Here is a 57,064-nt window from a genome sequence, read left to right as displayed (position 1 = left end):
TGTCGGGGCTCGTCACCAAGGTGGTGGTCGACGTCAACGACCGCGTCACCGCCGGGCAGCCGCTCGCGCTGATCGACCCCGAGCAGATCGATGACCAGATCAACGCCGCCAAGGCGACGCTCGCCGCCAACGAAGCACAGGTCGCGCAGGCACGCGCGACGCTCGCCGAATCGCAGGCGCAGCTCGCGCGACTCAACGAGGTCTATCGGCTGTCGAAGGGCCGCGTGCCCTCCAAGACCGAGCTTCAGACCGGGCAGGCCGATGCGCAGCGCGCCCGCGCCGCACTCAACGTCGCCGAGGCGAACGTCACCGCCGCGCGCGCGCAATTGTCGCAGCAGCAGACGCAGCGCGCGCGCGCGATCATCCGCTCGCCGGTCAATGGCGTGGTGCTCGCACGACAGGTCGATCCCGGCCAGACCGTTGCGGCGTCGTTCAACACCCCGACCTTGTTCGTCATCGCCGAAGACCTGACGCGCATGAAGCTGGAGGTGGCGATCGACGAGGCCGATGTCGGCGAGGTGCAGGTCGGGCAGAAGGCGACCTTCACCGTCGACGCCTTCCCCGGCAAGACCTTCCCCGCGGCGATCACCCGCGTCGATCTCGGCTCAAACCTGACCGTCAGCAACGCGACGTCCTCGTCGTCGAGCAGCACCAGCAGCACCAGCACCTCCGGGCAGGTGGTGTCCTATGCCGCCGACCTGACCGTCGCCAACCCGACGTTACAGCTGCGCCCCGGCATGACCGCGACTGCCGATATCGTCACCGCCGACCGACAGAACGTGCTGCTCGTCCCCAACGCCGCCTTCCGTTTCAAGCCGAGCGCGAGCGGGGGCAAGCGCGAGGGGATCACCGGCACGATCCTCGCTGGCCCGCCGCGCCGCAACCGTGCCGAGCGCAGTGCGACGCTCGGGCGCGGCGCGACGCAGACCGTCTACGTCAAGGGCGTGGACGGCACGCCGCAGCCGGTGCAGGTGACGACCGGCGACACCAACGGCACGCTGACCGAGGTGACCGCCGGCGCGCTCCAGCCGGGGCAGCAGGTCATCACCGGGCAGCTTGCGGCGGGCGAAAGCGCCGGCGGTGCGGGCGGCGCGGCGAAGGGCGGCCGGTCGCGTGGCCAGTGAGGCCACGCCCCTGATCGCGTTGCGTAACGTGACCAAGGTCTATGGTCAGGGCGCGACGCAGTTCCAGGCGCTCAAGGGCGTCGACCTCGACATCGCGGCGGGCGATTTCGTTGCGGTGATGGGGCCGTCGGGATCGGGCAAGTCGACGACGATGAACATCCTCGGCTGCCTCGACGTGCCCTCGGCGGGGACGTTCCTGTTCCGCGGCCATCACGTCGAGACGCTCGACCGCGACGAGCGCGCGTTGCTGCGGCGCCGCTACCTCGGCTTCGTCTTCCAGGGCTTCAACCTGCTCAGCCGCACCACCGCGCTCGAGAATGTCGAGCTGCCGCTCCTCTATCGCGGCGACGAGAAGCGCGCACGCCGCGCGACCGCGATGGCGGCGCTCGAGAAGGTCGGGCTCGATCGCTGGTGGGATCACACTCCCGCCGAGCTATCGGGCGGCCAGCAGCAGCGCGTCGCGATCGCGCGCGCGATCGTCACCCGCCCCGACGTGCTGCTCGCCGACGAGCCGACCGGCAACCTCGATTCGGAACGCTCGGTCGAGATCATGGAATTGCTGACCGACCTCAATCGCGAGAGCGGCATCACCGTGCTGATGGTCACCCACGAACCCGACATGGCCGCCTTCGCGCGCACCGTCGTCCACTTCAAGGACGGGCTGGTCGAGCGGATCGAGACCCAGCACGCGCAGGGGGAGAAGGTGTCGTGAAGGTTTTCACGTCCCTCGCCCCTGAAAGGGGAGAGGGTTACGGAGACTTGGCGGCTCTGCCGCCTAGTCGCAGTTGGGTGAGGGGTCAGCGGCGCGCAGCGCCGCGCGCGCCGAAGGCGCGCTCGACCCCTCACCAAGCTTCGCTAGCGAGCAAGCTCGCAAGCTGCGCTATCCTCTCCCCTGTCCAGGGGAGAGGGCAATAACATGTTCGGCACCACGCTCCTTCTCGCGCTGCGCTCGATCCGACGCCACATCCTGCGCTCGTTCCTGACGATCCTCGGCATCGTCATCGGCGTCGGCGCGGTGGTGACGATGGTGACGCTCGGCAAGGCGACCACCGCGGCGGTGCAGTCGCAGATCGCCGCGCTCGGCACCAACATCCTCCAGATCCGCCCCGGACAGGGCTTTGGCCGCGGCGGCGGCGGCCCACGCCCGCCCGACTTCACCCCCGAGGACGTGACCGCGATCGCGACCCAGATCGCCGGCGTCACCGCGGTCGCCCCGCAGGCGCAGGCCAGCGCGACCGCGATCTACGAGGGCGCGAACTGGTCGACGACGATCAACGGCACCACCGCCGCCTATTTCCAGGTTCAGCCGTGGCCGCTCGCCAGCGGGCGCTACTGGACCACGCCCGAGGAACAGGCCGGCAAGGCGGTGTGCATCATCGGCAATACCGTCCGCCAGAACCTGTTCCGCGGCGGCGAGGCGGTCGGCGAGCGCTTCCGGCTCGGCGATGTCAGCTGCGACGTGATCGGCACGCTCAGCACGCGCGGGCAGGCCGGGTTCGGCGGCGATCAGGACGATGTCGTCATCATGCCGATCAAGGCGGTGCAGCGCCGCTTCACCGGCAACCGCGACATCCGGCTGATGCTGGTCGGCGTCGACCAGCGCTACCAGACCGCCGGGGTACAGTCAGCGATCACCGACCTGCTGCGCGAGCGGCGCACGATCACCGACGGGCGCGAGGACAATTTCAACATCTTCGACACCAAGCAGATCAGCGATACGCTGACCGGCACCACCACCGCGCTGACGCGGATCGTCGCGGCAGTGGCGGCGATCAGCCTGGTGGTCGGCGGGATCGGGATCATGAACATCATGCTGGTCAGCGTCACCGAACGCACCCGCGAGATCGGCATCCGGCTTGCGATCGGCGCGGTGGCGAATGAGGTGCTGCTGCAATTCCTCGTCGAGGCGGTGGTGCTGTCGTGCCTCGGCGGGCTGATCGGGCTGGTCATCGCGCAAGCGGTGATCGCCGGACTGACGCCGCTGCTCGACGTGCCGTGGACGTTCGATCCGCAGATCAACATGATCGCGTTTGCGATTTCGGCGGTGATCGGGGTCGTCTTCGGCTATTTCCCGGCGCGCCGCGCCGCGGCGCTCAACCCGATCGACGCCCTCCGCCACGAGTAAAGCCCCTCCTCTTCAGGGGAGAGGTTGGGGAGTCAACGGAGGTGCAATTCACCCCGAAGCGTGCACCGCCGCCATTCCCGCGCGCTCGATCCGGTTCCGCCCGTCGCGCTTGGCGCGATACAAGGCGGCGTCGACATGGCTGAACAAATCGTTGGCGGGCTGCGGCTCGCGGAAGGTGCCGACCCCGATCGAGATCGTCACCTTGCCGTGCGGCGCATTGCCTTCATGCGTCAGGTCGAGGCCGGCGACCGCAGCGCGCAACGCCTCGAAGAACGCGACCGCATCGCCTTCCTCCGCGACGCGGCACGCGATCAGGAACTCCTCACCGCCGATCCGGAACGCCAGATCGTCGACATGTCCGATCCGCTTGCGCAGCAACGCGCCGATCTGGCGCAGCACCAGATCGCCCGCGGCATGGCCATAAAGGTCGTTATACGCCTTGAAATTATCGACATCGACGATCCCCACCGATCGCACGCTGCCGTCGGGCGCGGCTTCGGCGAAGGCGGGAAAGTCGATCGAATATGCGCGCCGATTGGGAATGCCGCATAGCGGGTCGAGCCGCGCCGAGCGCGCCTCGGTCACGTCGGAGAACACCCACAGCCGCCCCGCGAACACGCCATCGGTGACGAACGGCACGCTGCGGCGCATCAGGATCCGTCCGTCGCGCAGCAGCAATTCGTCCTCGACCGGCTCGTTCGTCGGGGTGACACGATCCACTTCGCTCAGGAACTGCGCAGGGTCGATAAGTTGCTGGCACGCATAGCCCAGCATCAGATGCTCGTCGCGGGTCGCGGCGATCTCCTCGGGGACGCCCCATTGGCGGATCAGCGCGGCGTTGCTGTAGATCACCCGCCGATCGGCATCGATCAACACCACGCCGTCGGGCAGCGCGTCGAGCGCCATCTCGAAGAGCGACTTGCTGACGTTGGTTCCGGGATTGGTCATCGAACGTCTGCCGTTTGCACCAGGAATGGGTCGTGAACGGCAAACTGTAAAACTGCGGTAAACTTCGGTAAAGAGGTTGACGCATGTGTCAGCCGAGGCTGTCGATCGCCGCCTGACGTTCCTCGCTCGACCCTGCACGCAGCAGGTGGGAATCGGGGCGCATCAACGCTTCCGGCGCATGGACCAGTTCGCGCAACCGCTCCAGATCCTCGCGCGTGTCAACATCGATCAGCTCGGCGGCGTTGGCGACGACATGCCGCCCCGACTGGATCAGGTCGCGTGCGCCCTGATCGCCGGTGATCGCCAGCACTTCCTCGAACCGGTCGCGTCCGAACAGCACCGGCGGGCGCGGCGTCGTCCCGTCGCTCGACGCCACCACCGCCTGACCATCCAGATCAGCGGCCGCGTCGAACAGGCGGTAGATGTGCGCGGCCGTCACGCGCGGCATGTCGGCCAGCGCGATCAGCACCGCCGCCGCATCGTGCGCGCGCGCGCAATCCACCCCCATCCGCACCGATGATGCCATGTCACGATCCGGCACTTCATTGTGCAGCACGCTGAAATGATGCGCGGCATAATCGATGGTGCAGCCATCGACGACCACCAGCCGCTCGCGAAACGGCATGTCCTCCAGCGCGACCGCGACATGCAGCCCCAGCGGACGGGCGAGGAACTGCTCATCCAGCTTGTTGCCCGCGCCGAACCGGTCGGAACGGCCGGCGGCCAGCAGGATCAGCACGGTGTCTTCAACGGCGATCATGAAACGCTCCCACCATGGCGGCGGCGATCGACAATGCGATTTCCGCCGGGCCGATCGCGCCGATGTCGATGCCCACCGGGCCATCGATGCGGTCGAGTTGATCCGGGTCAACGCCCGACGCCGCCAGTCGCTCCCGCCGCGCGGCGTGGCTGCGGCGGCTGCCCAGCGCGCCGACGTAAGCGGCGTCGCTCGCCAGCGCGGCGAGCAGTGCGGGATCGTCGATCTTGATGTCATGGCTCAGCGTCACGACCGCGGTCGCACGCCCCGGCTTCCACGCCGCCACCGCCTCGTCGGGCCAGCGATCGTCGAGCGTCACACCCGGAAAGCGCTCCTCGGTCAGGAACCGGCCGCGCGGATCGATCACCACCACCTCGATCCCCAGCGTCGTCGCGAGCGCGGCGAGGCTTTGCGCGATTTGCACCGCGCCGACGATCAGCAGCCGGCGCGGCGGGTCGTAGCGGTTGACGAACACCTCCCCCGTCTCCTGCGGGCGCAGGTCGGCGTGACCGGTGGACAGGTCGGTGGTGACGGTCAGCGACTCGCCCGCCGCGCGCGCCGCGGCGATGCGATCGAACAATTCGGGATCGAAGCCATCGGCGCTGACCGGCTGGACCATCACCGAAATCTCGCCGCCGCACGGCAGCCCGGCCTGCCATGCGCTATCGTCGGCGACGCCATATGTCTTCACCGCGAACGGCGCGCCCGCGATCACCTGCGCGGCGGTGTCGAGGATGTCGCCCTCGACGCACCCGCCCGATACCGAGCCCTCGAACCGCCCATCGGCATGGACGAGCATATGGCTCCCGCGCGGCCGCGGCGCCGAGCCCCATGTCGAGACGACGGTGGCGAGCGCCAGCGGCTCGCCCTTCCAGGCGGCAGCGGCGGCGAGGACGGAGTCATTGTCGGCCATTAGGTTCTTTCAAGGAATTACGTCGGTGCGGGTTCCACGCGCTATGCTTGCCCAACTCCCCCGTCATCCCGGACTTGATCCGGGATCCCGCTTCTTCTTATCCGCCGCAAGAAAGAAGCGAAGCCCCGGATCAAGTCCGGGGCGACGAACGACGGCCCACTAATCCTCAAACCGCCGGCAGCTCCGCCAGCAACTTGTCGCAGGTGATCGGATAGTCGCGCACCCGCACCCCGGTCGCATGATAGATCGCATTGGCGATCGCCGCGCCCGCGCCCGAGATGCCCAGCTCGCCGATCCCCTTGGCGTGGATCGGGTTGGCGTGCACGTCGCGCTCGTCGAGGAACGCGACCTCGATCTGCGGAATGTCGGCGTTCACCGGCACGTGATATTCGGCGAGATCGCGGTTCACGACCTTGCCGTTGCGCGGATCGTGGACCAGCTCCTCGGTCAGCGCGGCGCCGATCCCGAACGTCATCCCGCCAAGGCATTGCGAGCGTGCGGTCTTCGCGTTGAGGATCCGCCCCGCCGAGAACACGCCGAGCATCCGCTCGACCCGTACCTCGCCGGTGGTCACGTTCACCTTCACCTCGGCGAAATGCGCGCCATAGCTGGCCTGGCGGTGAAGCTTCTCCTGCTTGCCCGGCGCGATCGTGCCGGTGACGGACATGCCGTCCCCGACAAGTTCGCCGATCTCGACCGCGCGGTTCTCGGCAATCGCGCGCCCGTCCTTGAGCGTCATCGCGTCGACTTCGACACCCATCGCCCTGGCCAGCTTCTCGCGCAGCCCCTCGCAGGCCAGATACACCGAAGACCCCGACGATCCTGCGCCCCACGACCCGCCTGACCCCGCCGAGGGCGGAGCGGCTCCATCGCCGAGCTGGACAGTGACGCGCTCCAACGGCAGCCCCAGCGTTTCCGCCGCGATCTGCGCGAGGATCGTATAGGTGCCCGTTCCGATATCGGTCATGTCGGTCGACACGATCGCGCGCCCGTCGCTGGCCAGTTCGACGCTTGCCGACGACTTCTGGAGCATGTTCGAGCGCACCGCCGCCGCGACGCCGACGCCGTGCAGCCACTCGCCGCGCCGATCGCTCGCCGGCACGGCCTTGCGGTCCGACCAGCCGAACAATGCCGCGCCCTTGTCGAGACACGGGATCAGCTGCCGCGTCGAGAAGGGCACGTCCTCGGTCGGATCGATCGCCGGCTCGTTGCGGCGGCGCAATTCGATCGGGTCGATGCCGACCTTGTACGCCAGCTCGTCCATCGCCGCTTCCAGCGCCAGCATCCCAACCGCCTCGCCCGGCGCGCGCATCGACCCCGACAACAGCCAGTTGAGCCGCACCAATTTGTGGTCGATCAGCCGGTTCTCGGCGGCATAGGCGAATTGCGTGCCGATCCCGGCCGGCTCGAAATAATCCTCGCCGGGCAGATTGCTGGCCAGCGTCTCATGCCCAAGCCCGGTCAGCTTGCCATGCGCGTCCGCCGCCAGCCGGATGCGTTGCTCGGTGTTCGAGCGGCGGACGGTGGCGTCGAACACCTGCTGGCGCGCCATCGCGACCTTCACCGGCCGGTCGAGCCGCTTGGCCGCGATCGCCGCCGCGACGCTTTCGGGCGCGATCCCGAGCTTCGACCCGAACCCGCCGCCGACATAGCGCGAGATGATCCGCACCTTGTCCTTGCCGACCCCCAGCGCCGCGGCGAGCTGCATCTGGTCGGAGGCGACCATCTGGTAGCTGCCGTGCAGAACCAAAGTGCCGTCCTGCCACTCGGCGATCGAGGCATGCGGCTCCATCGCCGCCGAATTCTGGCTCGGCGTGGTATAGGTTGCGTCGATCGTGAACGCCGCCTCCGCCATCGCTGTGTCGAGATCTCCCTTCGCCATATGCGGAGGGATCTGGTCAGGGGGCGGCCGGTCCGCCTGATCGCGATGTGCGGCGAAGACGTAATGGCCCTCGCGCGGCTCGTAGGTCACCTCGACCTGCGCCGCCGCGTCGCGCGCCGCCTCGAACGTCTCGGCGACGACGATCGCAACGATCTCGCCGTGATAATCGACCTTCTCGACCCCCTGCGTCGGCGCCTTCTTCTCGCCGCCCTGCTGCGGATTGCGGATGAAGCTGGGGTAATCGGTGATGACGTCGATCACGCCGGGCAGGCTGCGCGCCGCGTCGGCGACCACGTCGGTGATCTTCCCCGACCCGAATGGCGCGCGCACCAGCACGCCATAGCTCAGCCGCTCGGCGGGATATTCGGCGGCATAGGTCGCCTGGCCCGACACCTTCAGCGGCCCCTCGACGCGGTCGAGCGGCTTGCCGATCACGCCTTGCGTACCCGCGTCGAGCCAGCTGTGCGGATGCGGCGCGTTCATCGTCAGGCTGCGCGTATCCTCGCGCCCGAGCACCTTGTCGATCAGTGTCATTGCGTCACCTCGCGCAGGCTGGCGATCAACGTGCGCCGCGCCAGCGGGATCTTGAAGTCATTGGTGCCGAAGCCCTTCGCGCCGTCGAGCAACGCATCGGCCGCGGCGTTGAAGGCGTCGTCGGAGGGGGCCTCGCCGACCAGCGCCGCCTCGACCGCCGGGTTTCGCCACGGCATGTGCGCGACGCCACCGAACGCCAGCGCCGCCTCGGTGATGACGCCATCCTCGACCGTCACGACCGCCGCGACCGAGAACAACGCGAATGCATAGGACGCACGGTCGCGCACCTTGCGGTACAGGTGCCGCCCGCCGGTCGGTGCGGGCAGTTCGACATGCGTGATGAGTTCACCCGCTTCCAGTACATTCTCGATGTGCGGCGTGTCGCCGGGCAACTGGTAGAAGTCGCCGATCGGTACGCGGCGCTTGTCGCCGTCCGCCTTCTGCGTGACGATCACTGCATCCAGCGCACGCATCGCCACCGGCATGTCGCCGGGGTGCGTCGCGATACATTGATCGCTGGTGCCGAGGATCGCATGGATGCGGTTGAACCCGCCGATCGCCTCGCACCCGCTGCCCGGCTGGCGTTTGTTGCACCCCGCCGCGGTGTCGTAGAAATAATAGCAGCGCGTCCGTTGGAGCAGATTGCCGCCGGTCGTCGCCTTGTTGCGCAACTGCCCCGACGCGCCGGCCAGCAATGCGCGGCTCAGCACCTCATACTTCGCGATCACGCGCGGGTCCGCGGCAAGGTCGCTGTTCGGCACCAACGCACCGATCGTCAGCCCGCCATCCTCGCGTTCCTCGATCGTGTCGAGATCGAGCCGGCTGATGTCGACCAGCTTGTCCGGCGTCTCGACCTGCAATTTCATCAGGTCGAGCAGGTTGGTACCGCCGGCGATGAACCGCCCTCCCGCGCGCGTCGCGTCCGCGACGCTGTCGGCGCGCGCATAGTCGAAGGTCTTCATGCGTCCACCTTCGCGCTGGCGTCGGCGACTTCACGGATCGCGTCGACGATGTTGGGATAGGCGGCACAGCGGCAGATATTGCCGCTCATCCGCTCGCTGATCTCGGCATTGTCGAGTTCGGCGCTGGTCAGGTCGGCGGAGGCATGGCTCGGCCAGCCCTTCTTGACCTCGTCGAGCATCCCGACCGCCGAACAGATCTGCCCCGGCGTGCAATAGCCGCATTGATAGCCGTCGTGCCGCACGAATGCGGACTGCAACGGATGGAGGTTCTCCGGCGTGCCCAGCCCCTCGATCGTCACGATCTCGTCGTCCTGATGCATCACCGCCAGCGTCAGGCAGGAATTGATCCGCCGCCCGTTGACCAGCATCGTGCACGCGCCGCACTGCCCATGGTCGCAGCCTTTCTTGGAGCCGGTCAGCCCCAGATGTTCGCGGCACAGGTCGAGCAACGAGGTCCGGACATCCACCTCCGCCTCGAACGACTGGCCATTGATCGTGAAATGCATGGAAACCGCCTCTCGCTTACCCGCCAAGAACGTCAGTTGATCGGGGGAGGTCCGTGCGAACGATTCTCATGGGGTTCGTTCAGCTTTGCGCTGCTATGCGGCGGGGAAGGCGGGAGGCTGGTATGATGCGTAAGGTGATCTTGGCGTGCGCGGTGCTGCTGGCGACCAGCGGATGCGTGCGCACCGCATGGAACGTCGCGACGTTGCCGGTGAAGGCGGTCGGCAAGACCGCCGACCTGATGACGACCAGCCCGAAGGAGCGCGACGAGAAATACGTTCGCAAAATGCGCAAGGAACAGGAACGTCGCGACAAGGAGTGCCGCAAGCATCCGGAAGCCTGCGAGGTTGATGGGTATCAGGAGCCCCGCCTGCCTGCCCGATATTGACCTAAGTATCGTCGCCCCGGACTTGATCCGGGGCCCCGCTTCCTTTTCTGCGGTCCGACAGAAGCGGGACCCCGGATCAAGTCCGGGGTGACGGCAAGAGTTTCACTCCGTCGAGGGCGCGTTTGGCTGATGCCCGTCCTTCTCGTCACCGGCCTGATTCCCGCCGTGATAGCCGCGCTCGCTCTGCCCGCCCTGAAAGTGCCCGCCATCCTTCCCCGTATGCGGGTTAGGATAGGCGCCGCCCTGGCTCTCGCCGCTGCTGTCGCGCCGGCTCGCCACCTCGCCGCTGCCATCGGGATCGTGCGGCGCGGTGCCCTCGCCATCGGCCTGCATCGGTTGCTTGTCGGTCATGGGATCCTCCAGACCTCACCTACGCACCGGCATGGCAAAAAGGTGCGTCTTCAGCTTCCTATACCGTCGCCCCGGACTTGATCCGGGGCCCCGCTTCTTCTTGGCAGAGAGGCAGGAAGCGGGATCCCGGATCGAGCCTGGGATGACGGACGCGCCAAATCACACCAGCTCGGCCAGCGCGCTCGCCTCGAAGCCCTTCAGCCCCGCCGCGTCGCCCGCGCGCACCTTCGCCACCCATTCCGGGTCGCTGATCAGCGCGCGCCCGACCGCGATCAGGTCGAATTCGTCGCGCTCCATCCGTGCCACCAGCCGGTCGAGATCGGTGCTGGTCGACCCTTCGCCGCCGAACGCCGCGAGGAACTCACCCGACAGCCCGACCGAACCGACGCTGATCGTCGTCGCGCCGGTCAGCTTCTTGGCCCAGCCTGCGAAATTGAGGCCCTGCTCGCCGTCCAGCTCGGGGAACTCCGGCTCCCAGAAGCGCCGCTGCGAGCAATGCAGCACGTTCGCGCCCGCCTCGACCAGCGGCAGCAGCCAATCGGTCATCGCCTCCGGCGTCTCGGCGAGCCGCGCGCGATAATCCTGCTGCTTCCACTGGCTGACGCGCAGGATCACCGGCATGTCGGGTCCGACCGCCGCGCGCACCGCCTTGACCACCTCGCCCGCGAACCGCGACCGCTCGCGGATCGTCGCGCCGCCGTAATTGTCGTTGCGCTGGTTGGTGCCGCCCCAGAAGAACTGGTCGATCAGGTAACCGTGCGCGCCGTGGATCTCGACCGTGTCGAAGCCGAGCGCCTTAGCCTCGGCGGCCGCGCGCGCGAAGGCGGCGATCGTGTCGGCGACGTCCTCGTCGCTCATCGCCTGCCCGCGCGCTTCCGAGGGCGCGTTATAGCCCGACGGGCTCTCGACCGGCTGCGGCGGCGCCCAGTCCCCCGCAGGCGGGCCGCTGGTCGCGCCGGTGTGCCAGATCTGCGGCCCCATCTTGCCGCCTGCCGCGTGCACCGCGTCGATCACGCCCTTCCAGCCCGCCAGCGCAGCGTCGCCGTGGAAGAACGGGATCCCCGGATGGTTACGCGACGACGGCCGGTCGATCACCGTGCCCTCGGACAGGATCAGCCCGACGCCACCCTCGGCGCGCCGGCGGTAATAAGCGGCGTTCGCCTCGCCGACCACGCCGCCCGGCGCCATCGTGCGCGTCATCGGCGCCATGACGATGCGGTTGGGCAGCTCGAGCGAGCCGAGCGAGAACGGACGGAACAACGTATCGACCGAAGCGGAGGACATCCACGGCGCCTTTTCTTGTGATTGCGGCCCTTCAGGTATATATCGGAAACCTGAGGTCAATAACGCACCTGCGATCGACTAGGTATACTCATGGAAACCGCCACGCTCACGCCGCCGCACGTCTGCCAGCATTTCTCGGTCGATTGCCCGAGCCGCGCGCTGCTCGACCAGATCGCGGACAAATGGTCGATGATGGTGCTCACCGTACTGGACGCCGGGCCGATGCGCTTCAACGCGATCCGCCGCCATCTGGAGGGCGTGACGCAAAAGGCGCTGACGCAATGCCTGCGCCGGTTGGAGCGCAACGGCATGGTGTCGCGGCGCGTGATCCCGGCGTCGCCGGTCGCGGTCGAATATGCGATTACGCCGCTGGGCCGCTCACTGCACCAGCCGTTCAAGGCGCTGTACCGCTGGACGATCGAGAACATGCCGCACGTCGAGGAGGCGCGCCGCAGCTTCGACGAGAAGGTGGCGGCGTAACGCCCATTATCCGCCCCCACCCGTTCGTGCTGAGGAGCCATCGAGCGAAGCCGAGATGGCGTCTCGAAGTACCGCCCCGCACGGACCCTTCGAGACAAGGCTTCGACAGGCTCAGCCTTTCCTCAGGGCGATCGGAAAAAGGATCATGATGTGAAAAAGATCGGCTTCCTCTCCTTCGGCCATTGGTCGACCGCGCACGGCTCCGCCACCCGCTCGGCCAGCGACGTGCTCCTGCAATCGATCGACCTCGCGGTCGCGGCGGAAGAACTCGGCGCGGACGGTGCCTATTACCGCGTCCACCATTTCGCGCAGCAGCTCGCCTCGCCGTTCCCGCTGCTCGCGGCGGTCGGCGCGCGCACCCGGTCGATCGAGATCGGCACCGGCGTGATCGACATGCGCTACGAAAACCCGTTCTACATGACCGAGAATGCCGGCGCGGCGGACCTGATCGCGGGCGGCCGCCTGCAACTCGGCATCAGCCGCGGCTCGCCCGAGCAGGTGATCGAGGGCTGGCGCTATTTCGGCTACGCCCCCGCATCCGGGGAGAGCGACGCGGACATGGGCCGTCGCCACAGCGAATTGTTCCTGCGCCTGTTGCAGGGCGAGGGCTTCGCCAGGCCCAACCCGCAGCCGATGTTCCCCAACCCGCCCGGGCTGCTCCGCCTCGAACCGCATGCCGAAGGGTTGCGCGAGCGGATCTGGTGGGGCTCGGCGTCGAACGCCACCGCGGTCTGGGCGGCGCAAATGGGGATGAACCTGCAAAGCTCGACCTTGAAGGCCGACGAAAGCGGCGAGCCGTTCCAGGTCCAGCAGGCCAAGCAGATCCGCGTCTATCGTGAAGCATGGAAGGCCGCCGGCCACACCCGCACCCCGCGCGTCTCGGTATCGCGCTCGATCTTCGCGCTGACCGACGACCGCGACCGCGCCTATTTCGGGCGCGACGGTGGCGGCGACCAGATCGGCGTGATCGACAACATGCGCGCGGTGTTCGGCCGCTCCTATGCCGCCGAGCCCGAGCGGCTGATCGAACAACTCCGCGCCGACGAGGGCATCGCCGAGGCCGATACGTTGCTGCTGACCGTCCCCAACCAGCTCGGCGTCGATTACAACGCGCACGTGCTGGAGAACATCCTCCGCCACGTCGCGCCCGCGCTCGGCTGGCGGTGAGGCCAGCGTTTTTACCACCCCGGCGCACGCCGGGGCCCAGTTGGGAAGGCTCGCGGGTTGGAGTGCAGTCCTCCACCATTATCGTCACGTAACTGGACCCCGGCGTTCGCCGGGGAGGCAAGGGAAAGATCGACGTACGCTTACCTCTGACAATCCCCGCGAACCCCGCTAAAGCCCCGCCGCCATGATCCGCATCACCGACCTGAAACTGCCGCTCCACCATGCCGACGAAGCGCTGCCCGCCGCGATCGTCAAGCGGCTGCGGATCACCCCGCGCGAGCTGATCCGCTTCACGATCGCACGGCGCGGCAATGATGCGCGCGAACATGGCCGGATCCAGCTCGTCTACACCGTCGATGTCGCGGTGAAGAACGAGGGCACGGTGCTCGCGCGCAACCGCCGCGACCGCGACGTCTCGCTCACTCCCGACACGCGCTACCGCGCCCCCGAGCCTGCCAAAGACGGCGCGCCGCGCCCGGTGGTGATCGGCGCGGGCCCGTGCGGATTGTTTGCCGCGCTGATCCTCGCGCAGGCCGGCTACCGCCCGATCATCGTGGAGCGCGGCAAGGTGGTGCGCGAGCGGACCAAGGACACTTGGGGCCTGTGGCGGCGCAGCGTCCTCAACCCCGAATCGAACGTCCAGTACGGCGAGGGCGGGGCAGGGACCTTCTCGGACGGCAAGCTCTACAGCCGCATCAAGGATCCGCGCCACCTCAACCGCAAGGTGCTGACCGAATTCGTCAAGGCCGGTGCGCCCGAGGAGATCCTGACCGAGGCGCATCCCCACATCGGCACCTTCCGCCTCGTGACGATGGTCGAGAGCATGCGCGCGACGATCGAGGAACTCGGCGGCGAATACCGCTTCTCGACCCGCGTCACCGGCTTCGACGTCGCGGAGCAGGGCGGGGAGCGCCGCATCAAGGGCCTGCACCTCCACGACGGCGGCTATCTGGCGGCCGAGCATGTCGTGATGGCGATCGGCCACAGCGCGCGCGATACGTTCGAAATGCTGGTCGAGGCCGGCGTCCATGCCGAAGCCAAGCCCTTTTCGATCGGCGTCCGCATCGAGCATCCGCAATCGTGGATCGACCGCGCGCGCTTCGGCCCCGACGCCGGCCATCCGGTACTCGGCGCGGCCGAATATCACATCTCGCATCACTGTTCGAACGGGCGGACGGTCTACAGCTTCTGCATGTGCCCCGGCGGCACCGTCGTCGCGGCGACCAGCGAGGAAGGCCGCGTCGCCACGAACGGCATGAGCCAATATTCGCGCAACGAGCGCAACGCCAATTCCGGCTTCGTCGTCGCGATCGACCCCGAGCGCGACTATCCCGGCGACCCGCTCGCCGGGCTGACGCTGCAACGCGAGATCGAGGCGAAGGCGTTCGTCGCGGGCGGGTCGACCTATCACGCCCCGGCGCAGCGCGTCGGCGACTTCCTCGCCGGACGCGCCTCGACGACGCTCGGCAGCGTCGTGCCGTCGTACAGGCCCGGCGTCACCCCCACCGATCTCGCCGAATGCCTTCCCGACTTCGCGATTGCGGCGATGCGCGAGGCGATCCCGGTGTTCGGCCGCCAGATCAAGGGCTACGACCATCCCGATGTCGTGATGACCGGGGTCGAGACGCGCACCTCCTCGCCGGTGCGCTTCACGCGCGGCGAGGACATGCAGAGCCTCAACACCCGCGGCCTGTATCCCGCGGGCGAGGGCGCGGGCTATGCCGGCGGCATCCTGTCGGCGGCGGTCGACGGCATCCGGGTCGCGGAGGCGGTGGCGCAGCAGATCGGGCGCGCATGACATTGATCCTGTTCAACAAGCCCTATGACGTGCTGAGCCAGTTCACCGACCGCGGCTCCCCGACGACCCGCGCCACGCTGTCCGATCACATCGACGTCCCCGGCGTCTATCCCGCCGGGCGGCTGGACCGCGACAGCGAGGGGCTGTTGTTGCTCACCGACGACGGACGACTCCAGTCGCGGATCGCCGATCCGAAGTTCAAGCTGCCCAAGACCTATTGGGTGCAGGTCGAGGGCGTACCCGACGCGGCCGCGCTGGCCGCGCTGCGTGCGGGCGTGATGTTGAAGGATGGCATGACCCTTCCGGCCGAGGTCGAGCCGCTCGACACGCCCGACATCTGGCCGCGCACGCCCCCGATCCGCTACCGGGCGAGCATCCCCGACACATGGATCGCGCTGACGATCCGCGAGGGGCGCAACCGTCAGGTGCGCCGTATGACCGCCGCGGTCGGCCACCCGACGCTGCGGCTGATCCGCTGGCGCGTCGGCGACTGGTCGCTCGGCGATCTCGCGCCGGGGGCGTGGCGGCACGCATGAAGATCTTCTTCGACGGCGGCTATTCGCCCGCCGGGATGGAATATGCTTTGGTCGCGGGCGGGCGGACGTACATGCGCCGCGATCTCGGGCCCGGCACCAGCATGGAGGCCGAATGGCTGGCGCTGACCGCCGCGTTGATGCTGGCCAACGATCTGGCGCTCGCCGAGGCGGTGCTGCTCGGCGACGCCGCCGCGGTGATCGCGCAGGCGCACGGCGCCATCCGCTGTCCGCCCGCCTGCCGTGCGCATTACGAGCGATTCCAGTCGCTCCCACGCCCCGCCGGCCGGCTGCGCATCCGCTACATCAAGCGCACGCAGAATCTCGCCGGCATCGCACTGGAAGCGGTGCAGCGCTGGGCTCTTCCGCCGCCGCTGCCCGCCATCACCCCGTCGTCGCGGGCCTGACCGGACCCCCGCATCGCCCATCCCCGTCATTCCCGCCTGCGCGGGAATGACGGAAAACGGGCCACCTTCCCCGGATCAAGTCCGGGGCGACGCGCGCCCGCCTACGCCGCCGCCTCGCGCTCGCAGGTCAGGAACGCCACGAAGCGATTGGTCGACCCATGCAGGTCGCGCGCGCTGGTCGCCAGCGCGCTCGCGCTGTTGCGCACCGTCGCCGACAGCGTCGAGGCCTTGCCGACCGTCTCGACCAGCGCGCCGATCCCGCCGCCGATCGCCTCCGCCATGTCCGCCGCGCGCGTCGCGCCGCCATCGACTTCGGTCGCGCTGTTGCGCTGCTCGTCTGCTGCCACCGCGATCCCGCGCGCCGCGCCCGACACTTCGGCGACCGCCTGCGTCACGCTGCGCAATTTCTCGCCGGTCTCCGCCACCCCCTCGCGTATCCCCGCGATCAATACCCCGATCCGGTCGCTGGCCCGCGTCGTGTCGGCGGAGAGCGCCTTCACCTCGCCCGCGACCACCGCGAAGCCGCGCCCCGCCTCGCCGGCGCGCGATGCCTCGATCGTCGCGTTCAGCGCCAGCAAATTGGTCTGCGCCGCGATCCGCCGGATGTCGGCGAGGAAGCCTTCGATCTGCACCGCCTGCTCCTCCAGCATCGCAGCGGTCTGGACACTGCGTTGCGCGGCGATGCTCACGCCGTCGGTCAGCTGCGACTGCCGCTCGGCGGCGACCGCGATCGTCTGGATCGACTGGGTCAGGTCGCGGATCGATGCCGCGACCTGCGCGATGCCGGATGCCGCCTCACCCGCGCTCGCCGCCGCCGACACGGCGTCGCCCCGCGCGGCGGTGGTGCCGCCCTCAAGCTGGATGGCGGCCTGCTCCAGACGCTCGCTCGCCTGCGCGATCCCGCCGACGATCGACGTCACCGATCGCTCGAACTCGCCCGCCAGCATCATCAGCTCGCCGCGCCGCTCCTGTGCGATCTGCGCCGCCTGATCCTCGCGCCGCCGCCGCTCGCGCGCGGCGCGATCCTCGGCGAGCCGCGCCTGCTCCAGCGCGCTTTCGGTGGCGCGGCGGCCCTCTTCGGCGATCGCGGTCAACTCGCGCGCGCGCCGCAGGCTGCGCTCCTGCGCGGCGAACAGCCGCTCCAGCATCAACGTCACCACGGTCAGCGCCCCGAACTGCAGCCCGACCGCCACGACATGGAACAGCACGCGTCCCAGATCGCCGTTGCCGTCGAACACCCAATCGGGCGCGAACCATTCGAGCAGCAGGTGGTGCACCGCGGTCAGGACGGTGCAGATCAGGATCGGGCGCCAGTCGGCAAGCACCAGCAACGCCGCCATCGCGACGAAGAAATACATGTGCGCGTCCATCTGCCACGCGCGCCCTTGCAGCACGAACACCAACAGCGACGGCAACACCGACGCCAGCACGCCCATCGTCGCACGCGCCGCCGCATCCTGCCGCCCGAGCACCATCATCGCCGTCGGCCCGATATTGGCGAGCAGCCCGACCGCCAGCACCACCGGCAGCTTGCCGCCACCGATCAGCAGGTCGCCCGCGCACAGCCCGGCCAGCACGATCCAGCCCGCCCAGGCCCAGCCCTTCACGCCATACATGCGCATCCGGTCGAGCGGATCGGTCGGCGCGCTCATGCGACGTTCGCCTGTCTGGAGGGGGTGCCGCATCCGGCCGGCGGGGCGGCGAGCATCAGCATTCGCCACGGCCGGCTATGCGCCGCCAGCCGTGCGCGGTTACCGACCACCACCAGCGAGCCGCGTAGCGGTCCCGCGCCCAGCAGCCTCGCGCCCGACGAAAGCGCCAGCCGAGCGGTGGCATTGGTATCGCGATCGATCACCGGCACCAGCAGGATGCGCCCATCGTCGGGCGGGTACAGGCTCATGATCGCAAGCGCGGCGACGCCGACGCTGGCCTGCGCCACGATGAACAGCCGGTCGGAACGATGATCCATTCCGGCCTTGTAAGATTTGGTGCTTAACGGAGTGTGATGGTCGCGCCTTTGGTGTGCGATATCATGGTGTTGATGCAGATAAGCCCCTCTCAGCGTATCGTTGCGAAATCGCCTTCTCGTGCCCCGGCGAAGGCCGTGGCCCGGTTGGGGGCCGCTCGTAACTAGCGGAAAGACCTTTCCAACGGGACCTCGGCCTTCGCTGGGGTACGGCGTGGAAAGGGCGCGGTCCCGACCTTTCGCAACGATCCCCTTCAAAGGAGGAATGGGGGTAGGGAAGTCGAGGCAGCAGCGGCTGATCGATCGAAACCGAAGCGTCGCCTCCCCGAAATCCCAGCCGTCATGCCGGACTTGTTCCGGCATCCACCGTTCCGCCGGCACAAAGGCGGCTGCTCTTGCGGGCCGGTAGACCCCGGAGCCAGTCCGGGGTGACGCCGGAGGTTGGTTCGAGCGCGGTGGCGTACACGTTAGGGCCGATCGACATTCATGCAGGTGTCCTGCTGCCCTCGCCCCTGGACAGGGGAGAGGGATAGCGGAGCTTGCCAGCTTGCTGGCTAGCGCAGCTTGGGTGAGGGGTCGAGCGAGCCGAAGGCTCGCGCGCGCGCTTTCGCGAGCGCCACCCCTCACCCAGCTCCGACTAGGGCGTTACCGGAGCAGGTTGGATCATCGGCACGGAGGCGATTTTGGTGTGGTGCAAGGCGTGAGGAGGGAGCGATGCAAAAGCATCGTGACCGACGAGCAACGCGGCATCACGCCGAAAGCGTCCCGCCGCGCAGCGGTCGCCCGCAGGGCGATGACGGTGGTTCAACCTGGTCCGGTAACGCCCTAAGACTTTGCTGCGCAAAGCCCAAGTCTGCGCAACCCTCTCCCCTATGCGAGGGGCGAGGGCAGCGAAGCCACCCAAGCCTCGGTAAGACACGTTCCCCTCCCATGCCCCTGCCCGTTCGGGCGGGGGCTGGCGTCCGGTTCCCTTGCGTCAGCCCTCACCGAGCCGCGCGAAGGCGGGCGCGTGGATGGCGGCGCCGCGCTCGCCGCACGGCATCAGTCCGCCCTGGATCGGCAGCGCCATCAGATGCTCGCCCGCATAAGGCGAGGCGAAGTTCTTCGCGTAATCGGCGTGGAAGCCGAACCGCGCGTAGAAAGCCGGCTCGCCCAGTACGAAGCACAGCACGACCCGCGCCGCCTCGATCCGTTCGATCCCGGCGTGGATCAACGCCTCGGCGACGCCCTGCCGGCGATAATGCTCGGCGACCGCGACCGGCGCGAGTGCGACCGCGGCGATCGCCTTGCCGCCGACGTCGACCGCCATCCGGCTGAACGCCACCGCGCCGACCAGCGTGCCACGCTCCTCATCCACGGCAACCATCATCAGCACCATGTCGCCGTCGACGCACAGCTGCCGCACCAGATCGGCCTCGTCGGCGCGCGGGAAGACCGCGCGGATCAGCGCGTCGATCGCGGCGACGTCGCCGCCCGCGGCCGGACGGATCGCGATCGTCACGCCGCCAATACTCGCACCCGCAACGCTCACGCCAGCGCGATGTCGGGCGCGTCCTCGGCCTTCATCCCGATCACGTTATAGCCCGCGTCGACATGGTGGATCTCGCCGGTCACGCCGCTCGCCAGGTCGGAGAGCATGTAGAGCCCCGCACCGCCGACATCCTCGATCGTCACGGTACGGCGCAGCGGCGCGTTCAGCTCGTTCCACTTGAGGATATAGTTGAAGTCGCCGATCCCGCGTGCCGCCAGCGTCTGGATCGGCCCGGCCGAGACGGCATTGATGCGGATGTTGTCGGGGCCAAGATCGACCGCGAGATACTTGACGCTCGTCTCCAGCGCCGCTTTCGCCACACCCATCACATTGTAATGCGGGATGACCTTCTCGGCGCCGTAATAGGTCAGCGTCAGGATCGAGCCGCCTTCCGGCATCATCCGCCGCGCGCGCTGCGCCACCGCGACCAGCGAATAGGCCGAGATGTTCATCGTCATCAGGAAATTGTCGAGCGTGGTGTCGTAATAGCGCCCGCGCAGCTGCGACTTGTCCGAAAAGCCGATCGCATGGACGACGAAGTCGATCGTCGGCCATTCCTCGGCCAGCGCCGCGAAGGTCGCATCCAGCGCGTCCATGTCCGCGACGTCGCAATCGAACAGTCGCGCGACGCCCAGTTGCTCGGCAAGCGGGCGCACGCGCTTCTCCATCGCCGCGCCCTGATAGGAGAAGGCGATTTCCGCGCCGGCCTCGCTCAGCTTCTTGGCGATCCCCCACGCCAGCGACTTGTCGTTGGCCAGCCCCATGATGAGCCCGCGCTTGCCCGCCATCAATCCGTTCACGCGTGTACCTGCATTATGATTCACCCTGTCCGGTCCCCTCTACAACCGGTTCGGGCGGCTCCGCCAGTGCCGCGTTGAGGTGCGCGCCGAACACCAGCCCCAGCCCGATCAGATAGAAGAACAACAGCATGACCACCACACCGGCAAGGCTGCCATAGGTGAGGTCATAGCCGCCGAGCTGCGACAGCGCCCATGGCAGCCCCGCGGTCATGCTCACCCACCACAAGGTCGTGAACAATGCGCCCGGCCATTTGCGCGCGTCGCTGCGGCGGTATTTGCCCGGCGTCACCGAATAGAACAGCATGTACAGCGCGCCGAACATGATCGCCGCCGGCACCAGCCGCGCGATGTTGAGCCACTCCGCGACATGCTGCGCGACCGGCAGCAGCCGGTAGATGAACTGCTCGGCGGCGGTCAGGATGCCCTGCACGAGGAACGCGAACAGCGCGATCACCACCGAGGCGATGATCGCGATGCTCAGCCCCAGCCGCGCGCGCCACAGCGATTGCGACGAGCGTGTGCCATAGGCCTTGCGGAAAATGTCGCGGATCGTCTCGGCGAAGCTGCCGACCGTCCACAGCCCGACCAGCGCGCCGAACCACAGCAAAGGCCCGGTCCGCGCCTGCAACACATTGGCGATCGGCGTCCGCAACACCTCCGCCACGTCGTGCGGCAGCACCGACAGGAAGCTGGCGAGCCCGTGCTGCACTTCGTCGCTCTGCCCGAACAGCGACGCCACCGCGGCGGCGACGATGAAGAACGGAAACACCGTCATCAGCGCGAGATAGGCGAGGTTGCCCGCGTAGATGAACCCGTCGGTCCACACGCCGATCGCCGCGCGCTTGAACACCTCCCACGCATAGGCGCCGGGGCGAAGATGCGCGAGCTGGCGGTCGAGCCGGCGACGCGCGGCGCCGTGGTGGCGCCCGCGGTCTTCAGGCGTCAGCGAGAGCGGGGCGTCGGTCACGCACGATCAGACGCCCATCGCCGCGCGCGGGTTCCCGCCACCGTCCCAGCCGGCGACGAACGCCTTCAGCGCCGCATCGTCGGCGGGCACGTCGACGATCAGCGTCACCAGCTGATCGCCACGCTCGCCGCCTTTGCGGTGAAAGCCCTTTCCCTTCAAACGCAACGTCTTGCCGGAGGTTGCCCCGGTCGGCACGGTAATCATCACCGGCTTGTCGACCGTCGGGCACTTCACCTTGCCGCCCTCGACCGCCTCCTTCAGCGTGATCGGCAGGTCGAGCCGCACATCGTCGCCGTCGCGCGTGAAGAAGCGGTGCGGCTGGACCTCGATCGTCACGATCGCGTCGCCCGCGCCGCCTGGCCCCTCGTCGCCCTTGCCGGCAAGCCGCATCTGCGTGCCGGTATCGACCCCGGCGGGCAGCTTGAGATCGATCGTGTTCCCGCCCGCCAGCGTCACGCGCTGCGGCGCGAGCGTTGCGGCATCGGTGAACGGCACGCGCAGCGCATAGGCGACGTTGCCGCCCTTGGGCGGCGGCTGCCGCCGGCCGAACCCGCTGGCGAACCCGCCGCCGCCGCCACCGCCGCCGCGCGCGCGACCGCCGCCGAACAGCCCCTCGAAGATATCGCTCATGTCCGGGCCGCCGGCACCGCCGCCCATCCCGCTCATGTCGAACCCTTCGGAGCGGAACCCGCCGTTGCCGGCCTGTCCCCGCCCGCCGGCCCCGAAGCCGAACGGCGCGGTCGGGTTGCCGTCGCCGTCGATCTCGCCGCGGTCGAACCGCGCGCGCTTGTCCTTGTCGGTCAGCAGGTCATAGGCGCTGGTGACCTGCCCGAACTTCTCCGCCGCCTTGGGATTGTCGCGGTTGCGGTCGGGATGCAGCTCTTTCGCGAGCTTGCGATACGCTTTCTTGATGTCCGCCTCGCTGGCGCCGCGCGCCACGCCCAGCGTCGCATATGGATCGGCCATGTCGTCCCCGGTTGGTGTGTTACTCGCCTATGTGGGGGAGCGCGCGCCGAAGCGCAATCGTTACGCGGGCTCCATGATCGGGGCGACGTCGACGCTGACCTCCATCGCCTGCGCCCCCGATCCCAGCACGACGCCGTCGACTGGCGCGATCTCCGCATAGTCGCGCCCGATCGCGACGACGATATGGTCGCCCGCCATCCAGATGCCGTTGGTCGGATCGACCCCGACCCAGCCGCGCTGCGGCCCGCACCAGATCAGCACCCAGGCGTGCGTCGCGTCCGCCCCGACCAGCCGCTCCTGACCGGGCGGCGGGATCGTGCGGATATAGCCCGAGGCATAAGCGGCGGGCAGCCCGGCGGCGCGCAGGCCGGTCAGCATGATCTGCGCGAAATCCTGACAAACGCCGCTGCGCTTGGCGAACGCCTCGTGCGGCGGCGTGTCGACCAATGTCGCGGTCGGGTCGAACGCGAAGTCGCGCTGGATACGCCGCGCGAGCGCGATCCCGGCCTCCAGCACGTTGCGATCGGGCGTCAGATCGGGCGCGCAATAATCGGCGATCGCGCGATCAAGCGGGATCAGCGGCGAGGGGAACAGATACGCCGCCGGCCCCGCCGCCGACACGTCGCTCGACGCGCGGGCGAGCGCGCAAACCTCGGCGATCGTCGGGTCGCTCGCCTCGGGCACCGGCACCAGCCGGTCGACCGTCAGCCGCGCGACGCTCTCGATCGTCAGCCGCCGGACGCGCTCGTCGACCACCAGCCGCGTGACATGCGCCAGCCCGGCCTCGGCATAGGCCGCGGTCGTCCGCCCGGACGGCGCGACGTGCAGCGCATAGTCCTCCAGCTTCTGCCCGGGCCAGTCGATCGGCTTCAGCCGCAGGTTGCAGCGCGCGAACTTGACCGCATTGCCATAGTCGAAGCGGGTGATGTGGCGGATGTCATAGCGCATCGGTCAGAGCCACTTTCCCCACGTCATTGCGTCTCGGACTTGGGGTCGAGACATCTGCGAAACTCCACCCGTCATGCCGGACGTGTTCCGGCATCGACCGTTCCGCGAGCATGGCAAATGTTGCTCTTGCGGAGCAGTGGACCCCGGAACAAGTCCGGGGTGACGAGCGATTCGGGCGGTTTTCGGACCTTCGCAGCGGTCTCGCCTGAAGTCGGGGTCGCAATGACGAAATATCAGTGTGTCGCTCACGCCAGCGTCAACCCGCTCGCCCGCAACGGCTCGGCGCCTTGCAGAAAATACCGCCGCGCGATCGCCTCGGACAGCCGGAACAACCGGCGCTCCACCTCCAACAGCGTCTCCGGGTCAAGCAACGCCGCCTGTGCCGGCGCGACCAGCGCCAGCAGCTCGGTCGCCTCGATCTGCTGCGGCTCCGCCATGCCGTCGTCGTCGAGCACCGGCAGCGCGGCGAGATGCTCGCGGATCCGCTCGACCTGAAACGCCAAGGCGCGTGGATTGCCCGGATCGAGCACGGTCAGGTCGACCACCGGCACCCGCGCGATCCCGGTCAGGTAACGCTGGCGATAGCTGATCTGGCTGTCGGCGAGGTCGAGCAACGTCGACAGGTCGCCCGCCGACGCGCCGCTCATCCCGAAGATTCGCGCCGCGCGCGTGATCGCGCGCGCGCGCTCGATCCGCCGCCCGAGATCGTGGAACCGCCACGCCGCGGTCCGCCCCATATGCTCGGCGGACAGCCCGGCGATCGCGGCATAGCGGCGCTGGAGCGACCCGGCACGGTCGAGCATCCCGCGATGCGTCGGGAAGGGCGCGTCGAGCAGCCGGACCATGTCGACCGACAGCCGGTCGCGCGACCCGCCCGCGATCCGCTGCGCATGGGTGTTGATCGCCGCGACCGACTGCCACCCGCCGTCGCGCGCCTCCATCGCGGTGCGCGCGAACGCGATCAGCTCGGCGCGGCGGAAACCGGTCGGGGCAGGGGCCGCGCCGCTGTCGACGATCTCGGCGACCAACTTGGCGAGCGTCGCATCATCGGGGGCCGCGCCGGTATCGGCGTCGATCGAATGGCCCAGCATCACGCGGATCGCCGCCAGCAACGCCTCGCCGCGCTCCAGATAGCGGCCGAGCCAGAAGAAATTGTCCGCGACCCGGCTCGGCAGCGTCCCCGGATTGCGCCGGACGTGCAGCGAATCGGGCGCGGGCAGCAACGACACCGGCGACACCGGCTCCGCGCCGTGCACGCACACGTCCGCGGACCATGTCCCTTCGCCCAGCACCGCCGCACGCGGGTCGGGATGCGCGCCGATCCGCGCGAACCCGCCCGGCAACACCTGCCAGTCGCCGTGCGCATCGCGCGCCGCGAAAACGCGCAGCGTAAACGGCCGCGGCTCCAGCCGGTCCTCGATGATGACCGGCATCGTCGACAGCCGGACGATCTCCTGCCCGACATAATCCTGCGGCCGGCGGGTGAGATCGTCGAGGAACGCCGCGCGCTGCTCTGGCGTCAGGTCCGCGCCCGCCACCGGCGCATCACCGGGCAGCCCCAGCGTCCGCGCCCCGAACGCCGGAGACAGCAGCATCGACCCGAACTCGCCCGCGACATGCGCCGCCTCGCGCTTTTGCCCGCACCACCAGGTCGCGATATTGGGCAGGATCAGGTCCGCGCCGGTCAGCCGCGTGCTCAGCTGCGGCAGGAACGCCCCGAATGCCGGGCTTTCCAGCACGCCCGCGCCGGGCGCGTTGGCGAGCACGACATTGCCCTGCGCCCACACGTCGATCAGCCCCGGCACCCCGATCCGCGAATGCGAGTCGAACGCCAGCGGATCGAGCAGCCGCGGATCGAGCCGCCGCCACAACGCGTCGACGCGCTTCAGTCCGGCGATCGTGCGGACATAGAGTCGGTCCTCCAGCGCGGCGAGATCGTCGCCCTCGACCAGCAACAACCCCAGATAGCGCGCCAGATGCGCCTGCTCGGGGTAGCTGGGATTGTAGCGCCCCGGCGTCAGCAACCCGATGCGCGGATCGCTGCGCCGGCACGCCGCCGCCAGCCCCTCGCGGAACGCCGCGAAGAACGGCGCATGGCGGCGCACGTTGAGCCGCGCCTGCAACCCGCCCAGCGTCCGGCTGATCGCCAGTCGGTTCTCCAGCGCATAGCCTGCCCCGGTCGGCGCGCGCAGATGGTCGGCGAGCACGCGCCACTCACCCGAGGGACTGCGCCCCAGGTCGATCGCGACGAAATGCAAATGATGCCCGCCCGGTGGCGCGAGCCCGACCAGCGGGCGCAGGAAGAACGGGCTGCCCGTGACCAGCGTCGCGGGAAAATAGCCGCGCTCCGCCAGTGTCGACGGACCATAGAGATCGGCAAGGATCGTCTCGAACAGATCGGCGCGCTGGACGACCCCGCGCTCGATGTGCGCCCACTCCTGCGCCTCGATCAGCAGCGGCACCGGGCTGACCGGCCACGGCCGCTCGCTGTCCTCGCCGATGATGCGGAAGCCGGTGCCGATATCGATCGCGTGCCGCTGCACCCGCTCGCGCGCATGGCCGAGATCGTCGCCCGCGACCGCGGACAATTCCTCCAGCACTGCCAGCCACGGCGCGGCGGCACCGCTGCGCATCGTGTCGGACGGCGTGCCGGCGTAATCATCGAACCGGCGGCGGGCGAGGGTGCTGTTGTCGAAGAGCGGCTGCGTGGCCAGCGGTTCCTCCTTAGCCAACCGGGGCGGACCCTAATGAAGCGATCCGGTTAAGCAATCGGAATCGACCCGCTGCGCTCAAAGGTCCGGCAGCACCTGATCGGCGACGCCCCAGCCCGTCAGCGACCGCCCGTTGGCGCGCGCGATCAGCGCTTCGGCATCGCCGACATGCCACTGCGCGGCGCTGTCGAGGTCGCGCAACTCGGTCCACGACACCGGCGCCGCAACCGGTGCGCCGGCGCGCGCCCGCGCCGCATAGGGCATGATCGCGGTCGCGCCGCGCTGGTTGCGCAGATAGTCGATGAAGATCCGTCCCTTGCGCTTGGCCTTGCTCATCACCGCCACGAACCGCTCGGGGTCGGCATGGGCCAGCGCCCGCGCGAACCGCTCGGCGAAGTCGCGCACCGCCGGCCATTCGGCCTTCGGCGTCAGCGGCACGACGACATGCACGCCCTTGCCCCCCGACAGCAGCGGGAAGCTGACCAGCCCCAGCTCGGCGAGCTGTTCCTTCAGGTGCGCGGCGGCGCGCTTGGTTTCCGCGAAGCCGAGCCCTTCGTCGGGGTCGAGGTCGAACACCATCCGGTCGGGGCGTTCCAGTGCATCGACGCGCGATCCCCAGCCGTGGAACTCGATCGTCCCCATCTGCACGCACGCGACCAGCCCGTCGGCGTCGTCGACGTAGAGATAATTTTCGGTGCTGCCATCCTTCTCGCGAATCGGCACCTGCTGCACGGCATCGCCGAACGACCCGGCGTCATGCTTCTGGAAAAAGCATTGCCGCGCGCGGCCCTGCGGGCAGCGCACGAGGCTGACGGGCCGATGCCCGGCCCATGGCAGCATGATCCCGGCGACCGCGGCATAGTAATCGGCGAGTTGCCCCTTGGTGACGTCGCTCTCGGGAAAGATCACGCGGTTGCGGTTGGTCATCTTGATCCGCGACTTGACCTCCGGCGTCGGCGCGGGCCGCTCGGCAACCACCTCCTGCGCGGGCTTGTCGCCGCGCAGTCCGATGAAACTCGAATGGCGCAACACCCCGTCTGGCGTCGTCTCGGCAAAGGCGACTTCGGCGACCAGCTTGGGCTTCACCCATTGCGCGCCTTTGACCGCAGCGCGCGGCGCCTCGACGGTCGCGGTCTTGCGCGCCAGTCTGTCGAGCCGCGTCCGCAGCTCGTCGATCATCGCCGCATCGAACCCGGTGCCGACCTTGCCGGCATAGCGCAAAGTGTCGCCGTCATGCACCCCGAGCAGCAGTGACCGCAGCCCGCGCGCCTTGGTGGAGGGCAGCCAGCCGACGATGACGAACTCCTGCCGCCGAATGCACTTGATCTTCAGCCACGCCGACGTCCGCCGTCCGCGATACGGCGCGTCGGCGCGCTTGGATACGACGCCCTCATAGCCCTCGCGGCACATCGTCTCGAACAATTGCTCACCGGACCCGACGATATGCTCGGCAAAGCGCAGCCGCTCCTCGCCGTCGCCGACCAGCGTGCGCAGCCGCTCCTTGCGTGCGACATTGGGCCGGTCGCGCAGATCCTCGCCATCGACTTCGAGCAGGTCGAACGCGAACAGCGTCATCGCCCCGCCCGTGCCGATCGCATCCTTCAGCGTCGAGAAATCGGGCCGGCCGTCCTTGAACGCGACGATCTCGCCATCGATCAGCGCGGTCGTCGCGGGCAGCGCGGCGGCGGCTTCGGCGATGCCGGGGAATTTGTCGCTCCAATCGAGTCCGCTGCGCGTGAAAACCTTCGCCTTGCCGCCCCCGATCGCGACCAACGCGCGATAGCCGTCGTATTTTACCTCATGTATCCACTCCGCGCCGGTCGGAACGTGATCCACGAGCGTACAAAGCTGCGGCGGTTCATAGGCGGGCGGCTTCCCCGCCTTGCGCTTTTTAGCGGGCTTCTGATTCTTGCCCTCAGCGATTTCCTGCATCGTCCGCCCGGTCGAAACGCTGGTCAGCGCGGTCTCTACCAACGTGTCGGTGCCGCCCGCTTCGGCGTCCTCGATCTTGCGTAACAGCCAGTTTTCGCGGCGTTCTTTTCCTCGGGGGCGCAGCCGGATCAGCAGCCATTCGCCCTTCATCCGCTCGCCATCGAGGATGAAATGCAGGTGCCCCTTGTCGATGTCGGCGGCGCTCTTGCCCTTGACCGGCGACCAGGTCCCGCGATCCCACAACATCACCGTCCCGCCCCCATATTCCCCCGATGGAATAGTCCCCTCAAACGTCTGATAAGAAAGCGGATGATCCTCGGTGCGCACCGCCAGACGCTTTTCGTTCGGGTCGAGACTCGGCCCGCGCGTCACCGCCCAGCTCTTCAGGACGCCATCGGCCTCCAGCCGGAAATCCCAATGCAGCCGGGTAGCGTCATGCTTTTGAACGATAAAGCGCGCCTGTCCTGAGCTTGCCGAAGGGCCCTTGCCGGGCGCGAGCATCCCGGCCGGCTCCGCGGTCTTCGCGAAATCGCGTTTCGCATTATAGGAGGCGAGCGGATCGGTCGTCATCTGACTCTCCGGCTAACGTCGCTCTCAAGCACGCTTTTTCGCCGCCGACTTGCGCGCCGGTGCCTTCTTTGCCGGAGGTTTGTCCTTTCCCTCCATCGATTTCTTGAGCGCCGCCATCAGGTCGACGACGTTCGAGCCCGAGCGTGCTCCGTCGTCGCCCTTGTCCTCGATGATCTTGCGGCCTTTCGCCTTGCGCTTGCGCTCGATTAAGTCTTTCAGCGCATCGACATAGCGGTCGTGGAACTCTGCCGGGTCGAACGCCGCCGCCTTCTTCTCGATCAGCGCCTCGGCGAGATCGAGCAACTCGGCATCGGGCTTATCGTCGGGAATGTCACGGAAATAACCCTGCGCGCGGTGCACCTCGTCGGCGTAGCGCAGCGTCTCGAGGATCATCCCGCGCCCGCACGGCTTCAGGCTGACGACATATTCGCGCCCGCGCATCGCGAGTTGCCCAAGCCCGACCTTCTTGGTCCGGCGCAGCGCCTCGCGCAGCACAATGAACGCCTCCTCGGCGAGATCGTCGGCGGGAACGACGAAATAGGGCTTCTCATAATAAAGCACGTCGATCTCATGCGCATCGACGAACTGGGTCAGTTCCAGCGTCTTCTTCGACTCGAGCTTGACCGCGTCGATTTCTTCCTGTTCGAGCAGGACATATTCGCCCTTCTCGATCTCGAAGCCCTTCATGATCTCGTCGGTGTCGACCGGGCCGACGCCGGGCGCGACCTTCTCATATTTGATCCGCTGCCCGCTCGGTTCGTGGATCTGGTGAAACGCCACCTGCGCACCGGACTTGGTGGCGGAGTAGATCTCGACCGGGATCGACACCAGCGCCAACCGGATCTGCCCCTGCCAATATGCGCGCGCCGCCATCGGATCAGCCTCTCGTTGCGAGGGCGATTCAATCGTTTGGCGCGGCGGGGGTTCCGATTGGGTCAGAAAGACATGTTGGGATCGCGCGCGGCATGTACGATAGCAACGATCACGACATCGTCGCCCTGAAGGCGATAGAGGATATGGTAGTTGCGATAAGTGCGCCTTCTTATGCCGGTGCCGAGCTGGGACGCTTCCGGAAAGCGACGGGGAAAAATACTTAACTCGGTACAAGCGACGCGCAGCTCGGTGATGAAGGAAAGCGCAGCATCAGGATTGTCGCGCGCGATCCAGTCGGCGAGATCACGCAAATTGGTCTGCGCCCGCCGTGACAGGCTTACCGAGGCCATTGCCGATATCGTTCGGATAGATCGTCGAACACCTGATCAAGGCTTGTGACCCGCCCGGCGCCGACGTCGGCGAGACCTTCATCCACCTGCGCCTGCACCATCTCCAGCCATGCTTCGCGTTCGTGGACGAGCCGCACGCCCTCGCGGAGCACCTCGCTGCGCGAACCATAGCGGCCCTTCTCCACCAATTCATCGACGTAGCTCTCCAGCCGATCGCCGAGTTTGACGCTGCTCGCCATAGGTCACCTCCGCGGTGATAATAAACAATACCGGCGACAACGACAATGATGACCTTTTCGGCTGACCGCAGTATGAGCGCCGCCATGGCCGACGATCCCTTTTCCTTGTTCGACCGCTGGTTCGCGGAGGCCCGTGATAGCGAGCCGAACGACCCCAATGCGATGGCGCTCGCGACCGCCGACGCGCGCGGGCGCCCGTCGGTGCGGATGGTGCTGCTCAAGGGGTACGGGCCGGAAGGATTCGTTTTCTATACCAACCGCGGCAGCCGCAAGGCCGGCGACCTCGCGGACAATGCGCAGGCGGCGTTGCTCTTCCACTGGAAATCGCTGCGGCGGCAGATCCGGATCGAGGGACCGGTGACGCACGCCAGCGACGAAGAAAGCGACGCCTATTTCGCGACGCGCGGCCGCGACTCGCAGCTCGGCGCCTGGGCTTCCGACCAATCGCAACCGCTCGACGATCGCGCGACCTTCGAGGCGCGGTTCGCGGAGATGAAGGCGCGCTTCGAGGGGAGGGACGTGCCGCGGCCGCCGCATTGGGGTGGCTACCGCGTCACGCCCGACCTGTTCGAATTCTGGCACGACCGCGCGCATCGCCTGCACGAGCGGCGGGTGTTCACCCCGACCGGGTCCGGCGGGTGGAGCGAGGGGCTGCTGTTCCCATGACCCGCGACGAACGCCGCCGCATCATCCCGCTCGCGATGCGCGCCGCGCTGGCGAGCGTGGCGATGGCCTGTACGCTGTTGATCGTGAAGGCTTATGCCGCCTGGCATACCGGATCGGTCGCGATGCTGGGCAGCCTTGCGGACACCGGGCTCGATCTGCTCGCCAGCCTTGTCACCCTCTACGGCGTGAAGCTCGCCGCCGAGCCTGCCGACCATGACCATCGTTTCGGTCATGGCAAGGCCGAGGCGCTGGCGGCGCTGTTTCAGGTGGTGCTTATCACCGCCTCGGCGATCGGAATCGCCGTGCAGGCGATCCGGCGCTTCTCCGATCCGGTCGCCAACGAGGATGCGGGACTGGGGATCGGCGTGTCGATCGCGGCCATTGTCGCGACCTTCGCGCTGCTCGCTTATCAGCGCAGCATCATCCGCCAGACCGGCTCGATCGCGATCATGGCCGACAATGTCCATTATCAATCGGACATGCTGCTCAACGTCGCGGTGATCGCGGCCCTGGTGCTCGACCAATATGTCGGCATCGCGGGCGCCGACCCGGTGTTCGGCATCGCGATCGCGGCGTGGCTGGTCTGGGGCGCCTTTCAGGCGTCGAGCCAGGCGATCGACATGCTCATGGACAAGGAATGGCCGGAGGCGCAGCGTGCCGCCTTCATGGAGGTCGCTGCGCGCCAGCCCGGCATCCGCGGCATCCACGATTTCCGTACGCGCCGCGCGGGCAGTCACGATTTCGCGCAATTCCACATGGAGGTCGACGCCGACCTGTCGGTCCGCTCCGCGCATGACATCGTCGAGCGCGTCGAACGCGCGCTGCGCGACACCTTCCCCCGCGTCGAAACGCTGATCCACCTCGATCCGGAGGGGCATGTCGATACCGACAATCCGTTGGTCGAGGCGGACGTCACCCCGCACTGGTTCTCGAAGCGCCTGTAGAAAGCCCGCTGACGATGCGCATACCGTTCACGCAGGTCGATGCCTTCGCCGAACAGGCGTTCGGCGGCAATCCGGCGGCGGTGATGCCATTGTCGACATGGCTCGACGATGCGACGTTGTTGCGGATCGCGCAGGAGAACAACCTGTCGGAGACGGCCTTTCTGGTGCCGGACGACGGCGGCACGGCGGCGTACGAATTGCGCTGGTTCACGCCCGCTGCCGAAATCGCGCTGTGTGGCCATGCAACGCTTGCCGCCGGGCATGTCGTGCTGACGTCCGACACCGATCGACCGTCGGTGCGGTTCCGTACGCGCCAATCGGGCATCTTGGAGGTAACCCGCGATGGCGCGGGATATGCGCTGTCGCTGCCGGCGCTTCGCCCGACACCACGGGATCTGCCCGCGATCGTCGCGGCGCTGCACGTCGAGGCGGTCGAAACCTTGTGGCATGACGGCGGCTATGCGGTCGTCGTGCTCGCGGACGAGGCGGCCGTTCGTGCCTGCGCGCCCGATCAGGCCGCGCTCGCCGCGCAGGGCCGTCTGCTGGTGATCGTCACCGCCCGCGGGGCCACCAGCGATATCGTCAGCCGCGCCTTCACCCCGGCGTTCGGAATCCCCGAAGATCCCGTCACCGGCGGTGCCCATGCGGTCGTGGTGCCCTATTGGGCGGAGCGGCTCGGGCGCGATCGTTTTTCGGCCTATCAGGCCAGCGCACGGGGCGGACGGCTCGGTTGCCGCCTCGACGGTGAGCGGGTGGTGCTCAGCGGCAGCTGCATCACGATCATCGAAGGCACGTTCCTGCTGCCCTGATCGTCAGATCAACCCCTTGGCGCGTAGACTGACCTGTCCGTTGCGCCCGACGATCAGATGATCGTGGACCGCGATGTTGAGTGGCTTCCCTGCCGCGACGATCGCGCGGGTGATATCGATATCCGCGCGGCTCGGTGACGGATCGCCCGACGGGTGGTTGTGGACGAGGATCAGCGCCGCCGATCCGAAATCGAGCGCGCGCTTGATGACCTCGCGAACGTGCACCGCCGCCTCGTCGATCGTGCCGCGCGCCATCACCTCGTCGCGGACGAGCATGTTGCGCGTATTTAGATGCAGCACGCGGAACCGTTCGACCATGTCGTGCGCCATATCGGCATGAAGATAATCGGACAGCGCCTGCCAGTTCGACAGGACCGGCGCCTCCCGCGCACGCGCACGCACCAGCCGGATCGCGGTGGCGTGCGCGATGCGAACCGCTGCGGCGCTCGTATCGCCCATGCCGGAAACGCGCGCGAGGGCGGCGGCCTCGGCGGCGAACACGCCCGGCAAGCCCCCGAACTCGCGCAGCAATTCCTTGGCCAGCGGTTTCGTATCCTGTCGCGGAATCGCCAGGGCGAGCAAATATTCCAGCAACTCGTGGTCGAGCAATCCGTCGGGATCGGCGAGCAACCGCGCACGCAGCCGGGCGCGGTGCCCTTTCGCATCCAGCGCGCGCGTCTGGTCGTCGGCCATGCGCGCCCGGTTAGGTCGGTTCGCCGCGTCGCGCAATTGCGCCGCCCGCGCGCGCTGCCCTATGACGGCGAAATAATGAGCGAGGCAGGCCAGCAACCGACAGGGCGCGCGTGAGCGACGCGGGCCGGCGCATGGCGGTGGCGGTTTCGGTACTGGCGCTCGCCGCCGGCGGTGGGCTGTGGCTGTCGCGCGTGCCGATCGCGACGCGGGTGATCGACAAGGAACTGGCGGCCAAGGGCGTGCCCGCGCGCTATCACATCGCCGATCTGGGGCTGGGGCGGCAACGTCTGACCGATGTCGTGATCGGCGATCCGGCTCGCCCCGATCTGGTCGCCGACTGGGTTGAGACGCAGACCGACCTGACATTGTCCGGACCGAAGCTGGTGGCGGTGCGCGCAGGGCAGGTGCGCGTGGCGGCGCGGCTGCGCGACGGCACGCTGTCGCTGGGCGTGATCGATCGACTACTGCCGAAATCCTCGGGCGGACCCGTGACGTTGCCCGCCCTGGACGTCGATGTCGCCGACGCCCGGATCGCGCTCGACACGCCTTACGGCGCTGCGGCGCTGCGGCTGAGCGGGCGCGGGCGGCTCAACGACGGGTTCCGCGGGCGGCTGGCGGCGCACGCGCCGCAGCTGACGGTCGCGGGATGCCAGGTCGGTGCGCTACAGGCCGATATGGCGCTGCGCGTGACCGCGACCGCGCCGCGTATCGCCGGGCCGGCGCGCGCAGCGGCGGTCGCGTGCGACGGCATGACGGCACAGGCGATCGCCGGCGATCTCGATCTCGGCCTGTCGCCGCACTTCGATCGCTGGTTCGGGCGGACGCAAGTGACGGCAGCGCGCGTGCAGACCGCGGCGGCGACGCTCCGTAACGTCAATCTGGCGACGCGCTTCCGCGGCGATGCCGACCGCACGACCGGCCTCGCGACTGCGATGGTGGACGGGGTGCGAACCGCGGCGGTGACCAGCGGCGCCACCGACTGGCAAGGGCAATGGCGGCTGGCGAACGGTCGTGCGACGCTCGCAGGGCGGCTCGTCGCGCAACACGTCGCGCTCGCCGCCGCAGCGCAGCGCCGGATCGTCACGCTTGGCGATGGCGCGGCGGGGCTGCCGGTCGCACCGCTGCTGGCAGGCGCGGCGCGCGATGCGGCACGCGCGAGCCGCGACATGCAGGTCGCGGCCGAACTGGCACTGGCGACCGGTGACCGCACCTTGCTGACCATCGAGCGGGCGACGATGACCGCGACCAGCGGTGCACATGCCACACTCGACGATGGTGCGGTGACGATCGGGCACCCGGCGGGGATACAAGCGGCCGGCCGACTGACGCTCGGCGGCGGTGGGCTTCCGACTGCGACGGTTCGTCTTGCGCAGGACGCGCCCGGTGCGGCGATCAGCGGGACGGCGCAACTCGCGCCCTATGCCCGCGACGGTGCGGCGTTGACGCTGACGCCGGTGCAATTCCAGACGGGCGGGCGGGGGGCGACGCGCGTCACGACCGAGGCGACGCTCAGCGGGCCTCTGGCCGGCGGGCGTGTCGAGCGGTTGCGCGTTCCAGTCGCCGCGCTGTGGGATCGGCGCGGACGGCTGACCGTCAATCGCGATTGCACCCCGGTCGGGTTCGAGCGGCTGACGGTCTCCAGCCTGATGCTCGCGAACGGCGCGCTGCGACTTTGCCCAACGGGCACAGCGCTGGTCGAGGTCGCCGACGGCGGCGTCCGCGGCGGGGCGCGGCTGGGCGCGACGCGGCTCGCCGGAACGCTGGGCGGATCGGCGTTCCGGCTCGACACCGGTGGCGCGACGCTGGCGCTCGCCGATCGCGACTTCGTGCTGAGCGATGTCGCGACCACGATCGGCACCACGCGCATCGCGGCGACGCGGCTCGCCGGGCAGGTCAACGGCGGCGGCGCGCAGGGCACGTTCGCCGGTGGCGGCGGGCAGATCGGGACGGTGCCGCTGCTGATGAGCGCGGGCGACGGCCACTGGCGGTTCGATGGCCGCCGGCTGGTGCTGGACGGCGCGCTGCGCGTCGCGGACACCGCTGCGGCGCCGCGTTTCCAGCCGATGACGGCGCGCGATATCGCCTTCGTGCTCGACGGCGGAACGATTCACGCGACCGGCCGGCTGGTCGAACCGACCACCGGCACGCCGGTCGCACAGCTGGCGATCGATCACCGGCTGTCGAGCGGCAGCGGCGAAGCAACGCTGACGGTACCGGGCATCACCTTCGCCAAGGGCTTCCAGCCCGAGCTGCTCACGCGCCTTACCTTCGGTGTGATCGCCGACGTCGCGGGGACGGTGCGCGGGCAGGGCGAGATCCGCTGGACGCCACAAGGGGTGGACAGCACGGGCACCTTTTCGACCGACGCAATGAACCTCGCCGCCGCCTTCGGCCCCGTGACCGGGCTGGCCGGGACGCTCCGCTTCACCGATCTGCTCGGGCTGGTCAGCGCCCCCGATCAGGTCGCGACGGTCACCTCGATCAATCCCGGCATCGCGGTCACCGATGGCCGGATCGTGTATCGGCTGCTCCCGGACCTGAAGGTGCAGGTCGAAACCGCGCACTGGCCGTTCGCGGGCGGCACGCTGACGCTCGATCTGACCACGCTTGATTTCGGATCGGACGCCGAGCGGCGGATGACCTTCCGCGTCGGCGGGATGGATGCCGGCAAGTTCCTGCAACAGTTCGACTTCTCGAACCTCAACGCTACCGGCACCTTCGACGGCGTGCTGCCGATGATCTTCGACGAGCAGGGCGGGCGGATCGCGGACGGACGCCTGACCGCGCGCGAGGGCGGCGGGTCGATCGCCTATCTGGGCGAGCTGACCGAGAAGGATCTCGGCTTCTGGGGCAATCTCGCCTTCCAGTCGCTGCGCTCGCTGACCTATCGCAGCCTCGACGTGCAGATGAACGGGCCGCTGGCGGGCGAGATGGTGACCGGCGTCAGCTTCACGGGGATCAAGCAGGGCGCGGGCGCGAAGAGCAATTTCCTGCTCCGCCGCCTGACCCGTCTGCCGATCCGCTTCAACATCACGATTCGCGCGCCGTTCCGCGGACTGATCGATTCGGCAGCGAGCTTCTACGACCCGCAGCGGCTGGTGAAGCGCAACCTGCAGGCCTTGATCGACGAGCAGAACCGGAAGACGGGCGTTCAGCCGCCCGCAAGCGAGAAGGTGCCATGACCGCAACAGGATTGACGAACGCGATGCGCCCCACGACCTATGCCTTGATGGCGATGCTGACGCTGACCGGCGGCCTTGGGGGATGCGTGAACATTTCCGCGCCCGACAAGCCGATCCAGATCAACCTCAACATCAATGTGACGCAGGAAGTGGTGTACCGTCTCGACAATGACGCCAAGTCGTTGATCCAGCAAAATCCGGGGATTTTCTAAGCCATGCGTATGAAGAGCCTTGTCCTGATCGCCGCATTGGCCGCGGTCGCGGTGCCGGTCGCCGCCTGGGCGCAGCGCGATCCCGCCTATGCCGCCGCGCGCGCGGCCGGCGAGGTCGGCGAACAGCCCGACGGTTATCTCGGCGTGGTCGGCAGCGGATCGGCGTCGCTGCGCGCGCTGGTCAGCAACATCAACATCCAGCGCAAGGCGGCGTACACGCAAAAGGCGCAGGCGTCGGGCGCGACCGTCGAGCAGCTCGCCTTCACCAGCGGCTGCAACCTGATCGCGCAGACCAAGCCGGGCGAGAAGTATCGCACGCCGGGTGGCGAGTGGGAGACGCGCGGCGCCAGCGCCCCGCAACGCGACCCGCGCTGCGTGTAATGCCGTCGCCCCTGCGTAGGCAGGGGCCCATGTCTGTGTCGTCCTGCGCTCAGGACTGACACATACGCCGCGCTCCTTGGGTCAAATGTCTCACGGCACGGCACAGTCATAGGCTCCTGCCTGCGCAGGAGCGACGGGGATGGTGGCCTCGACCAACCCCCGGTGCTTCGCAACGGTTGACACCCCTTAACCCCCCGTCTAACCGGGCCGGGCCTTGGCGGGGCTGCTCGCCGCTTGCGCGCATCCGTGTCCCCGGCGAGAAAAAACCAGGGTGAGGGTGGCTGCGTGGCGGAGAACGGTTCCGGACGGGATTTCCACGACGCGGACGACCCGCGCCTGACCCAGCTCGATCGTCGACTGGAACAGGCGCGCCGGGACGAAGCGATTCGGCAGGGAACGGTACGTGACGATGCGGATGCAGGGTATTCGCTCGGCAATCGCGTGCTCGCCGCCCTGATCGGAAGTCTCGTCGGATCGGCGCTGATCGGCTGGTGTATCGACCGCTGGTTCGGCACCGCGCCCTGGGGACTGATCGTCATGCTGTTCCTCGGGATCGCGGTGGCGTTCAGGCAAATCATTCGGTTGACGAGCAAGCGTCCGGGTGATCCGGGCGCTTGACGTATGTGGTAAACGGGAACCTCGCAGTGGCGGCAGAAGGCGGCAAGATCGATCCGATGCACCAGTTCCTGATCGAGCCCGTGCTCGGTCGGCCCTGGATCGTGGGCGGCTATGATCTGTCGTTCACCAATTCGGCGCTGTGGATGGTCATCACGCTGGTCGCGTTGTGGCTGTTCATGCTCGGCGGGATGAAGCGCGAGCTGGTGCCCGGCCGCTGGCAGGCTGCGGTGGAGGGGTTCACCGGCTTCGTCCAGAACATGCTGGTCTCGAACGTCGGGCCGGAGGGCAAGCGCTTCGTCCCCTACGTCTTCTCGCTGTTCATGTTCATCCTGTTCGCCAACGTGCTGGGCCTGATGCCGGTCGGCATCGTGCCGGGCTGGCACCCGTTCACGATCACCAGTCACCTGACCGTCACCGGCGTGCTGGCGATCATCAGCTTCTCGATCGTGCTGATCGTCGGCTTCGGCAAGCACGGCTTCCACTTCTTCAGCCTGTTCGTGCCGCACGGCACGCCGCTGCCGATGATCCCGCTGATCTTCGTCGTCGAGCTGCTGAGCTTCCTCGTCCGTCCGTTCTCGCTGGGGCTGCGACTGTTCGTCGCGATGACCGCGGGGCACATCCTGCTCAAGGTGCTGGCGGCCTTCGTGATCAACGGCATCAATCTCGGGCCGGGCTATATGGCGATCGTGTCGCTGCCCAGCTTCGTGCTGATGATCGGCATCACGCTGCTGGAGCTGCTCGTCGCGGCGATTCAGGCCTATGTTTTCGCGTTGCTGACCAGCGTCTATCTGAACGACGCGGTCAACCTTCACTGAGTTTTTCCTTCCACCACGAAGTTTCAACGGGAGTTATTATCATGGACGCAAACGCCGCAAAGCTGCTCGGCGCCGGTCTCGCTGCAATCGGCATGGGCATTGCCGCGCTGGGCGTGGGCAACGTCTTCGCCGCCTTCCTCGAGGGCGCGCTGCGCAACCCGGGCGCTGCCGACGGTCAGCAGGGCCGCCTGTTCATCGGCTTCGCCGGTGCCGAGCTTCTGGGCCTGCTCGCCTTCGTGACGATGATCATCCTGGTGTTCGTCGCGTAATCACGCCGACGATATGGCCCCGTCCGCACCGGGCGGGGCTGACCTGGGAAAGCGGACACCATGCCCCAAATCAGTCAGATCGCCGCCACCTATGCCTCGCAGCTCTTCTGGCTGCTCATCACCTTCGGCATCCTGTATTTCGGGATCGGCAAGGTGATGGTGCCGCGGGTTCAAGGTGTGATGGACTTGCGTGAATCGCAGATCGCGCAGGACCTTGCCACCGCCGAGGCGGCACGGGTCGAGGCCGATCGGACCGAAGCGGCGTGGAACGCCGACATGGATGCCGCGCGTGCGGCGGCGCAGGCCGAGGTTGCCGCCGCCAAGGCGAAGGCCCAAGCTGCCGCCGAAGCGCAATTGCGCAGCGCCGACGCCGATCTGGCCGAGCGTATCGCGCATCACGACGTCGCCATCGGCAATGCCAAGGCGGCGGCGATGGTCAACGTACAGACGATCGCGACCGAAGCCGCGCAGGAGCTGGTGCAGCGCCTGTCGGGCGTCGCGGTCCCCACGGACGCCGCCAACGAGGCGGTCCGCAGGCAGCTGAATCATGGCTAATCCCTCCTCCACGCTGGCGCAGGATCTCGAGGCGCAACCGCTCGAGCATCAGGACATGGCGAACGGCAGCGGCATCCATGCCGGCACCAGCGCCGGTGACGGCGAGTCGCACGCCGCACCGACCGCGCTTGGTCTCAACGACACTGGCTGGGTCGGTGTCGCTGCGCTGGTCGTGCTGATCGGCATGGTCGTTTGGAAGGTGCCGGCGGCGATTGGCGCGATGCTTGACAAGCGCATCGGCGGGATTCGGCACCAGCTCGACGAGGCCGCCGCGCTCCGCAAGGAAGCCGAGGCGCTGCGCGACGAATATGCCGCGCGCGCGCGCGGTGCCGAGGCCGATGCCGCCAAGATGCGCGACAATGCGCATCACGAAGCGGCCGAGATCGTCGCCAAGGCCAAGCACGATACCGAGGCGCTGATGGAGCGTCGCACGCGCATGGCCGAGGACAAGATCGCCGCTGCCGAGCGTGCCGCGATCGCCGAGGTCCGCGCGCGTACCGCCGAAGCGGCGACCGCTGCGGCCGCCGCGCTGATCGCCGAGCGTCACGATGCCGGCGCCGACCGCGCGCTGGTCGAGCGCGCGATCTCCGAGGTCGGTCGCCTCAACTGAGCTGATTGCCTCTGGATTGGCTGAGACGGAGCGGGCGCCATCGGCGCCCGTTTTCGTGTTGGCGGTTCGTCTTCGTTGCCGCACTGGCAATGATCCAATGGCGTTGACAAGAAAACTTCCTCCGTCATTGCGAGTGCCGTCCGACCCGAAGGAACCCCGACGATGCGTTTCTCGATCACCGCCGCCGCCGTGCTGCTCGCCTCCGCCGCCGCGCCCACGATCGCGCAGGCCCCCGCTGCCCCGGCCACCGCCCCCGCCAGCGCCGACGCTCGGCTCCGCCAGCTCTTCCACGACAGCGACGAGGGCAGCCTGCGCCGCAACCCGGTGCAGGCGCTGTTCCGCGGCGACATGCGCTACGCCGACCAGCTCGGTGACTTCTTTTCCGACGCGCATCTCGCAGCCGAGGAAGCGGCGACGCGGCAGGACCTTGCGACGCTGGCGACGATCGACCGCGCCAAGCTGACCCCCGTCGACCAGATCGCCTATGACGTCTTCAAGCAGCAGGCCGAACTCAACCTGCGCGGCTATGCACCCGACCTGCTCGCGGTACAGATCGTCCGCCCGCTCGATCATTTCTACGGGTTGCACACCTTCTACCCGGAACTGGCGTCGGGACAGGGCGCAGCGCCGTTCAAGTCGGTTGCGGACTATGACAACAACCTGAAGCGCAACGCCCAATATGCCGCGCAGCTCGACGCCGCGATCGCCCGCTTTCGCGAGGGCATGAAGAGCGGGATTGTCCAGCCCAAGCTGGTCGTCCGCAACATGATCGGGCAACTCGACAATCTGCTCGCCGGTGGGGTCGAGGCGTCGCCCTTCTACGGCCCGGTCAAGACTTTCCCCGCCGCGATCCCCGCCGCCGACCAGACGCGGCTGCGTGCCGCCTACACGCGCCAGATCAGCGAGGTGCTCAACCCCGTCCAGCAGCGGCTGCGCGATTTTCTCCAGAACGACTATCTGCCGGTCGCGCGCGACAGCGTCGGGCTGTCGGCGATGCCGGGCGGCGCGAAGCTCTACGATTATCTGATCGAATCGAACACGACGCTGCCGCTCAAGGCCGATGCGGTCCACAAGCTCGGCCTGTCCGAAGTCGCGCGGATCACCCGCGAGATGGAGACGCAAAAGGCCAAGGTCGGCTTCAAGGGCTCGCTGCCCGAATTCTTCGCCTTCCTGCGCACCGACAAGCGTTTCCAGCCGTCGTCGGCGACGCAGCTGCGCGAGGGCTATGAAGCGATCGGCCGCCGTGTCGACGCGCGCGTGCGCGAGCAATTCTCGCTCGTCCCGAAGACGCGGCTGGAGATCCGTCCGGTCCCGGCGTTCAAGGAGAAGACCGACGCGGGCGGCTCCTACCAGCCGGGCACCCCGGACGGATCGCGCCCCGGTGTCTTCTATTACAACACCTACGACCTCCCGACGCGCTACATGTGGGAGATGGAGACGCTGTACCTGCACGAAGCGGTGCCGGGGCATCACTTCCAGATCAGCCTCGCGCAGGAAAACGACGCATTGCCCGCGTTCATGCGCTTCGGCGGCAACACCGCCTATGTCGAAGGCTGGGCGCTCTATTCCGAGACGTTGTGGCCGCAACTGGGAATGGAGACCGATCCGTACCAGCGGATGGGCGGGCTGAACGACGAGATGCTGCGCGCGATGCGGCTGGTGGTCGACACCGGGATCCACGCCAAGGGTTGGACGCGCGATCAGGCGATCGAGTATATGCTCGCCAACTCGCCGATGTCGCGCACCGACGCGACCGCCGAGGTCGAGCGCTACATCGCGATCCCCGGGCAGGCGCTGGCGTACAAGATCGGGCAGCTGACGATCTCGCGCGTCAAGGCTGACGCGCAGAAGCGACTCGGCGCGCGCTTCGATCCGCGCAAATTCCACGCGCAGGTGCTGGACACCGGCGCGCTGCCGATGCCGGTGCTTGAGAAGAAGATCGCCGACTGGGTGAAGGCGGGCGGCAAGTAAGCTCCGTCGCCCCTGCGCAGGCAGGGGCCCATGTCTGTCGAATGACGAGATCGGTCTGACACAGGCAGCACGCTCCCTGTGTCAGACCCTTCGACATACGACACAGCCATAAGCCCCTGCCTGCGCAGGGGCGACGCTCTCCCCGTTGCCCCACCCGGCCGCACTACCTAGATCGCGGGAGATGACAGGCAGCTACGGCCCCCCCGACCGTTTCAACGAGGAAAAAGCCACCTACGCGATCCGCGGCGCCGACGCGCCCGATCTGGAAGGCGGGGTGGCGGCGATCCGCAACGTGCTCAAGACGCTGCCGCTCAAGCCCGGCGTCTACCGGATGCACGATGCCAAGGGCGACGTGCTCTACGTCGGCAAGGCGCGCGCGCTCAAGAACCGCGTCGGCAATTACGTGCAGGTCGAGCGGCTGTCCAAGCGGCTCCAGCGGATGGTCGCGCAGACGCGGTCGATGACGATCGTCACCACCAACAACGAGGCCGAGGCGCTGCTGCTCGAGGCGCAGCTCATCAAGCGCTATCGGCCGGCATACAACGTGCTGCTGCGCGACGATAAGTCGTTCCCGTTCATCCTGTTACGCGCCGACCATCAGTTTCCGCGCATCCAGAAGCATCGCGGCGCGCGCCGCGCCAAGGGCGATTATTACGGCCCGTTCGCCAATGCGGGGAGCGTCAACAACACGCTTAACGCGCTCCAGAAACTATTCTTGCTGCGGTCGTGCACCGACGGCTTCTTCAAGACGCGCGATCGCCCGTGCCTGCTGTACCAGATCAAGCGCTGCTCCGCGCCCTGCGTCGGGCGGATCGACGAGGCCGGCTATGCCGAGCTGGTGTCCGATTCGAAGAAGTTCCTCGCCGGCAAGGCCACCGACGTGCAGGCCAAGCTCGGCGCGCAGATGGAGGCGGCCGCCGCCAATATGGACTTCGAGCTGGCCGCGATCCTGCGCGACCGGCTCAAGGCGCTGACCTTCATCCAGGGCACGCAATTCATCAATGCCGAGGGGGTCGGCGACGCCGATATCTTCGCGCTCGCGTGCCACGAAGGGCTGATCGGGATCGAAGCGTTCTTCATCCGTGGCGGGCAAAATTGGGGCCACCGCAGCTTCTTCCCCGCGCACACCGCCGACGTGCCCGAGGACGAGGTGCTGACGCAGTTCATGGCGCAATTCTACGAGGAAGTGCCCCCGGCGCGGACGATCCTGATCGACCGCGTGCTCCCCGACGCCGAGGTGCTGATCGAGGCACTGTCCGAACAGGCCGGGCGCAAGGTCGAGATAACCGTGCCCCAGCGCGGGGTGCGCAGGCGGCTGCTCGACCAAGCGACGCGCAACGCGAAGGAAGCGCTGGAGCGCCGCCTCGCCGAAAGCACCACGCAGGCGCGGCTGCATCGCGAGCTGGCCGAGCTGTTCGAGTTGGGCGATCCGCCCGACCGGATCGAGGTCTATGACAACAGCCATATCCAGGGTACCAACGCGCTGGGCGCGATGGTCGTCGCCGGGCCTGAGGGCTTCCGCAAGGGCCAGTATCGCAAGTTCAACATCAAGCAGGCCGCCACCGACGACGATTATGCGATGATGCGCGAGGTGCTGACGCGCCGCTTTTCGCGCGCGCTGGAGGAGGACCCCGATCGCGACGGCGAGACCTGGCCGGATCTGGTGCTGCTCGACGGCGGGCGCGGGCAGCTTAACGCCGCCAAGGCGGTGCTCGAGGATCTCGGGATCGAGGACGTCTGTCTGGTCGGCGTCGCCAAGGGACCGCACCACGGCCGCGAGGGGCGCGAGGTCTTCCACCTGATGGACGGCCGCGAGCTGACGCTGCCGGTCAATGCGCCGTTGCTGTTCTATCTCCAGCGGTTGCGCGACGAGGTCCACCGCTTCGCGATCGGCGCGCACCGCGCCAAGCGCGCGAAGGCGATCGGCGCGAGCCCGCTCGACGAGGTGCCGGGGATCGGCCCGGCGCGCAAGAAGGCGCTGCTGATGCACTTCGGCACCGGCCGCGCGGTGCGCAACGCGTCGCTCGAGGACCTGCGCAAGGCGCCGGGGGTGAGCGCCGCGGTCGCGCAGCAGGTGTACGACTTCTACCATGCGCGGTGACCATCCCGTCGCCCCGGACTTGATCCGGGGCCCCGCTTCTTTCTCCTGCCGCCTGCAAGAGAAAGCGGGGCCCCGGATCAAGTCCGGGGCGACGATAAACTTACAACCGTCATTCCCGCGAAGGCGGGAATCCAGACGCGCAGGTCTGGCGATAGAAGCGCGACCGTCGGAGGTTCTGGATTCCCGCCTTTGCGGGAATGACGGCCTTGTGGCTGGCGCGGTCGGATGCACCTGACCGCCGACGCCATCCTGCTCGCCGTCCGCGCGCACGGCGAGCATGGCGCGGTGGCGCGGGCGTTGACGCGCGATGATGGTGTCCGCCCCGGCTACGTTCGCGGCGGTCACGCCCGCGGGCTGCGGCCCGTCTTACAACCCGGCAACCTGATCCGCGGCGAATGGCGCGCGCGTACCGAGGAACAACTCGCCGCACTCACCTGCGAACTGGTCCACACCCGCGCCGCGCTCCACGAATCGGCGCTCCCCGCCGCGGGGCTCGACTGGCTCACCGCGCTCACCGCCGCCGCGCTGCCCGAGGCGCAGCCCTATCCGTACCTCTACGACGCGCTCGGCGGCGTGCTCGACGCGATCGAAGCGGCACCCAGCGCGCGCGGCTGGGCGGCGGTGATGGCGCGCTACGAACTGCTGCTGCTCGCCGAACTCGGCTTCGGGCTCGACCTCACGACGTGCATCGCGACCGGCGCCACCGACGACCTCGCTTTCGTCAGCCCGAAGAGCGGCGCGGCGGTGTCGCGCGCCGCGGCGGCGGGCTATGAGGCGCGACTTTTTCCGCTGCCGGCGTTCCTGCGCGACGGTGGGACAGCGGACGGCGCGCAGGTGCTGGAGGCGCTGGCGATCACCGGCCATTTCCTTGCGCGCGACGTGCTGCTCGACCGACGCCGTGATCCGCTGCCAGCGCGTGCGCGGCTGATCGAGCGATTGAAGAGGGCGGTTGCGTGACGCGCGCGGGCGCGCCATGCGGTGCGGCCATGACACACGGCAAGCTCATCGCAATCCTGCCCGGCGACGGGATCGGCCCCGAAGTGACCGCCGAGGCGCGGCGCGTGCTCGACGCGCTCGATCTCGGGCTGGTGTTCGAGGAGGCACCGGTCGGCGGCGCGGGCTATCGCGCCAGCGGGCACCCGCTGCCCGACGCGACGCTGGCGCTCGCCAAGCGTGCCGATGCGGTGCTGTTCGGCGCGGTCGGTGATCCCGCGTTCGACTCGCTCGAACGCGCGCTGCGCCCCGAACAGGCGATCCTCGGGCTGCGCAAGAATTTGACGACCTTCGCCAATCTGCGTCCGGCCAAGATGTTCGCCGGGCTCGAAGACGCCTCCACACTGAAGCCCGAGGTGGCGAATGCGATCGATCTGGTGATCGTCCGCGAGCTGAACGGCGACGTCTATTTCGGCGCCAAGGGCCGCGGCACCACCGAGGAGGGCTTGCGCGAAGGCCACGACCTGATGCGCTATGACGAAAGCGAAGTCCGCCGCATCGCGCACGTCGGGTTCCAGACCGCGGCCAAGCGGCGCGGCAAACTCTGCTCGGTCGACAAGGCCAATGTGCTCGAAACCTCGCAATTGTGGCGCGACGTGGTGATCGAGGTCGCCGCCGACTATCCGCAGGTCGAGCTGACCCACATGTACGTCGACAATGCCGCGATGCAGCTGGTCCGCAACCCGGGTGCGTTCGATACGATCGTGACCGGCAATCTGTTCGGCGACATTCTTTCGGATCAGGCGAGCATGTGCGTCGGATCGATCGGGATGCTGCCCTCGGCATCGCTCGATGCCAACGGCAAGGGGCTGTACGAGCCGATCCACGGCTCCGCGCCCGACATCTCCGGGCAGGGCAAGGCCAATCCGTGCGCGGCGATTCTGTCGGCGGCGATGATGCTGCGCCACTCGCTCGACGCGAGTGACGCGGCCGACCGGATCGAGGCGGCGGTGTCGGCGGCGCTGGCGACCGGCGCGCGCACCCCCGATCTGGGCGGCACCGCGACCACCCGTGCGATGGGTGACGCGGTGCTGGCGGCGCTGTAACTTCTTTTTACGACCCCGGCGGACGCCGGGGCCCAGTTTGGAAAGCCGTGTTGGTCGAACGCAGCGTCCTGCCACAAACCGTCCCCGACTGGCCCCCGGCGTTCGCCGGGGTGGTGGCTAAGAATTAATGCTCGACCTCGCGATCGTCGTCCCGACCTTCAACGAACGCGGCAATGTCGCGTCGGTCGTGGCGCGGCTGGCGGCGGCGCTCGACGGGCTCGACTGGGAAGTGCTGTTCGTCGACGACGACAGCCCCGACGGCACCGCACAAACCGCGCGCGACCTCGCGCTCCACGACCCGCGCGTGCGGGTGATCCAGCGGATCGGCCGGCGCGGGCTGTCGAGCGCGTGTATCGAGGGGATGTGCGCCACGGCCGCGCCGGTCGTCGCGGTCATGGACGGGGACCTCCAGCACGACGAAACGCTGCTGCCGACGATGCTCGCCGCGCTCCGCGACGACCCGGCGCTCGACCTGGCGATCGGCTCGCGCTTCGTCGCGGGCGGCGGGACCGGCGAATGGGACCGCGACCGGGTTGCGAAATCGGCGCTGGCGACGCGGATCGCCGCACGCGTGGTGCATACCGACCTGAGCGATCCGATGAGCGGCTTCTTCGCGATCCGTACCGATGTGCTGCGCGCGCTGGTCCCGCACCTCGGCGGGATCGGGTTCAAGATCCTGCTCGACATCATCGGCGCATCGCCGCGCCCGCTGCGCTTCGTCGAACTTCCCTATGTCTTCCGCACGCGCGCGGTCGGCGAGAGTAAGCTCGATCACGTCGTCGCGATGGAATATTTAATCGCGCTCTACGACCGGCGGCTCGGGCGCATCGTGCCGGTGCGCTTTGCGATGTTCTCGATGATCGGCGCGCTGGGGGCCGGGGTGCATATGAGCGTGCTGTCGCTGCTCTACGTCGTCGCCGGGCTGACGTTCCTGACCGGACAGATCGTCGCGACCTTTGCGGCGATGACCTTCAACTTCTTCCTCAACAATGCGCTGACCTATCGCGACCGGCGGTTGCGCGGCGCGCGCGCCTTGCTCGACGGCTGGGTGGCGTTCTGCCTCGTCTGTTCGGTCGGCGCGGTGGCGAACGTCGGAGTGGCGGCATTCCTCCACGACGTACGGCAGGGGGCGTGGGCGGCGTCGGCGCTGCTCGGCGTGCTGGTCGGCGCGGTATGGAATTACGCGCTGTCGTCGCGGTTTACCTGGGGACGGTATCGGTGAACTCTCCACTTCCGTTCGCCCTGAGGAGAGGCTGAGCTTGTCGAAGCCTCGTCTCGAAGGGCATGTGCTTCGAGACGATGATCGGGTCGGATCGTCCCCCGGACGATCCTGAACATGCCGGGGGCATGTTCACCCGATCATTTCGACAGGCTCAATGCCTCCTCAGCACGAACGGTTCTGGGTGAGAACTACACCCAGCTATTGAACCACGTAAACCGATGGAACGCCGCCGGATTGGCGAGCGCCTGCGCGCTGAGCACCGGCAGGAAATACAGCCACAGCGCGAACACCAGCAGCAGGAACAGCTCGACCCATCGCCCGAGCGCCACGCGATGGTAATCGATCGCCACTGCCAGCGCGACGCACAGCAGCACGCTCGACGGATAGTAATAATAATAAAAGCCGAGCGACTTGGGGATGATCGCGAAGATCGCCACCGAGAAGGTCCATAGCGCCGCGGGGGCGAGCAGCCGCGCCGCGCCGGTCTTTACCCATGCTTGATAGCAGGCGGCCACCGCGACCAGCCCGCCCCACATCACCGCCGGATTGCCGAGCAGCAGGATGCCGCGCTGCGCGCCGTCGACCGGCTCGTAGAGATACCAGATCGGGCGGATCAGGAACGGCCAGGTCCACCAGGTCGACTGATAGGTGTGCGGCGGCAGCTTCTGCGTCTGGCGCAGATACATATCCCATTGGAATTGCGGCAGGGTGCGCAGCGTCAGCGCGTCGCTGGCGTAGAAGAAGGCGGGCGCGAACGTCAGGACGTAGGTGAGCACCGAGAGCCCGCCGAGCAGCGCCAGCGCCGGGACGGTGCCGAGTCCCGGCCAGCGCTGCGGCCGTTCGCGGCGCATCAGCACGAAGGTGATTGCGGCCGCGGCGACATAGGGGGCGGTGGCCCATTTGCACGCGGTGGCCAGTCCCAACAGCACGCTGCCCGCGCTCCACCGTAAGACGCTGCCGTCGCGGATCGCCGAACTGAGCAAGACGATGCCCCAGATCAGGAACGCGACCATGAACGTGTCGAGCATCGCGATCCGCGCCTGGATGTAGATCGTGAAGCCGAGCAGCGCGAATATCGTCGCGAGCAGCGCCGGGCGGACGCGCTGCGTCAACAAGTGCGTAAGCGCGAACACGCCCGCCATCGTCGCGCTGCCCGCCAGCGTCGAGGCGATCCGCCATCCGAACGGCACGTCGCCGAACAGATGAATGCCCGCCGCGATCAACTCCTTGGCAAGCAAAGGATGTTCGATGTTGGTCGGCCCGGATAGCGCGAGCAGCGCGCGCGCGGCGGGGAGGTAATGAACCTCGTCGAACACCGGTTTGGCGGGCACCGACAGGCGAAAGACGAATACCAGCCAGCTGAAGACGGCGATGCCCAGCGCGATCAGTCGCGGCGTTCCCTGCTGTCGTCCGACCCTCGTCACCGCCGCTTTTCCTCCGCCACGCGCCGCGCGGGCTTGCGACAGCCACGCGGCGCCGACAAGCCCGCTGGTGACGGTTTGACTTGTTCTGACGGGGGCGCGGAGGCTAAGCGGGGGCATGAAGCGGCATAGCGGACAGGATCGGTCGATCACCCAGAACTGGCGCCCTGCGACCCTCGCGGTTCGCGGCGGCACCGCCCGGTCGGAATATGGTGAAACATCCGAGGCGATGTTCCTGACATCGGGCTATTGCTACGATCGCGCCGAGGATGCGGCGGCGCGCTTCGCCGGTGAACAGACCGGCATGACCTATTCGCGACTCCAAAATCCGACCGTCGAGATGCTCGAACAGCGGATCGCGTTGCTGGAGGGGGCCGAAGCGTGCCGGACGATGGCGACCGGCATGGCGGCGATGACCGCGGTGCTGCTCTGCCAGCTGCAACAGGGCGATCATGTCGTCGCGGGGCGCGCGGCGTTCGGCTCGTGCCGCTGGCTGGTCGATACCCTGCTGCCAAAGTTCGGCATCCAGACCACCACCGTCGACGCGCGCGATCCGCAAGCGTTTCGGGATGCGGTGCGCCCCAATACCAAGGTCTTCTTCTTCGAGACCCCCGCCAATCCGACCATGGACGTGGTGGACCTGCGGGCGGTGTGCGGGATCGCGCGCGAGCGCGGGATCACCAGCGTCGTCGACAATGCCTTCGCCACCCCCGCGCTTCAGCGGCCGATGGAATTCGGCGCGGACGTGACGGCTTATTCCGCGACCAAGATGATGGACGGGCAGGGCCGCGTGCTCGCCGGGGCGGTGTGCGGGACGCAGGACTTCATCGACAACACGCTGCTGCCGTTCACGCGCAACACCGGGCCGACGCTCAGCGCGTTCAACGCCTGGGTGGTGCTCAAGGGGCTGGAGACGCTCGACCTGCGCATCCGTCGCCAGTCGGAGAATGCGCTGGCGGTCGGGCGCTTCCTCGAAGCGCGCGTCCCGCGCATCCTCCACCCCGGCCTGCCGAGCCATCCGCAGCACGATCTCGCCATGTCGCAGATGAGCGCGGTCGGCGGCATCTTCGCGTTCGAGGTCGAGGATCGCGCGCAGGCGCATGCCCTGCTCAACGCGCTGGAGCTGATCGACATCTCGAACAACATCGGCGATTCGCGCTCGCTGATGACGCATCCCGCCTCGACCACCCATTACGGCGTCTCGGCCGAGGCGCGCGCCGAGATGGGCGTCACCGAGGGGCTGCTCCGCCTCAACGTCGGGCTCGAGGATCCGCAGGACCTGATCGACGACCTCGACCGCGCGTTGCGGCAGGTCGGGTTGTGAGCATCGCCACCGGCATGGAGGCGCTGTTCACCGACGCCGCCACGACCGAGAACGTCACCGTGCGCGTTTCGGTCAGCTATCTCGCCGAACAGTCGGAGCCGGCGCGCGGGCGCTGGTTCTGGGCCTATCACATCCGTATTGAGAACGACGGCGCGGGCGCGGTGCAGTTGCTGACGCGGCACTGGATCATCACCGACGGCGGCGGCGCGCGCCACACCGTCGAGGGCGAGGGCGTCGTCGGCGAACAGCCGGTGATCCGTCCCGAGGGCAGCTACGACTATGTGTCCGGCTGCCCGCTGTCGACGCCCAGCGGCACGATGCAGGGCAGCTATCGCATGGTCGCCGAGGACGGACGCGTGTTCGACGTCGCGATCCCGCGCTTCGCGCTCCACGCGCCGGCGGTGGCGGAGTAGCGCGGTGAAGCGGACGCATCTGCCGCTCAACGGGCTGCGCGTGCTGGACGCCGCGGCGCGTCATCTGTCCTTCACCCGCGCCGCCGACGAGCTGGCGGTGACCCCCGCTGCCGTCGGGCAGCAGATCCGCGCGCTCGAGGATACGCTCGGCGTCGTGCTGTTCCGCCGCACCACCAAGGGGCTGGAACTCACCCCGGAGGGCGAGGCCGGGCTCGCGCCGCTCCGGCAGGCGTTCCTCGAATTCGAGGAAGCGGTGCGCGCGATGCAGGCCGGGCAATCGTCCAAGTCGCTGACGATCGCGGCCCCGCGCGACGTGACCGAGAAATGGTTGCTACCGCGATTGGCCGAGATCGCTGCGGCCGACCCCGACCTCCGCTTCGTGCTGGTCGCCGCGGACGAGGGAATGGACTTCACCGAGGCCAACCTCGATCTCGCGGTCCGTTGGGGCGAGGGGCCGGGCGCGCACGAGGGCGAGGCGATCGAAAGCGAGGGGCTGGTGACGGTCGCGCGCGCCGAGGGCGCGGCGGACACCGCGATCCTGTGGCCTGGCGCGCCCGAGCCGGACAGCGCCGGGCAGGTGCGCGTCGGCGACGCCGGGCTGGCGATCGACGCCGCAGCCGCCGGGCTGGGTCGCGCGACGGTCCCCGAGATGCTCGCGGCGCGCGACATCGCCGCCGGTCGCGTCGTGGTGGTCGGGGAAGCGCAGCCATCGCGGCTCGGCTATTGGCTGGTCGCGCCGACCCCGCAGTGGCGGCAGCGCAAGGTGCAGGTGCTGGTCGAGGCGCTCGGACGGTAGAGCGTCATCCATCAAAGCCGAAGCGTAGCCGCCACCCGTCATGCCGGACGTGTTCCGGCATCCACCGTTCCGCCAGCATACGGGCGGTTGCTCTTGCGGAACGGTAGACCCCGGAACACGTCCGGGTGACGGCGGGAGATAGTTCAGGCGGGATAGATCGAATACCTGACGTCTGTTTCCGACACGCACCGCGCCATCGGAAAACCGCGCCCCGCGCTACACATGCCCCCGCCGACGCCGCAACGGCACGATCAGCACGCCCCCCGCGAGCGTCAATCCGGCGAGCACCAGGAGCAGCAGCGTGAAGTCGCCCGGCGTCGCCAATGCCCAGGTCAGCAGCGGTCCGAGCAGCGACGGCACCGTGTTCGACAGGTTGATGAGCCCGAGATCGCGCCCGCGGTGATGCGGGTCGGGTAGCAGTCGTACTGCAAAGGCCTGATGCAGCGCGAGGAACACCGCCGCCGCTACCGAATAGGTGACGAAGCCGATCGCCCCCGCCACCGGATGTGCGACGACGGCCATCGCCAGCAGCCCGATCGTCGCCACGACCGCCGCGCCGACCAGAAACGGCGTGCGCCGCGCCGCCTGATCCGACAATCGCCCGGCGAGCACCGCGACGGGTAAAGGCAGGATGTAGCTGATCGTCAGCAACGTGCCGACGCGCGTGGCCAGCGTCGCGGGCGGAACGCTGCCGGCGATGCTCTGGAAATAATAGAGCAGGTACAGCGACAATGCGCCCCCGGCGAGTTGGACCAGCAATCGCGCGAGGCTGGCGACCCACAGCCGATGCGCGGGCGCTACGCTGGGCGATCGTGGCGCGGCGGGCATCGGTGCGCGCCGGACGAACAGCAAGGGTAGCACCGCCGCGACCGACAGCCCGGCGATGAGGACCAACTGCGCCGCCTCGCTCCGGCCGGCATCGGCGACCAGCATCGCCGAAACCGCGCCCGCGGCCGGCGGTCCGATCGCGAGCAATCCGCCCGCCAGCCCGCGCTGATCGTCGGGGATTTCGTCGGCCATGATTGCCATCATCGGCGCGAGCACCGCGTTGACCGCGCACTGGAACGCCAGCACCGCCGCGATCAGCACCACCGGTTGCGCGGCGGTCGCGATCGCGGCGTAACTGACCGACAGCGCGACCAGCCCGCCCGCGATCCACCCGCGCCGTCCGCCGCCGCGCCTCACCGATCGGTCGCTGAGCCAGCCGAACAGGACGTTCGCGCCGCTGGCGGTCGCCGCGCCGAGCACGATCGCCACCGTCAGCCAGCCGATCCGCGCCTCACCCGCCAGCCGGTCGATCTTGAGCGGCAGCAGCAGCGACAGGAACGGCAGGTAACCGATCACCGCGCCGGCATGGGCGAGCGAAAAGGCGACGAGTAACCGGTAGGTCGGGGGGAAAGCGCGCGGCATGAGCGGCGTGCGCTAGGGTCTGTACTCGATCGCCACAAGGTCGTGACGGAGCGGATTTTTGCGCCAGGCCAGGAGCAAGGAGGGAGCGATGCTCTCGCATCGTGACCGACGCGCGACGCCGCATGGCGCAAAAATCCGCCCGCCGCGAAGCGGTCGACCGTGGAAGGCCGCCCAGCTTCGTCGCTTGCTTGCGGGTAGCGCCGCTACCCGGCTGCGCTGCGCTCCTCGTGGGCGGCCTTCCACGGTCGATCACGATCCTTGTGGCGATAGAGTACAGACCCTAGCATGGATGCGCACGGCCCCGAAATCACACGACGCGGCCGATCAGGCGGCGCGGCGCTCGATGATCCGCACCACGTCGGGAAGCAGCGCCACCGGCAACGGTTCCGAGAAGAGATAGCCCTGCATGTGCTCGCACCCCATCCGCAACAAGGTTTCGAGCTGATCGGCGGTCTGCACGCCCTCCGCGACGCATTCGAGCGACAGCGCGCGGCACAGCCCGATCATCGCCTTCACCACCGCCCGGCCGCGCTGCGGCTGAAGGTCGTCGATGAAGCTGCGGTCGATCTTCACTTTGTCGAGCGGTAACTGGCGCAGATTGCTGAGACTGGAATGGCCGGTGCCGAAATCGTCGAGCGCGATCTTCACGCCAAGCCGACGCAGACGCTGCAATACCCGCCGCGCGGCGGCGGGATCGCGCATGACGGCGGTTTCGGTGACCTCGATCCAGATCCGTGCCGGCGCGACCCCCGACGCGAGCAGTTCGCGTTTGATTTCGGTCAGCGTGGCCGGCGAATGGAGGTCGCACGCCGAGACGTTGAACGACAGCGAGACGTCGGGTGGCAGCAGCCGCGCGGCGGCCAAACCCTTGCGGAACATCGCCAGCGTGATCCCGTGGATCAGCGTCGACCGCTCCGCGATCGTGATGAAGTCGCATGGCGATACCTCGCCGATCAGCGGACTGTGCCAGCGCGCCAGCAGCTCGATCGCGTCGACCTGCCCGGTACGCGCACCGACGATCGGCTGGCCATAGACCTGCAGTTCCTCGTCGAACACGCAGGCCTGCAACGCCGCTTCGATCGCGCGTTCGCGTCGGATCGCGGTTTCGAGATCGGGGGTGAAGATGCACATGCCCCCGCCCTGGACGCGTTTGGCATGATAGAGCGCGTAATCGGCCCGGTCGAACAATTCGGTCGCGACCAGCCCGGCTTCGGGAAACGATGCGATCCCCAGCGAGCCGCCGACCGTAACGGTCAACTCGCCGATGCCGAACGGCGCGAGCAAGGCGGCGCACAGCCGTTCGCCGACGATCGCCGCCGCATGTGGCCCGCCCGCGACCAATAGACCGAACTCGTCGCCGCCGAGTCGATACAATGTCGCGCCTGGCGCGAGCAGTCCCTGTACCCGCTCCGCCAATTGCACCAGCAGGATGTCGCCGACATGATGACCGAAGGTGTCGTTGACCGGCTTGAAGCGATCGAGGTCGAGCAGCCCGACCGCGAAGGGCATGGCGTTGGCGCCGGTCACCAGCTCGGCGAGATCGTCGTGGAAGCGGCGGCGGTTGGGAAGTGCGGTCAGGCTGTCGGTACGCGCCAGCCGCTCGTTCTCACGATTCAGCCGGACCAGTTCGTCATGCTGGCGTTCGAACCGGCTTTGCGAGATCACCTGTCGTCGGAATTGATCGAAGCTGTTGAACAGCACGCGCAGCAACACGGTCAACACCACCGCGACATTCACCGCCATGACGGTGCATATCGTGTCATGCTGCGCCAGGCAGATGCCGACGAAGGCAGGAACCACGATCACGCCCACCAGCATCGCGGCTTGTGGCAGCGCGCTGAGGCAGAACATGCAGCCGATCACGGTGGTCGTGACGTAGATCATCATATGCGCTTTCTGGGCCGCATCGCCGTATCCCAGGAGCGCGATCGCCCAGGCCGTATAGGCGAGCGCCAGGCACGTTCCGATCATTATGATCCTGCGAAGCCGACCCTTCGCCTTGGCCGGGCCGAGCGTTTCGCCGCGTCGCGCCCGGCGCGTCCAATAGACCAGCCGCACGCTGCTGAGCATGCAAAGCGCCAGCGGAACCGACGTGCTGAGCGCAAGGGGAACGACAGCGTGGTGGGTAGCGACGATCACCAGTGAGTTGACGAGCAACACGGCGTAGAGAAAGGGCAATTGTCGTTGAATAGCCGTGGCTTGGGCTATGGCGAGGCGGGGATTCCTGCCGACATCGGCATACCATCGATACAGTCGACGGATTTTTCTCCCAAGCACACGCGTCCCCCGCAGTAAACTTCCCCTCCTGCATGTTTATCGTAAGTTGGTTAGGAAGGCATCAATTCGGGTCATCTTTGTTTGAGATAAGCTCCATTCTTTGCGGCTTCGTTCCTATGTCGATGTTTTCTTTGCGAAAGCGGCGCAGCAATACGGTGAGCGAGGCACTGCGCGCGCTATAGGCCGCGCGCGGCGAGGCGACATGAGCAAAGCAATTGAAGAAGATCCGGCCGTCCGCGATCGAATCGATGAACACCTTGGGTGCGGGGTCGTCGAGAATGTCGGGCTCGGCGGCGAACGTCTCGGCGACGATCGCGCTGACGCGGTCGGCATCGGTTTCCAGCGGTACCGAGAACTGGATCTGGACACGTCCGAGCGGACCGGACAGCGTCTTGTTGAGGACCGGTTTGGTGATGAGCTCGGAATTGGGGACGATCAGCGTCGAATGATCGGCAAGCGCGATTTCGGTCGAACGGACGCTGATCCGCTTGACGTCGCCTTCGTCGGTGCCGACCCGGATCCAGTCGCCGATCTTGATCGGGCGCTCGGCAAGCAGGATCAGCCCGGACACGAAGTTGGACGTGATGGCCTGCAGGCCGAAACCGATGCCGACCGACAGCGCCGACAACAGCAGCGCGATCCGCTCGACGCCGATCCCCAGCGAGGCGAGCGACCAGATCACCGCCAGCGCGATCCCGACATAGCGCGCGACCAGCCCGACCGAATTGCGCGCCGATCCGTCGAGATCGGTGGCGGGCAGGTATTTGTCCTCCAGCCAGCGCCGGAATGCGCGCACCAGCGCCAGCCCGATGAACAGCACCGCGATCCCGCGGACGATCGCGCCGGGCGATACCGCGATCCCGCCGACCTGGACGCCCTGGGCGAGCAGGCCGAGCCGCGCCATCAGCGTGCCGATCCCGCTTCCGGTCCCGAACGGTACGAAGAACAATCCGAGCGCGGTCAGCGCGAGCGTCAGTCGCACCACACCCGACAACAGCACGCCAAATTGGTCGACGACCGCGCCCCGCAGCCCCAATCCGCGCGACAGGGCGCGACCGAGCGCGCTGTCGCGTGCGAAGATCGTCACCGCCAGATCGTCGGCGGCCGCCATCAGCAGATAGGTCGCGGCGGCAAGCACCACGCTCCAGCCGATCAACTGCATGACGAACAGGGCAAATCCGAGGAAGCCGAGCAGCAGCGCGGCGAGCGTCGCCAGTGCCAGCAGCCACGCGAACAGCGCCACCGCGCCCAGTCCGGCGCGCGCCGGCGCGGTCGCCGCTTCCTCGGCGCGATGCGCCCGCAGCCGCCCTACCGCCAGCAACGCGCCAGCAAGTATTGCAAGATGCAGGATAATTTCCAGCACATGCGTTGCGCCTTGCGCGGCCGGGCTGATGCCGGTCGCGGTGCCAAGCGCCTCCAGCATGTAGCTGAGGAACGCGATCGCGGCGAGCAGCAGGCTGTACGGACGCAATTGCGTGGCGACGTCGTCGGCGATCGGCGCAACCCGCCAGCTCGGTTGCCGCCGCATCAGCAACGCGCCGGTCACCGCGGAGGCGAAACACGCGTAAGTGGTTGCGACGGTGAGAGCATCCGCACTCGCCTCCCAGGCCGCAGGCAGCAAGCGCGCCCAGCGAAGCCCGGTCATCAATACGGCGATCGCGAGGAAGGGGGCCAATGTTCCGATCAGAACGCGCCAGATGGCGGCAGCCGAGCGGCGCACGCGATGCCCCGGCGCATCTTCGATCAAAAAGCGCTGTCCCACCCGTTGCGCAGCACCGCGCGCCGGAAAGCCGATCACGAGTGCCGCAACGACGCCAAGCAGCGCTGGCCACAGTCTCGCCCGAGCCCGCCCGATCTCCTCGATGCCCGCAGCGAGATATCCCTCGGTGCGGCGCAGGTCGCGCGGCAACGCATCGACCACTGCCACCCAGAAGCCGGGCAGTACCGGCGACGGGCCGTGCGCGGTGATCGTCTGGCTGAAGCGTTCGGCAACACTTTGATCGAGTTCGTCGGCGAGTTGCTGCGCCTCGACCCCGATCAGCCGCCCGCGCTTGACGCTCGAATCGAGCATCGTGTGCTGTCGCGACAGCCGCTGGCGCTGCGTGCGCAGGTCGCTGGCCTCGGCGCTGGCGGCGTGGCCCAATCCGGCGAGACGGGCGTCGACCAGCGCGAGTTGCTCGGCAAGGTCGCTCGTCGCCGCGGTGGCGGCAACGCGCGCGGCGATGATCCGCTCACGCAATACCCCCCGCGCGTCATCGTCGACACGCTGGTCCATCGCGCGGTCGACGGCCCGAACGTCGGCCTCCGCACGCGAAAGTCGCGCCGC

53 protein-coding genes (2 of these 53 only partly in view) are annotated in these 57,064 nt (G+C 68.1%); 28 read left to right on the top strand and 25 right to left on the bottom strand.

Features of this window, described 5'->3' with window-relative positions; genetic code table 11:
* From PGN12_00555 to PGN12_00545, 3 genes are all read left to right on the top strand, one after another.
* On the top strand, positions 1-1,124 hold the 3' portion of the coding sequence (locus PGN12_00555; protein MEH3102380.1) for an efflux RND transporter periplasmic adaptor subunit. Its footprint begins 247 nt before the window's first position; the window shows 1,124 of its 1,371 coding nt (coding positions 248-1,371); its start codon lies beyond the left edge, outside the window; its stop codon occupies positions 1,122-1,124.
* Positions 1,114-1,836, top strand: a complete 723-nt coding sequence (locus tag PGN12_00550) for an ABC transporter ATP-binding protein (GenBank protein ID MEH3102379.1) — start codon at positions 1,114-1,116, stop codon at positions 1,834-1,836. The genes PGN12_00555 and PGN12_00550 overlap by 11 nt, the downstream gene beginning before the upstream one ends.
* 204 nt (positions 1,837-2,040) lie before the next feature.
* Positions 2,041-3,249, top strand: coding sequence for an ABC transporter permease (locus PGN12_00545; GenBank protein ID MEH3102378.1), 1,209 nt, complete (start codon positions 2,041-2,043; stop codon positions 3,247-3,249).
* A 48-nt stretch (positions 3,250-3,297) separates the two neighbouring features.
* Here the strand turns inward: PGN12_00545 and PGN12_00540 are convergent, their stop codons facing one another.
* The 6 genes from PGN12_00540 to PGN12_00515 form a co-directional block, all read right to left on the bottom strand.
* Entirely contained in the window at positions 3,298-4,197 is a 900-nt protein-coding gene (locus tag PGN12_00540; GenBank protein MEH3102377.1) for a diguanylate cyclase, read from the bottom strand.
* An 88-nt stretch (positions 4,198-4,285) separates the two neighbouring features.
* Positions 4,286-4,957 (bottom strand): nucleotidyltransferase family protein, encoded by a 672-nt coding sequence (locus PGN12_00535; protein MEH3102376.1) that lies wholly within the window; start codon positions 4,955-4,957, stop codon positions 4,286-4,288.
* Entirely contained in the window at positions 4,944-5,867 is a 924-nt protein-coding gene (locus PGN12_00530) for an XdhC family protein (GenBank protein ID MEH3102375.1), read from the bottom strand. Before PGN12_00530 ends, PGN12_00535 begins: the two co-directional genes overlap by 14 nt.
* A gap of 166 nt (positions 5,868-6,033) precedes the next feature.
* The gene (locus PGN12_00525) at positions 6,034-8,283 is read right to left on the bottom strand and encodes a xanthine dehydrogenase family protein molybdopterin-binding subunit (GenBank protein ID MEH3102374.1); all 2,250 of its coding nucleotides are present in this window, start codon (positions 8,281-8,283) and stop codon (positions 6,034-6,036) included.
* On the bottom strand, positions 8,280-9,245 hold the full coding sequence (locus tag PGN12_00520; protein ID MEH3102373.1) for a xanthine dehydrogenase family protein subunit M: 966 nt from the start codon (positions 9,243-9,245) through the stop codon (positions 8,280-8,282). The genes PGN12_00525 and PGN12_00520 overlap by 4 nt, the downstream gene beginning before the upstream one ends.
* On the bottom strand, positions 9,242-9,751 hold the full coding sequence (locus PGN12_00515) for a 2Fe-2S iron-sulfur cluster-binding protein (protein MEH3102372.1): 510 nt from the start codon (positions 9,749-9,751) through the stop codon (positions 9,242-9,244). The genes PGN12_00520 and PGN12_00515 overlap by 4 nt, the downstream gene beginning before the upstream one ends.
* Positions 9,752-9,876: 125 nt before the next feature.
* On the opposite strand from PGN12_00515, the gene PGN12_00510 reads away from it, so the two are divergent.
* The gene (locus PGN12_00510; protein MEH3102371.1) at positions 9,877-10,137 is read left to right on the top strand and encodes a hypothetical protein; all 261 of its coding nucleotides are present in this window, start codon (positions 9,877-9,879) and stop codon (positions 10,135-10,137) included.
* Positions 10,138-10,239: 102 nt separating this feature from the next.
* On the opposite strand, the gene PGN12_00505 is transcribed toward PGN12_00510, so the two are convergent.
* Entirely contained in the window at positions 10,240-10,488 is a 249-nt protein-coding gene (locus PGN12_00505) for a hypothetical protein (GenBank protein MEH3102370.1), read from the bottom strand.
* 159 nt (positions 10,489-10,647) lie between these two features.
* Positions 10,648-11,772 (bottom strand): NADH:flavin oxidoreductase, encoded by a 1,125-nt coding sequence (locus PGN12_00500; protein ID MEH3102369.1) that lies wholly within the window; start codon positions 11,770-11,772, stop codon positions 10,648-10,650.
* 90 nt (positions 11,773-11,862) lie between these two features.
* On the opposite strand from PGN12_00500, the gene PGN12_00495 reads away from it, so the two are divergent.
* The 5 genes from PGN12_00495 (at position 11,863) to PGN12_00475 (ending at position 16,157) form a co-directional block, all read left to right on the top strand.
* The gene (locus PGN12_00495) at positions 11,863-12,252 is read left to right on the top strand and encodes a helix-turn-helix domain-containing protein (GenBank protein MEH3102368.1); all 390 of its coding nucleotides are present in this window, start codon (positions 11,863-11,865) and stop codon (positions 12,250-12,252) included.
* A 150-nt stretch (positions 12,253-12,402) separates the two neighbouring features.
* Positions 12,403-13,419: an LLM class flavin-dependent oxidoreductase gene (locus tag PGN12_00490; protein ID MEH3102367.1), complete on the top strand. Its 1,017-nt coding sequence runs from the start codon at positions 12,403-12,405 to the stop codon at positions 13,417-13,419.
* Positions 13,420-13,603: 184 nt separating this feature from the next.
* A complete protein-coding gene (locus PGN12_00485; protein ID MEH3102366.1) occupies positions 13,604-15,217 on the top strand; it encodes an NAD(P)/FAD-dependent oxidoreductase in 1,614 nt (537 codons plus the stop codon).
* Positions 15,214-15,753: a pseudouridine synthase gene (locus tag PGN12_00480; protein ID MEH3102365.1), complete on the top strand. Its 540-nt coding sequence runs from the start codon at positions 15,214-15,216 to the stop codon at positions 15,751-15,753. The genes PGN12_00485 and PGN12_00480 overlap by 4 nt, the downstream gene beginning before the upstream one ends.
* The gene (locus PGN12_00475; GenBank protein MEH3102364.1) at positions 15,750-16,157 is read left to right on the top strand and encodes a hypothetical protein; all 408 of its coding nucleotides are present in this window, start codon (positions 15,750-15,752) and stop codon (positions 16,155-16,157) included. Before PGN12_00480 ends, PGN12_00475 begins: the two co-directional genes overlap by 4 nt.
* A gap of 101 nt (positions 16,158-16,258) precedes the next feature.
* On the opposite strand, the gene PGN12_00470 is transcribed toward PGN12_00475, so the two are convergent.
* The 12 genes from PGN12_00470 to PGN12_00415 all read right to left on the bottom strand — a co-directional run bounded on the left by PGN12_00470 (position 16,259) and on the right by PGN12_00415 (position 30,010).
* Positions 16,259-17,809, bottom strand: coding sequence for a methyl-accepting chemotaxis protein (locus tag PGN12_00470; protein MEH3102363.1), 1,551 nt, complete (start codon positions 17,807-17,809; stop codon positions 16,259-16,261).
* Positions 17,806-18,126, bottom strand: coding sequence for a hypothetical protein (locus PGN12_00465; GenBank protein MEH3102362.1), 321 nt, complete (start codon positions 18,124-18,126; stop codon positions 17,806-17,808). The genes PGN12_00470 and PGN12_00465 overlap by 4 nt, the downstream gene beginning before the upstream one ends.
* Before the next feature lie 973 nt (positions 18,127-19,099).
* Positions 19,100-19,624, bottom strand: a complete 525-nt coding sequence (locus tag PGN12_00460; protein MEH3102361.1) for an N-acetyltransferase — start codon at positions 19,622-19,624, stop codon at positions 19,100-19,102.
* A gap of 26 nt (positions 19,625-19,650) precedes the next feature.
* Positions 19,651-20,454 (bottom strand): enoyl-ACP reductase FabI, encoded by an 804-nt coding sequence (gene fabI, locus PGN12_00455; GenBank protein ID MEH3102360.1) that lies wholly within the window; start codon positions 20,452-20,454, stop codon positions 19,651-19,653.
* A gap of 13 nt (positions 20,455-20,467) precedes the next feature.
* On the bottom strand, positions 20,468-21,421 hold the full coding sequence (locus PGN12_00450; GenBank protein MEH3102359.1) for a YihY/virulence factor BrkB family protein: 954 nt from the start codon (positions 21,419-21,421) through the stop codon (positions 20,468-20,470).
* A gap of 6 nt (positions 21,422-21,427) precedes the next feature.
* On the bottom strand, positions 21,428-22,387 hold the full coding sequence (locus PGN12_00445) for a DnaJ domain-containing protein (GenBank protein MEH3102358.1): 960 nt from the start codon (positions 22,385-22,387) through the stop codon (positions 21,428-21,430).
* Positions 22,388-22,447: 60 nt separating this feature from the next.
* Positions 22,448-23,335 carry a transglutaminase family protein gene (locus PGN12_00440; protein ID MEH3102357.1) on the bottom strand — a complete coding sequence of 296 codons (888 nt, stop codon included), beginning with the start codon at positions 23,333-23,335 and terminating at the stop codon, positions 22,448-22,450.
* A 245-nt stretch (positions 23,336-23,580) separates the two neighbouring features.
* On the bottom strand, positions 23,581-26,067 hold the full coding sequence (locus PGN12_00435) for a circularly permuted type 2 ATP-grasp protein (protein ID MEH3102356.1): 2,487 nt from the start codon (positions 26,065-26,067) through the stop codon (positions 23,581-23,583).
* 57 nt (positions 26,068-26,124) lie between these two features.
* The gene (gene ligD, locus PGN12_00430; protein ID MEH3102355.1) at positions 26,125-28,548 is read right to left on the bottom strand and encodes a DNA ligase D; all 2,424 of its coding nucleotides are present in this window, start codon (positions 28,546-28,548) and stop codon (positions 26,125-26,127) included.
* A 24-nt stretch (positions 28,549-28,572) separates the two neighbouring features.
* Entirely contained in the window at positions 28,573-29,421 is an 849-nt protein-coding gene (locus PGN12_00425) for a Ku protein (protein ID MEH3102354.1), read from the bottom strand.
* 62 nt (positions 29,422-29,483) lie between these two features.
* Positions 29,484-29,771 carry a type II toxin-antitoxin system RelE/ParE family toxin gene (locus PGN12_00420; GenBank protein MEH3102353.1) on the bottom strand — a complete coding sequence of 96 codons (288 nt, stop codon included), beginning with the start codon at positions 29,769-29,771 and terminating at the stop codon, positions 29,484-29,486.
* Complete coding sequence (locus PGN12_00415) at positions 29,759-30,010, bottom strand: type II toxin-antitoxin system ParD family antitoxin (protein MEH3102352.1); 252 nt, start codon at positions 30,008-30,010, stop codon at positions 29,759-29,761. Before PGN12_00415 ends, PGN12_00420 begins: the two co-directional genes overlap by 13 nt.
* A gap of 84 nt (positions 30,011-30,094) precedes the next feature.
* Here PGN12_00415 and pdxH point away from each other — a divergent pair, with 84 nt between their 5' ends.
* The 3 genes from pdxH to PGN12_00400 are packed head-to-tail and all read left to right on the top strand — an operon-like array spanning position 30,095 to position 32,429.
* Entirely contained in the window at positions 30,095-30,676 is a 582-nt protein-coding gene (gene pdxH, locus PGN12_00410; protein MEH3102351.1) for a pyridoxamine 5'-phosphate oxidase, read from the top strand.
* A complete protein-coding gene (locus PGN12_00405) occupies positions 30,673-31,620 on the top strand; it encodes a cation diffusion facilitator family transporter (protein MEH3102350.1) in 948 nt (315 codons plus the stop codon). Before pdxH ends, PGN12_00405 begins: the two co-directional genes overlap by 4 nt.
* 14 nt (positions 31,621-31,634) lie before the next feature.
* Positions 31,635-32,429 carry a PhzF family phenazine biosynthesis protein gene (locus PGN12_00400; GenBank protein MEH3102349.1) on the top strand — a complete coding sequence of 265 codons (795 nt, stop codon included), beginning with the start codon at positions 31,635-31,637 and terminating at the stop codon, positions 32,427-32,429.
* A gap of 3 nt (positions 32,430-32,432) precedes the next feature.
* Here PGN12_00400 and radC read toward each other — a convergent pair whose 3' ends face one another.
* Positions 32,433-33,122, bottom strand: a complete 690-nt coding sequence (gene radC / locus PGN12_00395) for a DNA repair protein RadC (GenBank protein MEH3102348.1) — start codon at positions 33,120-33,122, stop codon at positions 32,433-32,435.
* 110 nt (positions 33,123-33,232) lie between these two features.
* On the opposite strand from radC, the gene PGN12_00390 reads away from it, so the two are divergent.
* The 13 genes from PGN12_00390 to PGN12_00330 all read left to right on the top strand — a co-directional run bounded on the left by PGN12_00390 (position 33,233) and on the right by PGN12_00330 (position 47,097).
* Positions 33,233-36,304 carry a YdbH domain-containing protein gene (locus PGN12_00390; GenBank protein MEH3102347.1) on the top strand — a complete coding sequence of 1,024 codons (3,072 nt, stop codon included), beginning with the start codon at positions 33,233-33,235 and terminating at the stop codon, positions 36,302-36,304.
* A 47-nt stretch (positions 36,305-36,351) separates the two neighbouring features.
* Entirely contained in the window at positions 36,352-36,516 is a 165-nt protein-coding gene (locus tag PGN12_00385) for a YnbE family lipoprotein (GenBank protein ID MEH3102346.1), read from the top strand.
* A gap of 9 nt (positions 36,517-36,525) precedes the next feature.
* Positions 36,526-36,897 carry a YdbL family protein gene (locus PGN12_00380; protein ID MEH3102345.1) on the top strand — a complete coding sequence of 124 codons (372 nt, stop codon included), beginning with the start codon at positions 36,526-36,528 and terminating at the stop codon, positions 36,895-36,897.
* Positions 36,898-37,182: 285 nt separating this feature from the next.
* A complete protein-coding gene (locus PGN12_00375) occupies positions 37,183-37,515 on the top strand; it encodes an AtpZ/AtpI family protein (GenBank protein ID MEH3102344.1) in 333 nt (110 codons plus the stop codon).
* 26 nt (positions 37,516-37,541) lie between these two features.
* Positions 37,542-38,330 (top strand): F0F1 ATP synthase subunit A, encoded by a 789-nt coding sequence (locus tag PGN12_00370; GenBank protein ID MEH3102343.1) that lies wholly within the window; start codon positions 37,542-37,544, stop codon positions 38,328-38,330.
* 41 nt (positions 38,331-38,371) lie between these two features.
* The gene (locus tag PGN12_00365) at positions 38,372-38,599 is read left to right on the top strand and encodes a F0F1 ATP synthase subunit C (protein MEH3102342.1); all 228 of its coding nucleotides are present in this window, start codon (positions 38,372-38,374) and stop codon (positions 38,597-38,599) included.
* Between the two features lie 60 nt (positions 38,600-38,659).
* Entirely contained in the window at positions 38,660-39,154 is a 495-nt protein-coding gene (locus PGN12_00360; protein ID MEH3102341.1) for an ATPase, read from the top strand.
* Positions 39,147-39,764, top strand: a complete 618-nt coding sequence (locus PGN12_00355) for a hypothetical protein (protein MEH3102340.1) — start codon at positions 39,147-39,149, stop codon at positions 39,762-39,764. The genes PGN12_00360 and PGN12_00355 overlap by 8 nt, the downstream gene beginning before the upstream one ends.
* Before the next feature lie 162 nt (positions 39,765-39,926).
* Positions 39,927-41,735 (top strand): DUF885 domain-containing protein, encoded by a 1,809-nt coding sequence (locus PGN12_00350; protein ID MEH3102339.1) that lies wholly within the window; start codon positions 39,927-39,929, stop codon positions 41,733-41,735.
* 181 nt (positions 41,736-41,916) lie between these two features.
* Positions 41,917-43,836: an excinuclease ABC subunit UvrC gene (gene uvrC, locus PGN12_00345; protein ID MEH3102338.1), complete on the top strand. Its 1,920-nt coding sequence runs from the start codon at positions 41,917-41,919 to the stop codon at positions 43,834-43,836.
* A 225-nt stretch (positions 43,837-44,061) separates the two neighbouring features.
* Complete coding sequence (recO, locus tag PGN12_00340) at positions 44,062-44,793, top strand: DNA repair protein RecO (GenBank protein ID MEH3102337.1); 732 nt, start codon at positions 44,062-44,064, stop codon at positions 44,791-44,793.
* Positions 44,794-44,822: 29 nt separating this feature from the next.
* Positions 44,823-45,875 carry a 3-isopropylmalate dehydrogenase gene (leuB, locus tag PGN12_00335; protein ID MEH3102336.1) on the top strand — a complete coding sequence of 351 codons (1,053 nt, stop codon included), beginning with the start codon at positions 44,823-44,825 and terminating at the stop codon, positions 45,873-45,875.
* A gap of 127 nt (positions 45,876-46,002) precedes the next feature.
* On the top strand, positions 46,003-47,097 hold the full coding sequence (locus PGN12_00330) for a glycosyltransferase family 2 protein (GenBank protein ID MEH3102335.1): 1,095 nt from the start codon (positions 46,003-46,005) through the stop codon (positions 47,095-47,097).
* 188 nt (positions 47,098-47,285) lie between these two features.
* On the opposite strand, the gene PGN12_00325 is transcribed toward PGN12_00330, so the two are convergent.
* Complete coding sequence (locus PGN12_00325) at positions 47,286-48,521, bottom strand: glycosyltransferase family 39 protein (protein ID MEH3102334.1); 1,236 nt, start codon at positions 48,519-48,521, stop codon at positions 47,286-47,288.
* Positions 48,522-48,636: 115 nt separating this feature from the next.
* Between PGN12_00325 and PGN12_00320 the strand changes: the two genes are divergently transcribed.
* The 3 genes from PGN12_00320 to PGN12_00310 are packed head-to-tail and all read left to right on the top strand — an operon-like array spanning position 48,637 to position 51,051.
* Complete coding sequence (locus PGN12_00320) at positions 48,637-49,842, top strand: aminotransferase class I/II-fold pyridoxal phosphate-dependent enzyme (protein ID MEH3102333.1); 1,206 nt, start codon at positions 48,637-48,639, stop codon at positions 49,840-49,842.
* 14 nt (positions 49,843-49,856) lie between these two features.
* Positions 49,857-50,255, top strand: coding sequence for a Co2+/Mg2+ efflux protein ApaG (apaG, locus tag PGN12_00315; GenBank protein MEH3102332.1), 399 nt, complete (start codon positions 49,857-49,859; stop codon positions 50,253-50,255).
* A gap of 4 nt (positions 50,256-50,259) precedes the next feature.
* The gene (locus tag PGN12_00310; GenBank protein MEH3102331.1) at positions 50,260-51,051 is read left to right on the top strand and encodes a LysR family transcriptional regulator; all 792 of its coding nucleotides are present in this window, start codon (positions 50,260-50,262) and stop codon (positions 51,049-51,051) included.
* A gap of 216 nt (positions 51,052-51,267) precedes the next feature.
* Here PGN12_00310 and PGN12_00305 read toward each other — a convergent pair whose 3' ends face one another.
* The 3 genes from PGN12_00305 to PGN12_00295 all read right to left on the bottom strand — a co-directional run.
* Entirely contained in the window at positions 51,268-52,461 is a 1,194-nt protein-coding gene (locus tag PGN12_00305; protein MEH3102330.1) for an MFS transporter, read from the bottom strand.
* A gap of 324 nt (positions 52,462-52,785) precedes the next feature.
* Complete coding sequence (locus PGN12_00300) at positions 52,786-54,531, bottom strand: EAL domain-containing protein (protein MEH3102329.1); 1,746 nt, start codon at positions 54,529-54,531, stop codon at positions 52,786-52,788.
* 268 nt (positions 54,532-54,799) lie between these two features.
* Positions 54,800-57,064 carry the 3' portion of a DUF3772 domain-containing protein gene (locus tag PGN12_00295; protein MEH3102328.1) on the bottom strand. The gene runs 99 nt beyond the window's last position, so the window shows 2,265 of its 2,364 coding nt (coding positions 100-2,364); its start codon lies beyond the right edge, outside the window — the gene reads right to left on this strand; it ends in the stop codon at positions 54,800-54,802.

Origin of the sequence: Sphingomonas phyllosphaerae, from assembly GCA_036946405.1 — a bacterium.
Classification (GTDB): domain Bacteria; phylum Pseudomonadota; class Alphaproteobacteria; order Sphingomonadales; family Sphingomonadaceae; genus Sphingomonas; species Sphingomonas phyllosphaerae_D.
This window is presented reverse-complemented; position numbering and strand designations above follow the sequence as displayed.

Excerpts from the sequence above, each read along its gene's own strand:
- PGN12_00545 (MEH3102378.1), top strand. The coding sequence starts at position 2,041 with ATGTTCGGCACCACGCTCCTTCTCGCGCTGCGCTCGATCCGACGCCAC.
- PGN12_00540 (MEH3102377.1), bottom strand. The coding sequence starts at position 4,197 with ATGACCAATCCCGGAACCAACGTCAGCAAGTCGCTCTTCGAGATGGCG.
- PGN12_00535 (MEH3102376.1), bottom strand. The coding sequence starts at position 4,957 with ATGATCGCCGTTGAAGACACCGTGCTGATCCTGCTGGCCGCCGGCCGT.
- PGN12_00530 (MEH3102375.1), bottom strand. The coding sequence starts at position 5,867 with ATGGCCGACAATGACTCCGTCCTCGCCGCCGCTGCCGCCTGGAAGGGC.
- PGN12_00525 (MEH3102374.1), bottom strand. The coding sequence starts at position 8,283 with ATGACACTGATCGACAAGGTGCTCGGGCGCGAGGATACGCGCAGCCTG.
- PGN12_00520 (MEH3102373.1), bottom strand. The coding sequence starts at position 9,245 with ATGAAGACCTTCGACTATGCGCGCGCCGACAGCGTCGCGGACGCGACG.
- PGN12_00515 (MEH3102372.1), bottom strand. The coding sequence starts at position 9,751 with ATGCATTTCACGATCAATGGCCAGTCGTTCGAGGCGGAGGTGGATGTC.
- PGN12_00510 (MEH3102371.1), top strand. The coding sequence starts at position 9,877 with ATGCGTAAGGTGATCTTGGCGTGCGCGGTGCTGCTGGCGACCAGCGGA.
- PGN12_00505 (MEH3102370.1), bottom strand. The coding sequence starts at position 10,488 with ATGACCGACAAGCAACCGATGCAGGCCGATGGCGAGGGCACCGCGCCG.
- PGN12_00500 (MEH3102369.1), bottom strand. The coding sequence starts at position 11,772 with ATGTCCTCCGCTTCGGTCGATACGTTGTTCCGTCCGTTCTCGCTCGGC.
- PGN12_00495 (MEH3102368.1), top strand. The coding sequence starts at position 11,863 with ATGGAAACCGCCACGCTCACGCCGCCGCACGTCTGCCAGCATTTCTCG.
- PGN12_00485 (MEH3102366.1), top strand. The coding sequence starts at position 13,604 with ATGATCCGCATCACCGACCTGAAACTGCCGCTCCACCATGCCGACGAA.
- PGN12_00480 (MEH3102365.1), top strand. The coding sequence starts at position 15,214 with ATGACATTGATCCTGTTCAACAAGCCCTATGACGTGCTGAGCCAGTTC.
- PGN12_00475 (MEH3102364.1), top strand. The coding sequence starts at position 15,750 with ATGAAGATCTTCTTCGACGGCGGCTATTCGCCCGCCGGGATGGAATAT.
- PGN12_00470 (MEH3102363.1), bottom strand. The coding sequence starts at position 17,809 with ATGAGCGCGCCGACCGATCCGCTCGACCGGATGCGCATGTATGGCGTG.
- PGN12_00465 (MEH3102362.1), bottom strand. The coding sequence starts at position 18,126 with ATGGATCATCGTTCCGACCGGCTGTTCATCGTGGCGCAGGCCAGCGTC.
- PGN12_00445 (MEH3102358.1), bottom strand. The coding sequence starts at position 22,387 with ATGGCCGATCCATATGCGACGCTGGGCGTGGCGCGCGGCGCCAGCGAG.
- PGN12_00440 (MEH3102357.1), bottom strand. The coding sequence starts at position 23,335 with ATGCGCTATGACATCCGCCACATCACCCGCTTCGACTATGGCAATGCG.
- ligD (MEH3102355.1), bottom strand. The coding sequence starts at position 28,548 with ATGACGACCGATCCGCTCGCCTCCTATAATGCGAAACGCGATTTCGCG.
- PGN12_00425 (MEH3102354.1), bottom strand. The coding sequence starts at position 29,421 with ATGGCGGCGCGCGCATATTGGCAGGGGCAGATCCGGTTGGCGCTGGTG.
- PGN12_00420 (MEH3102353.1), bottom strand. The coding sequence starts at position 29,771 with ATGGCCTCGGTAAGCCTGTCACGGCGGGCGCAGACCAATTTGCGTGAT.
- PGN12_00415 (MEH3102352.1), bottom strand. The coding sequence starts at position 30,010 with ATGGCGAGCAGCGTCAAACTCGGCGATCGGCTGGAGAGCTACGTCGAT.
- pdxH (MEH3102351.1), top strand. The coding sequence starts at position 30,095 with ATGGCCGACGATCCCTTTTCCTTGTTCGACCGCTGGTTCGCGGAGGCC.
- PGN12_00405 (MEH3102350.1), top strand. The coding sequence starts at position 30,673 with ATGACCCGCGACGAACGCCGCCGCATCATCCCGCTCGCGATGCGCGCC.
- PGN12_00400 (MEH3102349.1), top strand. The coding sequence starts at position 31,635 with ATGCGCATACCGTTCACGCAGGTCGATGCCTTCGCCGAACAGGCGTTC.
- radC (MEH3102348.1), bottom strand. The coding sequence starts at position 33,122 with ATGGCCGACGACCAGACGCGCGCGCTGGATGCGAAAGGGCACCGCGCC.
- PGN12_00385 (MEH3102346.1), top strand. The coding sequence starts at position 36,352 with ATGGCGATGCTGACGCTGACCGGCGGCCTTGGGGGATGCGTGAACATT.
- PGN12_00380 (MEH3102345.1), top strand. The coding sequence starts at position 36,526 with ATGAAGAGCCTTGTCCTGATCGCCGCATTGGCCGCGGTCGCGGTGCCG.
- PGN12_00365 (MEH3102342.1), top strand. The coding sequence starts at position 38,372 with ATGGACGCAAACGCCGCAAAGCTGCTCGGCGCCGGTCTCGCTGCAATC.
- PGN12_00360 (MEH3102341.1), top strand. The coding sequence starts at position 38,660 with ATGCCCCAAATCAGTCAGATCGCCGCCACCTATGCCTCGCAGCTCTTC.
- PGN12_00355 (MEH3102340.1), top strand. The coding sequence starts at position 39,147 with ATGGCTAATCCCTCCTCCACGCTGGCGCAGGATCTCGAGGCGCAACCG.
- PGN12_00350 (MEH3102339.1), top strand. The coding sequence starts at position 39,927 with ATGCGTTTCTCGATCACCGCCGCCGCCGTGCTGCTCGCCTCCGCCGCC.
- uvrC (MEH3102338.1), top strand. The coding sequence starts at position 41,917 with ATGACAGGCAGCTACGGCCCCCCCGACCGTTTCAACGAGGAAAAAGCC.
- recO (MEH3102337.1), top strand. The coding sequence starts at position 44,062 with ATGCACCTGACCGCCGACGCCATCCTGCTCGCCGTCCGCGCGCACGGC.
- leuB (MEH3102336.1), top strand. The coding sequence starts at position 44,823 with ATGACACACGGCAAGCTCATCGCAATCCTGCCCGGCGACGGGATCGGC.
- PGN12_00330 (MEH3102335.1), top strand. The coding sequence starts at position 46,003 with ATGCTCGACCTCGCGATCGTCGTCCCGACCTTCAACGAACGCGGCAAT.
- PGN12_00320 (MEH3102333.1), top strand. The coding sequence starts at position 48,637 with ATGAAGCGGCATAGCGGACAGGATCGGTCGATCACCCAGAACTGGCGC.
- apaG (MEH3102332.1), top strand. The coding sequence starts at position 49,857 with ATGGAGGCGCTGTTCACCGACGCCGCCACGACCGAGAACGTCACCGTG.
- PGN12_00305 (MEH3102330.1), bottom strand. The coding sequence starts at position 52,461 with ATGCCGCGCGCTTTCCCCCCGACCTACCGGTTACTCGTCGCCTTTTCG.
- PGN12_00300 (MEH3102329.1), bottom strand. The coding sequence starts at position 54,531 with ATGCTCAGCAGCGTGCGGCTGGTCTATTGGACGCGCCGGGCGCGACGC.